Annotated in this window: 50 protein-coding genes (2 of these 50 only partly in view); 27 read left to right on the top strand and 23 right to left on the bottom strand. The window is 62.1% G+C overall.

Annotated features, from left to right (window positions below; all coding sequences use genetic code 11):
- From ugpC to pnp, 12 genes are all read left to right on the top strand, one after another.
- Positions 1–473, top strand: partial view of a sn-glycerol-3-phosphate ABC transporter ATP-binding protein UgpC gene (gene ugpC, locus J2X53_RS06940; RefSeq protein ID WP_349036746.1) — the 3' portion only. Its footprint begins 631 nt before the window's first position; the window shows 473 of its 1,104 coding nt (coding positions 632–1,104); its start codon lies off the left edge, out of view; the stop codon is at positions 471–473.
- Positions 470–1,465, top strand: coding sequence for an ABC transporter permease subunit (locus J2X53_RS06935; RefSeq protein ID WP_349036745.1), 996 nt, complete (start codon positions 470–472; stop codon positions 1,463–1,465). Before ugpC ends, J2X53_RS06935 begins: the two co-directional genes overlap by 4 nt.
- A 13-nt stretch (positions 1,466–1,478) precedes the next feature.
- Positions 1,479–2,360 (top strand): carbohydrate ABC transporter permease, encoded by an 882-nt coding sequence (locus J2X53_RS06930; RefSeq protein WP_349036744.1) that lies wholly within the window; start codon positions 1,479–1,481, stop codon positions 2,358–2,360.
- A gap of 32 nt (positions 2,361–2,392) precedes the next feature.
- Complete coding sequence (locus tag J2X53_RS06925) at positions 2,393–3,961, top strand: extracellular solute-binding protein (protein WP_349036743.1); 1,569 nt, start codon at positions 2,393–2,395, stop codon at positions 3,959–3,961.
- A gap of 87 nt (positions 3,962–4,048) precedes the next feature.
- On the top strand, positions 4,049–6,391 hold the full coding sequence (locus J2X53_RS06920; RefSeq protein WP_349036742.1) for a DUF4962 domain-containing protein: 2,343 nt from the start codon (positions 4,049–4,051) through the stop codon (positions 6,389–6,391).
- A 24-nt stretch (positions 6,392–6,415) separates the two neighbouring features.
- The gene (locus tag J2X53_RS06915; RefSeq protein WP_349036741.1) at positions 6,416–6,757 is read left to right on the top strand and encodes a cupin domain-containing protein; all 342 of its coding nucleotides are present in this window, start codon (positions 6,416–6,418) and stop codon (positions 6,755–6,757) included.
- Between the two features lie 109 nt (positions 6,758–6,866).
- Positions 6,867–7,610: a glucose 1-dehydrogenase gene (locus J2X53_RS06910; RefSeq protein ID WP_349036740.1), complete on the top strand. Its 744-nt coding sequence runs from the start codon at positions 6,867–6,869 to the stop codon at positions 7,608–7,610.
- Between the two features lie 118 nt (positions 7,611–7,728).
- Complete coding sequence (locus J2X53_RS06905; protein ID WP_349036739.1) at positions 7,729–8,472, top strand: ribonuclease activity regulator RraA; 744 nt, start codon at positions 7,729–7,731, stop codon at positions 8,470–8,472.
- 141 nt (positions 8,473–8,613) lie between these two features.
- Positions 8,614–8,886, top strand: a complete 273-nt coding sequence (locus J2X53_RS06900; RefSeq protein WP_349036738.1) for a DUF2934 domain-containing protein — start codon at positions 8,614–8,616, stop codon at positions 8,884–8,886.
- 201 nt (positions 8,887–9,087) lie between these two features.
- Positions 9,088–9,384: a PRC-barrel domain-containing protein gene (locus J2X53_RS06895; RefSeq protein WP_349036737.1), complete on the top strand. Its 297-nt coding sequence runs from the start codon at positions 9,088–9,090 to the stop codon at positions 9,382–9,384.
- A 135-nt stretch (positions 9,385–9,519) separates the two neighbouring features.
- Positions 9,520–9,699 carry a hypothetical protein gene (locus tag J2X53_RS06890; RefSeq protein ID WP_349036736.1) on the top strand — a complete coding sequence of 60 codons (180 nt, stop codon included), beginning with the start codon at positions 9,520–9,522 and terminating at the stop codon, positions 9,697–9,699.
- Positions 9,700–10,039: 340 nt separating this feature from the next.
- Positions 10,040–12,181, top strand: coding sequence for a polyribonucleotide nucleotidyltransferase (gene pnp / locus J2X53_RS06885; protein WP_349036735.1), 2,142 nt, complete (start codon positions 10,040–10,042; stop codon positions 12,179–12,181).
- 236 nt (positions 12,182–12,417) lie between these two features.
- On the opposite strand, the gene ggt is transcribed toward pnp, so the two are convergent.
- The 7 genes from ggt to J2X53_RS06850 all read right to left on the bottom strand — a co-directional run bounded on the left by ggt (position 12,418) and on the right by J2X53_RS06850 (position 20,088).
- Positions 12,418–14,124 carry a gamma-glutamyltransferase gene (ggt, locus tag J2X53_RS06880; RefSeq protein ID WP_349036734.1) on the bottom strand — a complete coding sequence of 569 codons (1,707 nt, stop codon included), beginning with the start codon at positions 14,122–14,124 and terminating at the stop codon, positions 12,418–12,420.
- Positions 14,125–14,202: 78 nt separating this feature from the next.
- On the bottom strand, positions 14,203–14,871 hold the full coding sequence (locus tag J2X53_RS06875; RefSeq protein WP_349036733.1) for an RraA family protein: 669 nt from the start codon (positions 14,869–14,871) through the stop codon (positions 14,203–14,205).
- A 31-nt stretch (positions 14,872–14,902) separates the two neighbouring features.
- On the bottom strand, positions 14,903–15,694 hold the full coding sequence (locus J2X53_RS06870) for an ABC transporter permease (protein WP_349036732.1): 792 nt from the start codon (positions 15,692–15,694) through the stop codon (positions 14,903–14,905).
- 1 nt (position 15,695) lies between these two features.
- Entirely contained in the window at positions 15,696–16,562 is an 867-nt protein-coding gene (locus tag J2X53_RS06865; protein ID WP_349036731.1) for an ABC transporter permease, read from the bottom strand.
- Positions 16,559–17,671 carry an ABC transporter ATP-binding protein gene (locus J2X53_RS06860; RefSeq protein WP_349036730.1) on the bottom strand — a complete coding sequence of 371 codons (1,113 nt, stop codon included), beginning with the start codon at positions 17,669–17,671 and terminating at the stop codon, positions 16,559–16,561. Before J2X53_RS06860 ends, J2X53_RS06865 begins: the two co-directional genes overlap by 4 nt.
- A 19-nt stretch (positions 17,672–17,690) precedes the next feature.
- Positions 17,691–18,740 (bottom strand): polyamine ABC transporter substrate-binding protein, encoded by a 1,050-nt coding sequence (locus J2X53_RS06855; protein ID WP_349036729.1) that lies wholly within the window; start codon positions 18,738–18,740, stop codon positions 17,691–17,693.
- A 415-nt stretch (positions 18,741–19,155) separates the two neighbouring features.
- Complete coding sequence (locus tag J2X53_RS06850) at positions 19,156–20,088, bottom strand: glyoxylate/hydroxypyruvate reductase A (protein WP_349036728.1); 933 nt, start codon at positions 20,086–20,088, stop codon at positions 19,156–19,158.
- A gap of 157 nt (positions 20,089–20,245) precedes the next feature.
- Between J2X53_RS06850 and J2X53_RS06845 the strand changes: the two genes are divergently transcribed.
- Positions 20,246–21,163 carry a LysR family transcriptional regulator gene (locus J2X53_RS06845; protein WP_349036727.1) on the top strand — a complete coding sequence of 306 codons (918 nt, stop codon included), beginning with the start codon at positions 20,246–20,248 and terminating at the stop codon, positions 21,161–21,163.
- A 32-nt stretch (positions 21,164–21,195) separates the two neighbouring features.
- Here the strand turns inward: J2X53_RS06845 and J2X53_RS06840 are convergent, their stop codons facing one another.
- From J2X53_RS06840 to J2X53_RS06815, 6 genes are all read right to left on the bottom strand, one after another.
- Positions 21,196–24,057, bottom strand: coding sequence for an FAD-binding and (Fe-S)-binding domain-containing protein (locus J2X53_RS06840; protein WP_349036726.1), 2,862 nt, complete (start codon positions 24,055–24,057; stop codon positions 21,196–21,198).
- 65 nt (positions 24,058–24,122) lie between these two features.
- The gene (locus tag J2X53_RS06835) at positions 24,123–24,932 is read right to left on the bottom strand and encodes a creatininase family protein (protein WP_349036725.1); all 810 of its coding nucleotides are present in this window, start codon (positions 24,930–24,932) and stop codon (positions 24,123–24,125) included.
- Positions 24,933–24,947: 15 nt separating this feature from the next.
- Entirely contained in the window at positions 24,948–25,910 is a 963-nt protein-coding gene (locus tag J2X53_RS06830) for an oligopeptide/dipeptide ABC transporter ATP-binding protein (protein ID WP_349036724.1), read from the bottom strand.
- Positions 25,907–27,841: a dipeptide/oligopeptide/nickel ABC transporter permease/ATP-binding protein gene (locus J2X53_RS06825; protein ID WP_349036723.1), complete on the bottom strand. Its 1,935-nt coding sequence runs from the start codon at positions 27,839–27,841 to the stop codon at positions 25,907–25,909. Before J2X53_RS06825 ends, J2X53_RS06830 begins: the two co-directional genes overlap by 4 nt.
- Positions 27,838–28,791: an ABC transporter permease gene (locus tag J2X53_RS06820; protein WP_349036722.1), complete on the bottom strand. Its 954-nt coding sequence runs from the start codon at positions 28,789–28,791 to the stop codon at positions 27,838–27,840. Before J2X53_RS06820 ends, J2X53_RS06825 begins: the two co-directional genes overlap by 4 nt.
- A 10-nt stretch (positions 28,792–28,801) precedes the next feature.
- Complete coding sequence (locus J2X53_RS06815) at positions 28,802–30,349, bottom strand: ABC transporter substrate-binding protein (RefSeq protein WP_349036721.1); 1,548 nt, start codon at positions 30,347–30,349, stop codon at positions 28,802–28,804.
- Positions 30,350–30,893: 544 nt separating this feature from the next.
- Here J2X53_RS06815 and J2X53_RS06810 point away from each other — a divergent pair.
- The 3 genes from J2X53_RS06810 (at position 30,894) to J2X53_RS06800 (ending at position 34,463) form a co-directional block, all read left to right on the top strand.
- Positions 30,894–31,841 carry an ABC transporter substrate-binding protein gene (locus tag J2X53_RS06810; protein ID WP_349036720.1) on the top strand — a complete coding sequence of 316 codons (948 nt, stop codon included), beginning with the start codon at positions 30,894–30,896 and terminating at the stop codon, positions 31,839–31,841.
- A gap of 289 nt (positions 31,842–32,130) precedes the next feature.
- Positions 32,131–32,817 carry a helix-turn-helix domain-containing protein gene (locus J2X53_RS06805; protein WP_349036719.1) on the top strand — a complete coding sequence of 229 codons (687 nt, stop codon included), beginning with the start codon at positions 32,131–32,133 and terminating at the stop codon, positions 32,815–32,817.
- Positions 32,814–34,463, top strand: a complete 1,650-nt coding sequence (locus tag J2X53_RS06800; protein ID WP_349036718.1) for an amidohydrolase — start codon at positions 32,814–32,816, stop codon at positions 34,461–34,463. Before J2X53_RS06805 ends, J2X53_RS06800 begins: the two co-directional genes overlap by 4 nt.
- Before the next feature lie 13 nt (positions 34,464–34,476).
- On the opposite strand, the gene J2X53_RS06795 is transcribed toward J2X53_RS06800, so the two are convergent.
- The 3 genes from J2X53_RS06795 to denD form a co-directional block, all read right to left on the bottom strand.
- The gene (locus tag J2X53_RS06795) at positions 34,477–35,826 is read right to left on the bottom strand and encodes an NAD(P)/FAD-dependent oxidoreductase (RefSeq protein WP_349036717.1); all 1,350 of its coding nucleotides are present in this window, start codon (positions 35,824–35,826) and stop codon (positions 34,477–34,479) included.
- A gap of 198 nt (positions 35,827–36,024) precedes the next feature.
- A complete protein-coding gene (locus J2X53_RS06790) occupies positions 36,025–37,803 on the bottom strand; it encodes an IlvD/Edd family dehydratase (RefSeq protein ID WP_349036716.1) in 1,779 nt (592 codons plus the stop codon).
- Between the two features lie 39 nt (positions 37,804–37,842).
- Positions 37,843–38,838: a D-erythronate dehydrogenase gene (gene denD / locus J2X53_RS06785; protein WP_349036715.1), complete on the bottom strand. Its 996-nt coding sequence runs from the start codon at positions 38,836–38,838 to the stop codon at positions 37,843–37,845.
- A 75-nt stretch (positions 38,839–38,913) separates the two neighbouring features.
- On the opposite strand from denD, the gene J2X53_RS06780 reads away from it, so the two are divergent.
- From J2X53_RS06780 to J2X53_RS06755, 6 genes are all read left to right on the top strand, one after another.
- Positions 38,914–39,624 (top strand): FadR/GntR family transcriptional regulator, encoded by a 711-nt coding sequence (locus J2X53_RS06780; protein WP_349036714.1) that lies wholly within the window; start codon positions 38,914–38,916, stop codon positions 39,622–39,624.
- A 152-nt stretch (positions 39,625–39,776) separates the two neighbouring features.
- Positions 39,777–40,925, top strand: coding sequence for a fumarylacetoacetate hydrolase family protein (locus tag J2X53_RS06775; RefSeq protein WP_349036713.1), 1,149 nt, complete (start codon positions 39,777–39,779; stop codon positions 40,923–40,925).
- 2 nt (positions 40,926–40,927) lie between these two features.
- The gene (locus J2X53_RS06770) at positions 40,928–41,488 is read left to right on the top strand and encodes a TRAP transporter small permease (protein ID WP_349036712.1); all 561 of its coding nucleotides are present in this window, start codon (positions 40,928–40,930) and stop codon (positions 41,486–41,488) included.
- Positions 41,485–42,762, top strand: coding sequence for a TRAP transporter large permease subunit (locus J2X53_RS06765; protein WP_349036711.1), 1,278 nt, complete (start codon positions 41,485–41,487; stop codon positions 42,760–42,762). Before J2X53_RS06770 ends, J2X53_RS06765 begins: the two co-directional genes overlap by 4 nt.
- Before the next feature lie 24 nt (positions 42,763–42,786).
- Positions 42,787–43,797, top strand: coding sequence for a TRAP transporter substrate-binding protein (locus tag J2X53_RS06760; RefSeq protein WP_349036710.1), 1,011 nt, complete (start codon positions 42,787–42,789; stop codon positions 43,795–43,797).
- 103 nt (positions 43,798–43,900) lie between these two features.
- Positions 43,901–44,734, top strand: coding sequence for a DMT family transporter (locus J2X53_RS06755; RefSeq protein WP_349036709.1), 834 nt, complete (start codon positions 43,901–43,903; stop codon positions 44,732–44,734).
- Positions 44,735–44,765: 31 nt separating this feature from the next.
- On the opposite strand, the gene J2X53_RS06750 is transcribed toward J2X53_RS06755, so the two are convergent.
- The 4 genes from J2X53_RS06750 to J2X53_RS06735 are packed head-to-tail and all read right to left on the bottom strand — an operon-like array spanning position 44,766 to position 49,749.
- A complete protein-coding gene (locus J2X53_RS06750; protein WP_349036708.1) occupies positions 44,766–45,785 on the bottom strand; it encodes a Gfo/Idh/MocA family oxidoreductase in 1,020 nt (339 codons plus the stop codon).
- Positions 45,782–46,813 (bottom strand): Gfo/Idh/MocA family oxidoreductase, encoded by a 1,032-nt coding sequence (locus tag J2X53_RS06745; RefSeq protein WP_349036707.1) that lies wholly within the window; start codon positions 46,811–46,813, stop codon positions 45,782–45,784. The genes J2X53_RS06750 and J2X53_RS06745 overlap by 4 nt, the downstream gene beginning before the upstream one ends.
- A 25-nt stretch (positions 46,814–46,838) precedes the next feature.
- Positions 46,839–48,710, bottom strand: a complete 1,872-nt coding sequence (locus tag J2X53_RS06740) for a TRAP transporter large permease subunit (protein ID WP_349036706.1) — start codon at positions 48,708–48,710, stop codon at positions 46,839–46,841.
- Positions 48,711–48,720: 10 nt separating this feature from the next.
- Positions 48,721–49,749 carry a TRAP transporter substrate-binding protein gene (locus J2X53_RS06735; RefSeq protein WP_349036705.1) on the bottom strand — a complete coding sequence of 343 codons (1,029 nt, stop codon included), beginning with the start codon at positions 49,747–49,749 and terminating at the stop codon, positions 48,721–48,723.
- Between the two features lie 139 nt (positions 49,750–49,888).
- Between J2X53_RS06735 and J2X53_RS06730 the strand changes: the two genes are divergently transcribed.
- The 3 genes from J2X53_RS06730 to J2X53_RS06720 all read left to right on the top strand — a co-directional run bounded on the left by J2X53_RS06730 (position 49,889) and on the right by J2X53_RS06720 (position 51,849).
- Positions 49,889–50,650, top strand: coding sequence for a GntR family transcriptional regulator (locus J2X53_RS06730; RefSeq protein WP_349036704.1), 762 nt, complete (start codon positions 49,889–49,891; stop codon positions 50,648–50,650).
- 213 nt (positions 50,651–50,863) lie between these two features.
- Positions 50,864–51,424 (top strand): hypothetical protein, encoded by a 561-nt coding sequence (locus tag J2X53_RS06725; protein ID WP_349036703.1) that lies wholly within the window; start codon positions 50,864–50,866, stop codon positions 51,422–51,424.
- A 170-nt stretch (positions 51,425–51,594) separates the two neighbouring features.
- Positions 51,595–51,849 carry a hypothetical protein gene (locus J2X53_RS06720; protein WP_349036702.1) on the top strand — a complete coding sequence of 85 codons (255 nt, stop codon included), beginning with the start codon at positions 51,595–51,597 and terminating at the stop codon, positions 51,847–51,849.
- A 157-nt stretch (positions 51,850–52,006) separates the two neighbouring features.
- Here J2X53_RS06720 and J2X53_RS06715 read toward each other — a convergent pair whose 3' ends face one another.
- The 3 genes from J2X53_RS06715 to J2X53_RS06705 form a co-directional block, all read right to left on the bottom strand.
- Positions 52,007–53,467: a heme biosynthesis HemY N-terminal domain-containing protein gene (locus tag J2X53_RS06715; RefSeq protein WP_349036701.1), complete on the bottom strand. Its 1,461-nt coding sequence runs from the start codon at positions 53,465–53,467 to the stop codon at positions 52,007–52,009.
- A gap of 9 nt (positions 53,468–53,476) precedes the next feature.
- Complete coding sequence (locus J2X53_RS06710; protein WP_349036700.1) at positions 53,477–54,733, bottom strand: mitofilin family membrane protein; 1,257 nt, start codon at positions 54,731–54,733, stop codon at positions 53,477–53,479.
- 85 nt (positions 54,734–54,818) lie between these two features.
- Positions 54,819–55,556, bottom strand: coding sequence for a uroporphyrinogen-III synthase (locus J2X53_RS06705; RefSeq protein WP_349036699.1), 738 nt, complete (start codon positions 55,554–55,556; stop codon positions 54,819–54,821).
- Positions 55,557–55,601: 45 nt separating this feature from the next.
- On the opposite strand from J2X53_RS06705, the gene tsaD reads away from it, so the two are divergent.
- A complete protein-coding gene (tsaD, locus tag J2X53_RS06700; RefSeq protein ID WP_349036698.1) occupies positions 55,602–56,723 on the top strand; it encodes a tRNA (adenosine(37)-N6)-threonylcarbamoyltransferase complex transferase subunit TsaD in 1,122 nt (373 codons plus the stop codon).
- Positions 56,720–57,671, top strand: the 5' portion of a protein-coding gene (locus J2X53_RS06695) for an NAD(P)H-dependent glycerol-3-phosphate dehydrogenase (RefSeq protein ID WP_349036697.1). Its footprint extends 23 nt past the window's final position; the window shows 952 of its 975 coding nt (coding positions 1–952); its start codon is at positions 56,720–56,722; its stop codon lies beyond the right edge, outside the window. The genes tsaD and J2X53_RS06695 overlap by 4 nt, the downstream gene beginning before the upstream one ends.

Raw genomic sequence — 57,671 nt, 5'->3', positions numbered from 1 at the left:
GGATCGAGCAGATCGGCACGCCGATGGATCTGTTCCTCAATCCTGCCAATACTTTTGTCGCAAGCTTTCTTGGCTCGCCGCCCATGAACATGGTCCGGGCGCGAATCGAGGCGGGCGAGACTGCGCCTGTCGCAGAGTTCGGCGGCCAGCGGGTCACGTTGCAACCCCTGCCCGCGTTGCGCGATGCTGTCGGGCAAGAGGTAACGCTGGGCATCCGGCCGGAGTTCGTGACGCTGGCCGATGAAAGTGTCGCTGACCGGGTCCGGCTGGAAGTCGACATCGTGGAAACGCTGGGATCGGAGGCGTTGATCCATGCCGTGCTGCAAGGCGAGCCTTTTGTCATCCGCACCGAGACGGTGGGGCAGAAAACCGTTCTGGACACCGTTTCGGGCTTCACCATCGCGCCGCATCTGATCCGCGTGTTTGACGCCAAAACCGGGCAGGCCCTGCCCGGGCAGGTGATGACCCAATGAGCAGCGATCCCAATGTCACAGGTCCGCGCACTGAAACGCTGGTCGCAGATGCGAGCGAGGCGCTGCGGCGGCGCAAGGGCAGCCGGGTTCAGCGCGTGGGCGACCACCTGAAGCGGGACTGGCAGCTGTATGTCATGCTGATCCCGACGATCCTGTGGCTGCTGATCTTTCTGTACAAGCCGATGTATGGGCTGCAGATCGCGTTCAAGGATTACTCGATCTTTCGGGGCGTGGCGGGCAGCCCCTGGGTGGGGCTGGAGCATTTTCAGACGCTGTTCGGCAATGAGCAGTTTCTGCGCGCGCTGAAGAACACGGTGATCATCAGCTTTTACAGTCTGATCTTCGGCTTTCCGATGCCGATCCTGCTGGCGTTGATGTTCAACGAGATTCTGCACCAGACCTTCAAGAAAACCGCGCAGACGATCGTGTATCTGCCGCATTTCATCTCTTCCGTGATCATCGCCGGAATCGTGATCACCGCGTTTTCGCCCTCGGCGGGGATCGTGAATACGGTTCTGGAATGGTTCGGGGTTGATCCGGTCTATTTCCTGACGCGGCCCGAATGGTTCCGCCCGATCTTTGTCGGCACCAGCATCTGGCAGGAGGCGGGGTTTCAGTCCATCGTCTATCTGGCGGCCATCGCCGGGGTTTCCCCCACGCTGTATGAAAGCGCGGTCGTTGACGGCGCAAGCCGCTGGCAGATGATGTGGAAAATCACCATTCCCTCGATCCTGCCGACGATCATCATCATGCTGATCATCCGCATCGGCAACATGCTCGAAGTCTCGTTCGAGATGATCATCCTGCTGTATCAGCCCGCCACCTACCAGACCGCCGATGTGGTCAACACCTTCATCTACCGTCAGGGCATTCAGGGCGGGCAGTACGATCTTGCCGCCGCCGCAGGTCTGTTCAACGCGGGCGTGGCCTTTGTTCTGGTGATGACTGCCAACACCATCGCGAAGCGCTATTCGCGCACGTCATTGTGGTGAGGGGGACGACGCCATGACCAACATGAACCTCTATTCCCGTGGTGACAGGGCGTTTGTCATCCTCAACATGGTGCTGATCGGGCTGTTCACGATTTCCACCCTGTACCCGTTTATCTACATCGGCTCGCTGTCGCTGAGCAGCGGGTTCGAGGCGCGGGCCGGAAATGTCATTCTGACCCCGGTCGGCTTTACGCTGGAGGCCTATAAGCGGGTGCTGGCCGAGCCGTTGTTCTGGGCATCGTACAAGAACACCTTTATCTACACCATCGGCGGCACGCTGATGAGCCTCGCGTTCATCATTCCGGGGGCCTATGCCCTATCGCGTCCGCAGCTTTACGGGCGGCGGTTCTGGAACCTGATGGTTGCCTTCACCATGTGGTTTCACGCCGGCATGATCCCGTTCTTTCTGAACATGCGCGATCTGGGCCTACTGGACAGCTACTTTGGCATCATCATCGGCTTTGCCGTCAACGGGTTCAACATCATCCTGTTGCGCAACTTTTTTGAAGGCATCCCGCAAAGCTTTGAAGAGGCGGCGCGGATGGATGGCGCCAGCGAATTCCAGGTGCTCTGGAAAGTCTACATGCCGCTCTCAAAGCCTGCCATCGCCACGGTTGCGCTGTTTTGCATCGTCTCGCGCTGGAACGGGTTTTTCTGGGCCATGGTTCTGTTGCAGGACGAAAGCAAGATCCCGCTGCAGGTCTATCTGCGCAAGGTGATTGCAGAACTGAGCGACGACGAAGAGTTCGCCAACTCGCTCATGACTGCCGCGTATTCCTTCGAGACGGTCAGTGCGGCCATCATGGTCTGCTCGATCATCCCGATCCTGCTCATCTACCCGTTCCTTCAGAAGTATTTCTCAAAGGGCATCCTGCTGGGCGGGGTCAAGGAATGACGCGGAATTTCGTATCAAGGGAGGAAACCAACATGCGAAACCTAAAGGTGGCACTTGCCATTCTCGGCTCTACCGCCATGACCACGCCGGTATTTGCCGACGAGCATCTGAAAATCGTCGACACACCGCTGGAGCTGACCATCCACATGCATTGGCCCCGCGCCCAGGGCTATGGCGTGGGAGGCGACACCAGCAAGATCTATCCGGTCGAACAGGCGGCCCGCGAGATGACGGGGATTCATCTGATCGACAAGACCTCGGGTCGCAATACGACGAACAACAGCGAGGCGATGAACCTGTTGCTTGCGACAGGTGATCTGCCGGACATCGTGGGCGGCAACGCGATTCAGCAGCCGGTGAACCAGTATGGGCCGGAAGGTGCCTTTGTGCCGCTGAATGATCTGGTCAGGGAACATGCCCCGAACATTCAGGCGTTCTGGGATGAAAACCCCGGTCTGATGGAGGCGATTTCTGCGGCGGACGGCAATTACTACTACATTCCCTATCTGCCGGACGGCAAATTTGGCCGGGCGTGGTACATCCGTCAGGACTGGCTGGACAAGCTGGGGCTGGAGCAACCGCAGAACGTTGACGAATATTATCAGGTGCTGAAGGCATTCCGGGAACAGGACCCGAATGGCAATGGCCGCAAGGATGAAATTCCCTATTTCGGCCGTCAGTGGGAAGAGGTGCTGCGGCTGCTGAACCTGTGGGATGCGCGGTCATCCGGTTCGGACACCTATCACGATTTCTATGTGAACGATGACGGTCAGGTGGTGCATCCCTATGCGCAAGAGGCTTATCGCGTTGGTCTGTCCAACATTGCCAAGTGGTATGCCGAAGGGCTGATCGACCCCGAAATCTTTACCCGGGGCGCATCGTCGCGCGATTATCTGCTGTCTGAAAACCTTGGCGGATCGACCCATGACTGGTTCGCCTCGACCTCGGGATACAATATCCCGCTGGCTGAAAAGGTGCCGGGAATGAACTTCATTCCGTTTCTGCCGCCCGCGTCGGTCAATGGCGTGCGGATGGAAGAACACCGCCGCATCCCGATCAAGCCAGACGGTTGGGCCATCAGCTATGCCAACGAGCATCCGGTCGAGACGATCAAGTATTTCGACTTCTTCTTCACGCCCGAAGGCAGCAACCTTGCCAACTTTGGCGTCGAGGGCAAGACCTGGGACATGGTGGATGGCGAGCCGGTCTATAAGCCAGAGGTGCTGAACAGCGATCAGCCCGTGAACAGCCAGATGTATCTGGAAGGCGCACAGATCTTTCGCGGCTATCCGCAGGATTACCGCTATGAATGGCAATGGACCTCTGAGGCCGCCCGCGAAGGCATCGAGCTTTATGAGGCGAATGATCTGCTGATCGACCAGTTCCTTGGCGTTGCGTTCAACGCAGAGGAACAGGCGGTCTATGACAAGTTCTGGCCCTCGCTCTTGACCTACATGCTGGAGCGTCAGCAGGCCTGGATCCTTGGCAGCGGCAATGTCGAAGCGGACTGGGACGCCTATCTCTCCACGCTGGACAGAATGGGCTATGCGCAGGTCATCGAAGTGATGAACTCGGCCCACAAGCGGCAATACGGCGGCTGAGCCGGACACCGTTGCCGCCTGCCGGACACCGGCGGGCGGCACCCTTCCCATGCATGATTGCAAGACAGGGCACGAGGAACCACTTTGATGCCGATACCTTCCCACGACTCAAAAGCCTATCTCGACGAACCTGCTGCCGGGCGTCTCAACATCCAGTATGCGCCCGGCCCGGATGACACGCTGGCCGAGAACCCGCCCCGGTTCACCTGGCTGCCGGTGGTCGAAGACGAGGCGGCCTATGTGCTGCGGCTGTCAACCGATCCCGAGTATCCGGCAAAGGCGACACAGCTTTTCACCAACATTCCCCTCAATTTCTTCACGCCCGATGCGGTGCTGGAACCGGGACCCTGGCATTGGTCATATGCAGTCTGGGACGCAAACTCCGCTGCCCCCGCGACCGCATGGAGCACCAGCCGCAGCTTTGTTGTGGCGGCCGATCTGCCAGCCACGCCCCTGCCCGGTCGCAAGGCGCGCTACAGCGGCGTTGATATGGGGCACCCACGCCTATGGCTTGGCCCGAAAAAGCTGGCGGCATTCCGCGACGCTGTTTCAGCCGACCCGGATCATTGCAGCTGGTCCAATTTTTACGAAAAATCGGTCCTGCCGTGGATGGACCGCGAGGTGATGCGCGAGCCGCAGGGCTATCCGAACCACCAGCGCGTCGCTGCGGTCTGGCGTCAGACCTACATTGATCTGCAAGAGCATTGGTATGCCATCCGTCATCTTGCCATCGGCGGCACGGTGACGGGCAACGCCGACATGCTGGCCCGCGCCAAGGACTGGCTGCTGGAAGCCGCATCATGGGACGTGTTCGGCACAACCTCGCGGGCCTATACCGACGAATGGGCGTACCGCGTCACCAACGGTCTGGCCTGGGGCTATGACTGGCTTTACGATGAACTGAACCCAGAGGAGCGCGCGAAAGTGCGCGCCGCGCTGCTGGAACGCACCCGCGACATCGCCCATCACGCGATCAAAAGCGCGAATATCCAGCTGTTCCCCTATGACAGCCACGCCGTCAGATCGGTTTCCCTGACGCTGATCCCGGCCTGCATCGCGCTCTTGGGCGATGAGGAAGACGACGGAGACGAGGTTCGGGAGTGGCTCGATTACTGCATCGAATTCCTGTTCACCGTCTACTCCCCCTGGGGTGACAGCGACGGCGGCTGGGCCGAGGGCACGAATTACTGGATGATGGGCATGGCCTATCTGATTGATGCCGCAAACCTGCTCAAATCCTTTACTGGTCTTGATCTTTACCAGCGTCCGTTCTTTCAGAACACCGGCGATTTCCCGTTGTACTGCAAAGCGCCCAACACGCGCCGTGCCTCTTTTGGTGACGACAGCACGATGGGGGATCTGCCGGGCATCAAGACCGGGCTGAACATGCGCCAGTTTGCCGGTGTGACCGGCAACGGCGAATACCAGTGGTATTGCGACGAACTGCTGCGGCTGAACCCCGGCACAGAAATGGCGTTTTACAACTATGGCTGGTGGGACACCCATTTCGATGAAATGACCTATCGGACCGACTACCCGTTTGTCGATCCCGTTCCGCCCAAAGGTGGGCTGCGATGGTTCAAGGGGATCGGCTGGGTCGGCGTGCAGCATGAGATGGCCAACCCTGACCAGCACATTCAGTTTGTGTTCAAATCGTCGCCCTTCGGGTCGATCAGCCACAGCCACGGCGATCAGAACGCGTTTTGCCTGTCGGCGTTCGGCGAGGATCTGGCGATTCAGCCGGGGTATTATGTGGCCTTCAACAGCACCATGCACCAGAAATGGCGTCGGCAGACACGGTCGAAAAACGCCATTCTGATCAATGGCAAAGGCCAGTATGCGGATCGCAACAAGGCCATGCAGATGCAGTCTACCGGCAGGATTCTGGCGGCAGAACAGCGCGAGGATCACATCTACATCAAGGGCGATGCCACCGCTGCCTATGCGTCGCTGTCGCCGGAGGTGACGCTGGTTGAGCGGGAAATCTATGTCTTCAACAACAGCTTCTTCGTCCTTGTCGATTCAATCGACGCCACTGAACCTGTGGGGATCGACTGGCTGTTGCATGCCAACCAGCCCTTTCAGCTTGGCAACCGGTCGTTCCGCAATACCGGCGACCGGGCCGGGTTCTATGGTGAGATCCTCTGGTCCGAAGGCGGACCCCCGACGCTTGAACAGGAAACCGGGTTTCCCGGGGTTGATCCGGCCGAATACGAAGGGTTGCCGGTCAGCACCTGCCTGACTGCCCGGTTCCCGAAAGCCGCGCGCCAGCGGATCGTGACCTTGCTGGTGCCCTATCCCAAAGACGCGCCGCGCCGGATTTTCCACTTCATCGACGATCAGGGCTACGACGCCGATTTCTACTTCACCGATGCCGAAGAGAACACGTTCAAGGTCGTTCTGAAAAAGCTGGCCGGCACGAGCATCTGAACGACAATACCAAGGAGGGGCCCGATGGCGGTCAGAAACTATTTCGCCGGAAACGAGACCGGTCTTGTGGATCTTGGCGGCGGCATCCGACGAAAGGTCACCGCCCATAACGACAATCTGATGTGTGTCGAGGTTCACTTTGACACCGGCGCTGTCGGCGCCCTGCACAGCCATCCGCATGAGCAGATCACCTACATCCTGTTGGGCCGGTTCGAGTTTACCATCGGCGATACGGTCAAGGTTCTGACCGCCGGGGACTCGACCTACAAGCAGCCGCATATCGAGCATGGGGCCGTCTGTCTGGAAGCAGGGGTGCTGCTGGATATCTTCACCCCCTGCCGTCAGGACTTTCTCGGCCCGGCCTGAGACGCATGGCGAGACCACGCACAGTCGTCGCACGCATTCCCGGCGGGATCACCGCCGGGCAGAGCTTCTTTGATCGCGAAACGCGCGGTCACCAACAAAAGGACAGATCATGAAACTTCGGGGAAAAACGGCAATCGTGACCGGCGGGGGCCGCGACATCGGGCAGGCCTGTGCGCTTAAACTGGCGTCCGAAGGGGCGAATGTGGCGATCAACTATTTTGCCAGCAGCGCCGGGGCAGAAGACACCGTCGCGCGGATCAAGGCCACGGGCGGCAATGCCATTGCGGTTCAGGGCGATCTGAACAAGCCGGATGATGTGGCGCAGCTTGTGGCCAGAACGGTCGAAGCTTTTGGGTCTGTCGATGTGCTGGTCAACAACGCAGGCGGCCTGATCGCCCGCAAGACCATTGCCGAGATGTCGCTTGAGCATTGGCAGGCGGTGATGGACCTGAACCTGACCAGCACATTCCTGACCATCAAGGCCTGCCTGCCGCACATGACCTCGGGTGCCATCATCAACATCGCCAGTCAGGCCGGACGCGACGGCGGCGGCGCCGGGGCCATTGCCTATGCCACCTCAAAGGGCGCGGTGATGACCATGACCCGTGGGCTTGCCAAGGAACTGGGGCCCGAGATCCGGGTAAACGGGCTTTGCCCCGGCATGATTGATACCGATTTTCACAACATACATACGCCTGACGCGGCCCGCCGGGGGTTCGAGGCGGCAGCCCCGGTGAAACGGCAGGGTGTGCCCGAGGATGCCGCAAACCTGGTTCTGTTTCTGGCCTGCGACGACTCGGCGTTTATCACCGGGGCCAACATCGACATCAACGGCGGCATGTTGTTTTCCTGAACATGCGGTTTTCCTGAAGCCGTGACACAAGGCACAGGCCGGACTCATCTGGCCTGTGCATCTCCGACAATCATCGCGCGGCCTGACCGTCATTGCCCTTCCATCAGAGGATCTGAAAATGCCCAATCCGCAGCCTGCCGAAAGCATTCCTCTGCGCCCGGAAACCCTTTTGCTGCTGTCGCAGACCAGCACGGCAACGGTTGCCACACTGTTGTTCAAACGCGGCTTTCACAATGCCTATGTTCAGGGGGTCGCGCCATTGGCCGCTGGCACGCCCACCATGGTCGGGCCAGCCTATACGCTGCGGTATATTCCGACCCGGCCCGACACCGACCCGTTGGATGCCTTTCGTGAACCGGATCATCCCCAGCGCGTGGCCATCGAGGAATGCCCGCAGGGCGCGGTTCTGGTCATGGATTGCCGGCAGGATGCTTCCGCGGCATCGGCAGGGTCGATCCTGCTGACGCGGTTACAGGTGCGGGGTGCGGCAGGTGTGGTGACAGATGGCGGAATACGCGATGCGCCAGGGGCTGCCGCGCTCACCCTGCCGGTGTTCGCGGCCAAGGCATCGGCGCCGACCAACCTGACAAAACACCACGCCGTTGATATCGGCCTGCCGGTGGCCTGTGGCGGTGTGGCGGTCTATCCGGGTGATATCATGCTGGGTGACGGCGACGGCGTCATGGTCATTCCCCGGCATCTGGCCGATGATATTGCCACCGAAAGTGTCGGGATGGAGGTGTTTGAGGCCTTTGTTCTGGAAGAAGTTCGGCGTGGCATCCCGATCAGGGGGCTTTACCCGCCAACAGACCCCGACACTCTTGTCAGGTTTGACGCATGGCGCGCACAGAACGGCTGCTGACACCCGCAAACCCGAATGACAGACACCTCCCCTCATCGACCCATGATCTTTGGAAAATCCCGACGATGCGGGAACATTCAACGCCCAACAGCGGTTCATCCGACATGAGACGGAATCTCACGCAAGGGGAGTGACAGTCAGATGACCGAGAGTGAAGAAGACCGCATTCGGATGCGCGCCTATGAAATCTGGCAGGCCATGGGGTGCCCGGAAGGGCGCGAACTGGACACCTGGTTGCTGGCACAGATCGAGATTGCCGCGCAGGATGCCTATGGGTTGGAGGCCGGAGATATCCGTGCCATGCAGCAAACCGTTGTCGCCAATGCTGCCGCTGCACCCGGTGCCATGCCGAGCGCTGATCCCGACCCGGCACCCCCCACGCTCCGGCAGCTCAAGGCCACTGTAGCCGACTGATCGTTGCCACGGTTCGCAGGCGTTTGGGTGCAACGCCGATCGGGCGGGAACAGCTTGGCGCAGACGGCGCTGATACGGTGAAGACACCCCCGGCGCCATCCGGGGTGCAATGGTACAAAGAGGGCAGTCCCAGCGCCTCGGCAGCCGGGCCTTTGGTCTGGGTGCCGGACTGTCCTTCCCTGACTTCAAAGGAGGCTGAACATGGATCACAGCACACATACCCCGCTGAACAGCACCGAGCATACCAATGCCATTCTGACCGATGCGCCGGTCTACGGACCGGATGACGAAAAGATCGGCACCATCTCGCATCTGCACGGGTTCGGCAGGGAGAAAGAAGTGATCATTGATGTCGGTGGCTTTCTTGGCATCGGGGCCAAACCGGTTCTGCTCAGTCTGGATCAGGTGCGCCTGATGCGCGATGAAACCGGCACGGTGCGTGGGGTCACGTCCTGGACCAAAGAGCAGATCAAAGACCTGCCTGAGCATCATGACTGAAGCGGGCGAACGCACAGGGCCCACGCGGACCGGGTTTCTGGTCTGGATGTGCGTCGTTCGCGAATAACACGGGAACAAGCCGGCACCGTTTCGCGTTGATCCCTGAGGCCACGACACATGCAAAGGAACAGGACCATGCTTTATCAACATGCCAGCCGTCCGCCGATGGATCTTCCGCCCGACAGCATCCCTCAGCCCGAAGACCAGCCGAGCCCGGATACCTTTCCCGATCCGATGCCCGACCCTGCCCCGATACCGGCCCAGGACCCGATCCCACCGCAACCGGGTGAAGTCACTCCGCCGATTCACAGCTGATACTGATTTACAGCTGATACTATTGGGGGTCACGCGCCTGCGTGATCCCCGCCCGCGGCGTAAGTTAATCGCTGGGCTGATGGTGCTGTATTCTGTCGCAGACCGGCTTGTTGGCAGCGGGACATGGGTGAAAACCGGCCGCCCCGCCCCGCCGATCACAAACCCCGCCCCGCAACAGCCCGCTTCCCAAAGCCCCGGTTTTCCTGTATGGCCCCGCCATCTGTGACGTGAGGCCCGCCCCCGGCCGCATGCAAAGGATTGGGGGGCGGCGGCAATGGGGCCGCCATGCAAAGGGAAGACACGGCAGGGGCCGTGGGTGCTTCCATATAGGGAACGATAGATGTTCAACGTGACTCGTAAATCCATCCAGTGGGGCAAAGAAACCCTCACACTGGAATCCGGCAAGGTTGCCCGTCAGGCCGACGGCTCGGTGATCGCCACCATGGGCGATACCAGCGTCATGGCCAACGTGACCTTTGCCAAGCAGGCAAAGCCGGGCCAGGACTTTTTCCCGCTGACCGTACACTACCAGGAACGCTACTATGCCGCCGGTAAAATTCCGGGCGGCTTTTTCAAACGCGAAGCCCGTCCTTCGGAAAAGGAAACGCTGACCTCGCGTCTGATCGACCGTCCGATCCGCCCGCTGTTCGTCGATGGCTTCAAGCATGAAGTGCTGGTGATCGTGACCGTGCTGAGCCACGATCTGGTCAATGAACCCGATATTCTTGCCATGATCGCCGCCTCTGCCGCGCTGACCATCTCTGGCGTGCCGTTCATGGGCCCGATCGGTGCTGCGCGCGTCGGCTTCTCGGCTGGCGAATATGTGCTGAACCCTGATGTCGAAGACATGCAGAACCTGCGCAACAACCCGGATCAACGGCTTGATCTGGTTATTGCCGGGACCAAAGATGCCGTCATGATGGTGGAATCCGAAGCTTACGAGCTGACGGAAGCCGAAATGCTGGGTGCTGTGAAATTCGGCCATGACGCGATGCAGCCAGTGATCGACCTGATCATCGACTTCGCCGAAGACGCCGCCAAAGAGCCGTTTGACTTCCAGCCTGCCGACTATTCGGAGCTGTATACACGCGTGAAAACCGCAGGCGAAGCGCAGATGCGCGCCGCTTTCGGCATCAAGGACAAGCAAGAGCGCACCAACGCGATCTCGGCCGCCGTCTCGGCGATCAAGGGCGCGCTGTCCGAAGCTGATCTTGGCGATGAGAACCTTGGTTCCGCGATCAAGAAGCTGGAAAGCAGCATCCTGCGCGGCGACATCATCAACGGTGGCGCGCGGATTGACGGGCGTGACACCAAGACCGTGCGCCCGATCGTGTCGGAAACCGGCATCCTGCCGCGGACCCATGGCTCGGCGCTGTTCACCCGTGGCGAAACGCAAGGGCTGGTCGTGACCACGCTGGGCACCGGCGAAGATGAGCAGATCATCGACGCCCTGCATGGCAACTCGCGCTCGAACTTCCTGCTGCACTATAACTTCCCGCCCTATTCGGTCGGCGAAGTGGGTCGTTTCGGCCCGCCCGGCCGTCGTGAAATCGGTCACGGCAAACTGGCATGGCGCGCGCTTCAGGCGGTTCTGCCTGCGGCAACCGACTTCCCCTACACCATCCGCGTCGTGTCCGAGATCACCGAATCCAACGGCTCGTCCTCGATGGCATCGGTCTGCGGCGGGTCGCTGTCGATGATGGATGCGGGCGTTCCGCTGAAAGCCCCGGTCGCCGGTGTGGCGATGGGTCTGATCCTGGAAGATGACGGCAAATATGCCGTTCTCACCGATATTCTTGGCGACGAGGATCACCTCGGCGACATGGATTTCAAGGTGGCAGGCACCGCCAACGGCATCACCAGCCTGCAGATGGACATCAAGGTTGCCGGCATCACGCCAGCGATCATGGAGCAGGCGCTTGCGCAGGCAAAAGATGGCCGGATGCACATTCTGAACGAAATGGCCAAGGCGCTGACGCAGGCGCAGGCGTTCAGCCAGTATGCACCGAAGATCGAGACGATGCAAATCCCGACCGACAAGATCCGGGAAGTGATCGGTTCGGGCGGCAAGGTCATCCGCGAGATCGTGGAACTTTCGGGTGCCAAGGTCGATATCAACGACGAAGGCATCATCAAGATCGCCTCCAGCGACGCAGCCGCCATCAAGCGCGCCTATGACATGATCTATTCGATCGTGGCAGAGCCGGAAGAGGGCCGCATCTACACCGGCAAAGTTGTCAAACTGGTCGATTTCGGCGCGTTTGTGAACTTCTTCGGCAAGCGTGACGGTCTGGTGCACGTGTCTCAGATCGCCAACAAGCGTCTGACCCACCCGAACGAGATCCTGAAAGAAGGCCAGGAAGTCAAAGTCAAACTGCTGGGCTTTGACGACCGTGGCAAGGTGCGCCTTGGCATGAAGATGGTCGATCAGGAAACCGGCGAAGAAGTCGCTGAAAAGAAAGACGAGTCGTCTGACGCCTGAATTTTTTCGGTCAGTACGATGCATGGCTCCGGGGGCAACCCCGGAGCCATTTCTTATGGACGAGGGGCCTCAGACAGGTGCCAGCCGCGCAGCAACGCCGCCCAAGCCCGGCGAACCGGCACCTGCGGCGCTCATGATTACGATGCCGCTTGATGCCGTTGCCACTGAAGGCGTGCAGACGATTGATCCAAACGTCGCAAGGTTTCATCAGCGGATGGCTGTTCAGACACGCAGGATCAGGTCTGCGTGCCGGCAGGGTGGTCGGCAGCATCAGCGGGTGCCTTGTCGGGCCAGAAGCGGACGCCCGGGCGGGCAAGGCCGCCCCCGAGGGCAAGCACCGTACCATCGGCGCGCCAGCAGGCAGCGCCCGTCAGGCTGTCGTCAAACGCAATGGCATTCATGCCCCCGCCAATGTGGGGCACAACCTTTACCGTGTGGCCCAAAGCCTCAAGCGCGGGCTTTTGCGGGGCGTAGCCTTCTTCCAGCTCCACCTCCTGGCCTTGGGTCCAGATCCGTGGGGCCTCGACGGCCTCTTGCAGGGTCATGCGGTGGTCGATCAGGTTGACGATGGCCTGCATCGCCGACGGGAAAATGCGCAATCCGCCCGGCAGGCCCAGGGCAAACACCGGCTTGCCCTCTTGCAGAACCATCATCGGGGCCATCGAGGTGGGCACCCGTTTGCCCGGCACGATGGACAGTGCTTTGCCGGGGCGCGGATCGAAGTTCGACATGTAGTTGTTGGGGATGATCCCGGTTCCCGGCACCACGAACCGCGCCCCGAACAGCCCGTTGATGGTGTGGGTGGCGGTGACGATATTGCCGTCTCGGTCTGCGACGGTGATATGGGTGGTGTCCTGACTTTCGCGGCCCGGTGCAAAGGGGGCGGGCTGGCCTGCGCCGCTGCGGATCTGCGCGCGGCACTCGGCGGCATAGGGTTTTGAGGTCAAGCGCTCCACCGGCACATCCACAAAGGCCGGATCACCGGAAAAGGCGCGGCGGTCTGCAAAGGCGATGCGGATCACCTCGGCCAGCAGGTGCAGGCATTCGGCCGTGCCGACGCCCATCGCGGCCACGTCGTAGCCTTCAAGCATGTTGAGCATCTGGGTCACATGCACCCCGGATGAGGCCGGGGGCGGCGGGCCTGCGATCTGGAACCCACGGTAGGTGCCGATGACCGGGGCGCGGTCAACGGGGCGGTAGGCGCGCAGATCGTCCAGCGTGACCCAGCCCGCATCCGGCCCGCCCGTCTGCATGCGTGCGGCCAGTGCCACCCCCAGCGCGCCACCGTGCAAGGCGGCTGCCCCCTCCTTCTGGATCAGGCGCAGGCTTTGGGCGTAGTCGCCCATCAGCATCCGGTCGCCGGGGTTGAGCGCCGCGCCGTCGCGCAGCACCAGCCGCGCCATTTCGGGGTCGCGGCTCAGGTCCGCCTCGGACTCCCTGATCGCGCCTGCCAGATAATGCGTGACCACAAATCCGCGTTCAGCGAGCCGGATTGCAGGTTCCACCACATCGGCAAAGGGCAGCTTACCAAAGCGGGCATGCATGCTGCACCAGCCCGCAAGGTTCCCCGGAACCGCAACGGCCGAGGCCCCGCTCAGGTTGCGATTGTCTTTGGCATCCATGTACTGCGCCGGATCGTCTGAAATCGGTTGATAGATTTCGGGATGCATCGACGCCGCCGCCGATGACAGCGCATCAATCACCAGATGCTGCCCGTCGGCCAGCCGGATATGCGACAGCCCGCCGCCCGCAATGCCCACCATCATCGGCTCTACCACCGTCAGGGCCAACAGGGCGGCCACGGCGGCATCAATCGCATTGCCCCCGGCAGCCAGCATTTCCGCCCCTGCCGCCGATCCAAGCGGATGGTTGGTCACCACGACGCCACCACTGCCGCTGGCGGGTGATTTTTCGCAGACAAATGGCAGGTGCGGGCGTGTCATGATGGCTCTCGGGTTGGTGCTATGCGTGTTGGGATCATGGCCGGGGTCCATGGGCCCCGGCCAGAACAGATGCATGGATCAGGCCAGCTTTGCGAGAACTTTGGCAGAAGCCCCGGACAGATCGCCCAGCTTGACGCCGGTATCGCGTACGCTGGCCTCGCGGTCTTTGCCCCTGATCTGGGTCTCTATCGCTTTGCGGGCCTCGGCTTCCACCTCGTCGGGCGACAGCACGACCACGCCGCTTTCATCCGCCAGCACCGCGTCACCCGGCATCACCACAGTATTGCCGACAGACACCGGCACGTTGATCGCCCCGCCCAGATCGTAAATCCGGGTGGTGATCGGCGAGATGCCCCGGCACCACATCGGAAAATCTGATGCCTCGATCTCTTCCAGATCGGTGCAGGGGCCATCGACAACCGCACCGACCGCACCCGCCGCCTTGGCGCCAACGGTCACGCCGCCCCCCCAGCACGCATAGCGGTCATCATGCAGGCGATCGACAATCACGAAATCACCGGGCCGGATCAGGCTGAGCAGATGATGCAGCAGGGTGGAATCCGGGCCGGGAATGGCGATGGTCACCGCAGTACCGACAACGCGGCGCCGCGGGATCAGCGGCTGAATCTGACGGCTGAGAAAGCCGAACTGCCGCCAATGGCCCAGCGTTGCGGTTTCGCATTGCGCCAGAAGACTCAGATGTTCCGCCGGGATCTGCGCGGGCATTGGTTTGATCTTGTAGGTCATGTCAGGTCTTTCGATGGTTAAGACAGGAAATTCAGCGCCCGAAGGCTTTGGCAAAGCCGACGCTGCGTTCGACCACCAGCACGATGGCGAGTGAGATCGCGATCAGCAGAACCGCCAGAACGGCGACCATCGGGTCTGTCCGTTCATCGACATAGCGATAGATCGCGACCGGCAGGGTTTGCAGGCGCGGGCCGACGATGAACAGCGACAGCACGATTTCGTCAAACGACAGGATCGCGGCAATGGCGCTGGAGGCGATGACGCCGGGCATCAGCCGGGGCAGCGTGATCTGCATGAAGGTCTGCAGCGGACGCGCCCCCAGCGTCATCGCGGCCTCTTCCAGGTCGGTGCCCAGATTGGACAGGGTGGTTTGCAGAATGCGCACCGAAAACGGCAGCGTCATCACCAGATGCGCCAGCACCAGCCCCGGATAGGTTGCCACCAATCCGGCAGGGGTGAACACCATCAACAGGCCCAGCCCCAGCATCATCGCAGGCAGCACCAGAGGTGCCAGGATCAGATTGCGGATCAGCGTGCGACCCGGAAACTCCATCCGCACCAGCGCATAGGCTGCGGGCAGGCCCAAAAGCAGGCTGAGAACTGCCACGATCAGTGCGATGATGGCGCTGTTTTTCAGCCCGGCCATGAAGGTGGCGTTGCCCAGAACGGTGCTGTACCACTTCAGGCTCCAGCCCGACGGCGGGAAAGACAGGTAGCTGTCGGCGCTGAACGAGATCACCAGAATGATCAGCATCGGCAGGAAGATAAAGCCGAAGATGGCAATCACGTAGGCCCGGCCAAGAATGGAAAGCAATCTGGTCATGTCAGCGTGTCCTTGTCATCAGGCGGACCAGAAGTGCGGTCACGAGCATGGCTACCAGAAACAGCCCCAACATCAGGAAGGACAGCGCAGCAGCGGTCGGCCAGTCGAGCGACATCAGCGCAAGGTCATAGACCTCGGTCGCCAGCAGGAAGACGCGCCCGCCCCCCAGCAGCGTGGGCGTGATGAAGGACGATACCGACAGCACAAATCCGATGGTCAGCCCCGCCACGATGGCGGGCAGGCTCAGCGGCAGAATGATGCGCAGAAAGACGATATGGGGCGGCGCGCCCAGCGACATGGCGGCATCGTCCAGCCGGCGGTCCAGCTTGCCCAGGCCGGCCATGATGGTCAGAAACATGTAGGGCATGATGCTTTCCGACAGGCCGATGACGACGCCAAAGTAATTGTTGATGATCCGCAGCGGTGCGGCGATCAGCCCGGCACCCAGCAGCAGGTTGTTCAGCAACCCGTCGTCGCCAAGGGTGATCATCCAGCCGAACGATCGCACCACCGCCGAAATCAGCAGCGGCGATGCCGCCAGCACCGTCAGCGGCGTCCGCCAGCGCGATGTCATCCGCGACAGGAACAGCGCCATCGGATAGGCCATTGCCAGCGCCACCAGTGAACAGGTGACGGCCAGACGCAGGGTTCGCCCAAGCAGGTCCAGATAATAGGTGTCGTTTAGGATCTTGATATAGGTGCCCAGACTGACAGCCGGGATGATCGCGCCGAAATCGGACTCGTTCAGCGACATGCGGAACAGCCACAGGATTGGCGCGATGAACGACACCAGCAGCACCAGCAGCACCGGCGCAAGCAGCAGCCACGGCGTCAGGCGGGTGCGGCCATCTGTGGCAAGGGTGCTCATGATGCAAACAGCCGCATGTCGCTGGCCAGCCAGTCCAGCGTGACGCGCGCGCCAAGGTTGGCCAGTGCGGCATCTGGGCTGTTCGGGCGCAGTTCGGCAATCAGGGTCTGGCCCCCATCCAGCCTGATCTCGGTCTCGATCATGCTGCCGACAAAGACACGGCGTATGACAGTGCCGGAAATTTGGTCAGGCGCAGGTGGCATCAGGCGGATGGCATGGGGGCGCACCATCGCGGCGACCGTGCCTCCGGCGGCACTGTTCGCGGGCACATCGACAAGAAGCGGCTGCGGCAGGGTCTGTCCGTCGCAAACCAGTACAGGCTGGCCCCCAACGAGGGAAAGTCTGGACGACAGATTGTTCGCCCGTCCGATGAAGTTGGCAACGAACGGGGTTGCGGCGCGATCATACACGTCGGTTGGGGTGCCGATCTGTTCCAGCCTGCCCGCATTCATCACGGCAATCCGGTCGCACATCGTCAGGGCTTCTTGCTGGTCATGGGTGACGAACAAGGTGGTGATGCCGGTGCGCGTCTGGATGTCGCGGATTTCAAAGCGCATCTCGTCACGCAGGCGGGCATCAAGGTTTGACAACGGCTCGTCCAGCAACAGGATTTCTGGCTCGATCACGATGGCGCGGGCGATGGCAACGCGCTGTTGCTGGCCGCCGGACAGCTCTGACGGCCAGCGACTGCCATAGCTTTCCAGCCGGACAGCGCGCAGGGCTTCGGCAACCCGGGCACGCTGGTCTTCTTTGCTGACCTTGCGCAGCCGCAGACCGAACGCCACGTTCTGTTCAACGGTCATGTGCGGGAACAGGGCGTAAGACTGGAACACCAGACCCAGATTACGCTCCCACGGGGGGCGCGACACGATGTTCTGCCCGCCGATCATGATCTGACCCGAGGTGGGGGTCAGCAGCCCTGCGAACATGCGCAGGGTGGTGGATTTACCGCAGCCGGACGGACCGAGAAGGCCAATGAACTCGCCCTTGGCAATATCGAATGACAAAGCGTCCACCGCAGGCCGGGCACCGCCATAGTCAAAGGTCAGCCGGTCAATGCGGATATGCGGCGGGGCGGTGTCAGCCAAGGGGGAAGGGCGCAGGTTCATGGGTCCGTCCGTTTCGCTGTCAGTTGCCGGCCGAGATGATCTGGCGCTTCCAGATCTGGTTCCACTCTTCGGATTTGGTGGCAGCCCAGCCCCAGTCGAGCGGCAGGATCTGCTCCAGCTGACCAGCGACAGTACGCGCGGCGGCCTCCGGGCTGACCACTGCCTTGGCGTTGACCGGGGCATAGAACATCGCTTCGGTAAAGGCGGCCTGAGCTTCGGGCGACAGGGCGTAGTTGATGAATGCCTTGGCGGCAGCCTCGTTCCTGGCACCTTTGATCAGATTGATGGTATTGATCTGCAGGATGGTGCCTTCCTTGGGCAGAACCACGTCCAGCTTGCCCGCAGATTCATCGGCGTAGTATTGCGCGCGGGCGTTCCAGCCCGTCGCCAGTGCAACCGTGCCGTTGATGACCAGCGTGTAGGAATCCGGCTTGGGGTCAAAGGTCTGCACGGCAGGTGCCAGTTCGGCCAGCTTGGCCGCCGATTGCTCCACCGACTGCGTATAATCTTCGCCCAGCATCGCCGAGGTCATCACCATCAGGCCAGAGCCAAGGATCGAAGGCATCGAGGTCACGGCCAGCTTGCCCGCGTATTGCGCATCCCACAGCACGGAAAGCGAGTCCGGTTCGGTGGGGATGGCTTCGGTGTTGTAGACCAGCACGAGGTTGTCAAAGGTGACAGCGGGACCAAACCCGTCTTGCACGGTCGCCTGTGGCAGCAGGTCAGCCAGGTTCGGAATGTCGGCGACCGAAAGCGGCGCAAGCAGCTCTTCCTTGTTGCCGATCAGCGCGGTCGATACGTCAAAGATCACAACATCGGTCTGCACATCGCTGGCCTGCGACCGCAGGTTGCCCAGCATCACCGACGACGCGTTCGAGGCAAAGTAATTCACGGTAACGCCCGGAAATTTCTCCTGGAAAGGTTTGATGACCGCTTCGGTGTATTTGTCCTGAAAGATACCGGAATAGGCCGACAGGGTGATTTCGCCCGATACTTCGGTGGACTGCGCATGGGCTGCGCCGGCCAGCAGGATCGTGGCGGCAAGGGCGCAAAGAAGGCGTGATGTCATGTTAAAGCAGGCTCCTGTTGGATGAAGGCTCTCCGGGAACGGAGGGGCCGTTTCGAGCGACGACTGCCCTGACAGCCAAAGGCGCAGCACAAAACAGGCCCCTTGCGGTGGCTGACCGTGCGTTGGCGAAGGTCGGGCGGATCACGTGGCTGCGGTCGTATTTCGGGGCAAACAGCGATGTCTGCGGGCTTCGGACGGCCCGGTTGATACCCTGATGCAACGCATTTCCGACCGGGATGTCCAATCGAATTTTTTTTACACGCGTATTAAAAAAACTTTGGATGGCATCGCGGCTGAGACAAAGTAATTGTATGAAAACGCTATAAAGTTTGTTGAATGCCCTGCAATAAACGCAAAAAGCCGGCCCCAGAACGGGGCCGGAGGTGGGGAGGTGATCGTGATGGGTGTCGGGGGCCTAGTAGCCCCGCTTTGCATCCGCCAGATCGGCAACGGTGCCCGCATCCTCAAAGGCGCGGATGTTCTTGGCCACGATCTTGCTGCCGGTCGGCGCGTCGATCATCGAGGCAACATGCGGGGTCACCGTGATGCGCGGATGGTCCCAGAACGGATGATCCTTTGGCAGCGGTTCGACATGAAAAACATCCAGCGTCGCCCCCGAGATCTGCCCTGATCCCAGCGCATCAATCAGGTCACTGTCCACCATATGCGACCCACGTGCGGCGTTGATGATGCAAGCCCCGCGCCTGAGCCTGTTGAAGGTGTCGGCGTTCAGAATGCCCAATGTGCTTTCGGTCAGTGGCAGAAGGCAGACCAGAATTTCGGTGCCTTCAAGAAATGCGCCGAACGCCTCGTCGCCCGAATAGGTTGTGACGCCTTCGATGGTCTTGGGCGAGCGCGACCACCCCACCACGTCAAAGCCGATCTGTGCCAGCAATTGCGCAGCGGCGGCCCCAAGGTTCCCCAGACCCATGATCCCGACACGCCGCTCGGGCGCGGGGGGCACGATGATCTGGTCCCACAGGTGAGCAACCTGATTGGCCTGAATCTGCGGCAACTCGCGGTGGTGGCGCAGAACATGCAGCGCGATGTATTCCTTCATCCGTTGTGTCAGATCGGTGCCCACGGTGCGGATGATCGGCACATCCTGAGGCAGTTCCTTGTCCGCGAGCACATGGTCGATCCCCGCGCCCAGCGACACGATGGCCTTCAGATTGCGGAACGGCGTCATGGCCCCGGTGGCTGGCCGCCAGACCACAGAATAGGTGACGGCGTCAGGATCCGGCACCTGATTGATGGGATAGATATCCCAATCCGGCATCAGGTCGCGAAGCATCTTGCACCACCATTCGGTCTTGTCGTTGGCGGGCAGGGAAACGGCAATGCTCATCAGGTATCCTTGGGCGTTGTAGCGCGCGGGCAGAGTGGCGCTGGGGGGTTGGCATTATTCAGCCCGGGCGGCACGGCAGCGTCAAAGCAAAAATTCTGGTCTGGTTCATAGAAAGTTTTTATGTGAAAGTCCGGGCCATGCGCGATAGGCTATCCCCATGAATTTCAAACAGCTTGAAGCCTTTTACTGGCTGACCCGCCTGCAAAGCTATCAGCGCGTGGCCGATCATATCGGACTTACGCAACCAGCTGTTTCTGCGCGCATTTCTGGTCTTGAAGAAAGCTTTGGCGTACAGCTGATTGATCGTTCACAATCCGAGTTTACCCTGACAGAACAAGGCCACGAAGTCGCCGAATATGCCGAGAATTTCCTGAATCTGAGCGAGACGCTGACCAGCCGGTTGAAGGCCAAGCAAAAGAAACGTTATTCGATTGGTCTGGTTGCAATGGTCAGCCAGACATGGGGTGTCACGTTGCGGCGCAAGATCGCCGCCATGCCCGATGCCCCGCTGGTAGACTTCTATGCCGGGGGAAATGTCGATCTGCGCCCGCTGGTCAAATCGGGGGCGCTCGATATGGCTTTTGTGACCGGCGAAGCGGGATTGCCACAAATTCCGAACAGCTTTTCGGTGCTGTACCATGTCGGCTGGGCGGCCCGGCCGGATGTTGTGGGGGAAATCCTGCGGCCCCTGACGCCGGATGAGCTGCGCGAACTTCCTCTGGTGCTGTATCCGCACACGTCGCCGTTGTTCGGCCCGGTGGCAGAGCTGATTGAGGAGACGCGCCGGCGGCCAAGCGCACGCCACACCGGCAACTCTTTGGCCACGATCTGCGATATGGTGCGTTGCGGCTACGGCGCGTCTGCGGTGCCACTGGCTGCGCTGGAGAATGACATCGCAACCGGCATGCTGGTCGAGATCCCGACGACTGTACGATTGGCCCCGTTGGATATCCGCTGCGTTCACGTCAACAAGGCGCGCAAGGTGCAGACCGAGCAGATTTTTCAACTGGCCCGACAGGCCGCCGAGGAATGGGCGGCCGCGCATCCACGCTATGTAACCTTTCTGCCGCACTGACCATGGGTCGTGCAGCTGCTGAACGCTGACTGTCAGCGGGCAGAAAGACAGGTTTTGAGCAGCGTGATCGGATGGCTGATCTGAACGCCTGCGCGCAGGGCCGTCTGACAGCGGCAGGAAAAGCCCGTGGCCAGAACCGTTTGATCTGTGCCGGTGACATACTGGGCCCAGTTTTGCGCAAAAATCTTCGATGAGATCGCCTCATTCCGCACCTCATGCCCCCAGGTGCCCGCCATGCCGCAACAGCCGGTCTTTGGCAGGCTGATCGTGACGCCCACCCTGGCAAAGATGTCTGCCCAGACATCGCCCGTGCCGGGGCGCAGCGTGGTTTCGGTACAATGGGGCAACAAGGTTGCGTGCAGCAGATTTGCCGGGAGTTGCGGTATGCGGTCCGCGATACCGGCCAGCCAGTCCTGCGGCAGCAGCACCTGCGGGCCGGGTGTGCCCAACGCCTCGTGATAGTCGTCGCCATAGCTCAGCGTGACGGCGGGTTCAATTCCGACCAGCGTCAGTCCGCTGGCTGAAAGCCGGTCAAGACAGGCCCTTTGTCGCCTCGCGGTGCGGCGAAACGCCGAAAGACGGCCCAGCACATGCAACGGCTTGCCGCTTGGGTGGTATCGGGCAATCCACGGCTGAAAGCCCAGCGCGATGACCAGATCAGCCATATCCAGCACCAGCTGCGGCTCGAAGAACCGGGTAAAGGCGTCGGGCACGATCACAACGCTGGTCGCAGGATCGGGCAAGGGGGTGCCGACGGTGCGGATACCGCGTTGCGCCAACGCGCGGCGCAGGTTCAGCGCGGGCATCACCGGCAGATGGTGCAGGCCCAACCACCGCATCAGCGCCGCGCCCGGCCCGGTGACCGCCAGATTGAACAACGGTCGCAGGCGTTCACCTAACGGAAGCAGCGGCTCCAGTGCCGCCAGCGCGTGATCTGAAAGGGGGCGGCGGTGGCGGCGAAACCAGCTTTCCATGAATTTGACGCGGAAGGCGGGCACATCCACGTGCACCGGGCACCCTCTCGCACAGGCGCGGCAGGACAGGCAGCCATCCAGCGCCGTTTTCACCTCTGCCTCGAATTGCGGATCGGCGCGCCCCTCTGGCCCGCCCTGACGCAACCATTCGCGCACCAGCCCGGCCCGACCCTTGGGCGAATGCCGCCGGTCGCCGGTGGCTTTGTAGGACGGGCACATTATTTCGGCAGCAGATTGGGCAAAGCAGGCCCCGTTGCCATTGCACGCCAGCGCCGGAGCAAAGGCGGCGCGGGTGGCGGGGGCAATCTGGCGGTCTGACTGCCCCCGCAGCGCCACACCGTCGATTTGCATCAGCGGCGATTGATCCGGTGTCGCAATCTTGCCGGGGTTCATCTGATTGCCGGGATCAAAAGCGCGCTTGATCTCTTGCAGAAACGGATAAAGCGGGCCGAATACCTCGGGCACAAATTCTGAGCGAACCCCTTTGCCATGCTCGCCCCACAAAAGGCCGCCATGCTGGCGGGCGAGGGCATGCACGGCCTCGGTGATCTTTCGGATCAGGGGCTCTTGTGCCGGGTCGGTCAGATCGAGCGCGGGGCGGACATGCAAGACCCCGGCATCGACATGGCCGAACATGCCGTATTCCAGCCCCTCGGCGTCCAGAATGGCGCGAAACCCAGCGATGAACGCCTCAAGTTCTTCGGGCGGAACGGCGCAATCTTCGACAAAGGGCAGGGGGCGTTTGGGCCCGGCGGTTTTGCCCAGCAAGCCCACGGCTTTTTTCCGCATCGCCCAAATCCGCCCGACCGCATCCCCGACCGCCAGCGAATGACCCCGGCGCCCGTTGATCCGGTTGGCAAGCTCTGCCTGCAAACGGGCGATGGACGCGTCAATCTGTGCCTGACTTTCGCCGGTAAGTTCGACCAGCGTGACACCTTTGGCATCGGTGTCAGGGAAGAACACCGCCACGTCGCGCCAGATCACATCGGCACGGGCCAGCGCCAGAACCCGGCTGTCGATCGTTTCGACCGAGGTGGCCCCCATGGCCGCCAGCACACGGGCATCGCGCAGCGCCGACTGAAAGTCATCGTAAAAGATGTTCACCAGCGCCGACTGTTTCGGGATGGGCAGCACGTTCAGCCGGGCTTCGGCGATCAGGGCAAGCGTGCCTTCTGCCCCACAGATCACCGCGCCCGCATCAATCCGGCCATCCGGCCGGCGGATATGGGCCAGATCATAGCCCGTCAGGCTGCGGTTCATCTTTGGAAACCGCTCTGCAATCAGATCAGCCTGATTTGTGGCGATCCGGTGCAGGGTCCGCAAAACCTGCCCCGCATGCCCTGGCATTCCGGCCAGCTTCTCGGGCGGGTGCGCGCCGGTCTGCATGACCTCGCCACCGGGCAGAACAGCGGTCACAGCCAGCACATGATCACTGGTCTTGCCATACATGCACGACCCCTGACCACAGGCATCGGTGGAAATCATGCCACCAATGGTGGCACGGGACGAGGTGGAAAGCTCGGGCGCAAAGAACAGGCCATAGGGGGCAAGGGCCGCGTTCAGGTGATCCTTGATGACGCCGGGCTGCACCCGGACCCAACGCTCGGCCGCATTGATTTCGAGTATCCCGGTCATGTGGCGTGAGCAATCGACCACCAGCCCCGCGCCAAGGGATTGCCCGTTGGTGCCGGTGCCACCCCCACGCGGGCGCAGGACGATCTGGTCAAAGCGGGGCTCTGTCAGCAGCCGGGCAATGCGCTGCAGATCCGCCGTGCTGCGCGGAAAGGCAACCGCCTGCGCCAGAACCTGATAGATTGAATTGTCGGTGGCCAGCACCATCCGGTCTGACATCACTTCGGTCAGATCCCCTTGGAAACCGGCGTTGCGCAAGGCGTTCAGGAAATCCGGGTAAAGGCTCATGTCAGTCTTCTTTGCGATGCCGCCAGAGGGCGGCACATGTGCCGCCCCTGCCTTTTGTGGACGGGTCAGGCCGCAAAGCCCTTGGCGACGTGATCGCGGATGAAGCCGGCACCGATCTTGACGAGGCGGTCGCTCAGGGCCTTGCCGGTTTCGGCCGAGCAATGCACGGGATCGCCGCCCCAGACACCATGCGGCGCGCTTTCGATCGCTTCGATGGGGGCTTGCAGACGCGCGCCGTCGTATTTGATCGCGGCAAATCCGGCGACCTCTACGCCCATGGCCTTCTGGCCCTTCGGGGGGGCATGACGCAGATCGAGGCGCAGGATTTCCGGGTAGTAATGCAGCCCGATCGAGGTCAGCGGGTCGCCGCCGTGCCCCGAGGATTTCGCGGCCTGTTCGGGACCCAGAATGTCTTTGAGCAGCTCATAGCTGATCTGCCAAAGGTACATCGACGCCACGAACATCCCATTTCTTTGCCGCCACTTCAGCGACACATCATTGATTGGCCCGACATTGCCGCCATGCCCGTTGATGACAAGGATCTTGGTCAGACCATGCCGCGCGAGGCTGGCAAACATGTCGTCCAGCAAAGCGGCAAGTGTGGCCTGACTGATGGCGATACCACCGTGCGACGAGCCGAAATAATCGGCCCCGCCAAACGGGATCACCGGGGCGATGAAGGTTGGCACGCCTTCGGCACGCGCGGCGCGGGCGATGTCCAGCGCCACACATTCGGCAGCCAGATAATCGCCCATCGGCGCGTGCGTGCCCTGATCCTCCAGCGAGCCCATCGGCAGCAGGATCACGGCATCCTTGTTCAGATACTGACGCGCTTCTTCGCTGGTCAGTTCGGCGATCTTGATCTTGTCGGTCATCATCAGTGTATTTCCTTAAAGAATGTCGTCTCGGATGCAGGCCTTCAGGCGGCCTTCGCCCATGTCGCGCAGCGGCGGAACGGTTTCGGCGCAGGCAGGCAGCGCATAGGGGCAGCCGCTGCGGAACACGCAGCCAGAGGGGGGCGTCAGCGGCGAGGGGATTTCACCCGTCAGCCGGATGCGATTGCTTTCATGCTTCAGGCTGGGCTCCGCCGAAATCAGCGCGGCGGTATAGGGGTGTCTGGGGGCAAAGTGGATCTGGTCGGCAGGCCCGACCTCCATCACCTTGCCCAGATACAGCACCATCACCCGGTCAGAGATGTAGCGCACCACCGACAGATCATGGCTGATGAACAGCAACGAAATTCCGGTCATGGCGCGCAGATCGGCCAGCAAGTTCAGCACTTGCGCCTGAATCGAGACATCCAGCGCCGAGACCGCCTCGTCGCAGACAATGAATTTGGGCTCGACCGCCAAAGCGCGGGCAATGCCGATGCGCTGTCGCTGGCCGCCTGAAAACTCATGCGGGCGGCGGTCCAGAAACGCGGGGTTCAGGCCGACCATGGTCATCAGTCCGGTCAGCCTATCTGCGCGGGCGGGGCCCATGTGCAGCTTGTGGGTGTCCAAAGCCTCGGACAGCACGGCGCGAATGGTCTTGCGCGGATCAAGACTGGCGTAAGGGTCTTGAAAGATGATCTGCATATCCTTGCGAAGACGGCGCAGACTGGCGTGAGAGATGGTGGAAAGATCCTGTCCGTCAAACCGGACTGTGCCGCTATCTGCCTCGATCAGCCGCAGCACCGCCTTGCCGATGGTGCTTTTGCCCGATCCGCTTTCCCCGACCAGCCCCAGAACCTCGCCGGGGTGCACCGACAGGCTGACCTCGCGCAAGACCTGCATCATGCGCTTGCCGAACAGCCCCTTGCGGCCGACGGGATAGCTTTTGCTCAGGTTCTGAACCTCCAGCAGCGGGGTCATCGGGCGGCCTCCGATCCGGCTTCGGGTGCCCGGAAGCACCGCACCTTACGGTCCCCGTCGGCGCTGTTGAACAGCGGCGGCGGGGCATCGGCACAAGACGGGATCGCAATCGGGCAGCGGTCACGAAAGGCACAGCCCGAAGGGCGGGCGTCTGGCAGCGGCGGGGTGCCGCTGATCGCGCGCAGCCGGTCACCGCGCGCCGAGTGCAGCTCTTCATGGGACGAGGGCATGCTTTCCAGCAGCGCCACCGTATAGGGATGGTGCGGGGTGTTCAGCACCTGCGACACCGGGCCTTCCTCGACCACCTGACCCGAATACATCACCGCCACACGGTCGGCGATTTCGGACACGATGCCAAGGTTGTGGCTGATGAACAGCAGGCTCAGGCCGTCTGCATATTCGGTCCGCAGGCGTTGCAGCAATTCGATGATCTCGGCCTGAATGGTCACATCCAGCGCGGTGGTGGGTTCGTCCGCGATCAACAGACGCGGCTCGCAGGTCAACGCCATGGCGATCATCACACGCTGGCGCATGCCGCCCGACATCTCGTGCGGGTAGCCGTCAAACCGCCGGGCCGGTTCGTTGATGCCGACCAGCTCCAGCAGGTCAATGGCGCGGGTGCGGGCGTCAGCATAGGGCATCGGGCGGTGTGACAGGATCGCCTCGACCATCTGGGCACCAACCTTGTGGATCGGGTTCAGCGAGGTCATCGGTTCCTGAAAGATCATCGCCACATCATTGCCGCGCACGTCTTCCAGTTCTTTGGCAGTCAAAGTGCCAAGATCGACCATCTGGCCCGATTTGCGGCGCAAGCGCAGCGCCCCGCCCGCCTGCCGGATCGCACCGGGCAACAGGCCCATCAGCGCCAGCGAAGACAGCGATTTTCCCGAACCACTTTCACCGACAAGGGCCGTGCATTGGTTCGCCCGCAGTGTCAGCGACACATCCTGGATCACATCAACCGGCCCGCCGGGGCGCGCCAACTGCAAGCGCAGATCGCGGATCGAGGCGACCACATCGGCCGTCTCATCCGGCGGGGTCACACGCGCCGCAACCGGCACCGAGGTTTCATCCTTGCCACCGCCCAACGCCCCCTTCGGGTCCAATGTGTCGCGCAGCCGGTCGCAAAAGAAGTTGATGGCATAGATGGTCAGTGTCAGCGCCACGCAGGGGATCAGGATGCCCAGCGGATCCTGGTTCATGAATTGCCGCGCCCCCCGGATCATCTGGCCCCAGGATGGCGCGGGCGGCACCACACCCAGCCCGAGAAAAGACAGCCCGCTTTCGATGGTGATCGCGGCGGCGGCGGTCAGCGAGTACTGCACCGATACCGGGCCTGCGATGTTGGGCAGAATGGTGCCCAAGACAATCCGGTGCGACGGGGTGCCCAAGGCACGCGACGCCTCGACAAAGTCCAGCGACGAGACGCGCAGCGCCTCGGAAAAGGCGATCCGGGCAAAAGACGGAAAGTATAGCACTGACAGCACGGCCACCAACGTTCCCGCGCCGGGGCCGAACAGTGTCACCACCAAGAGCGCCAGCAGGATCGGCGGAAAGCACAGCACCACATCCGACAGGCGCGTGGTGACAAATTCGAACGGCCCGCGAAAATAAGCGCCGATCAGACCCAGCAGCGTGCCAACGATACAGGCCAGCGTGGTGGCGACAAAGGCCACGGTCAGCGAGACCTGCCCGCCATACAGCACCCGTGCCAGCCGGTCGCGCCCGAATTCATCCTGCCCCAGCCAATGTTCCCAGCTTGGCAGCGCCAACCGGTCACGAACCGAAATCTGGACCGGGTCTGCGCCAGTGATCAGCGGTGCGGCGAATGGAATAAGGATCAGTGCCGCCAGCAGAATGCCGGGCAGGATCATGCGCCGGGGAATGGCAGACAACAGGCGGCTTTTCTGTGGGACAGGGATTGCGGTCATTTCAGGCGAATCCTCGGGTCCAGCAACGAATACAGGATGTCGATCACCAGATTGATGCCGATAAAGATCGCGGCGACCGTCAGGATGATGGCGCGAACCGTCGGGTAATCGCGCTGCTCGACTGCGGTGACCAGCAATCCACTCAGTCCGGGCCAGTTATAGACAAACTCGACCAGCACGGTTGATCCCAGCAAAATCCCCAGCTGCAGGCCGACAACGGTAATCACCGGGCCCAGCGCGTTGCGCAGAATGTGGCGGCGTACCACCAGACTGCGGCGCAGGCCCTTGGCTGTGGCGGTGCGTACCCAGTCATGCCCCCGCATTTCCAGCACGCTTGCCCGTGTCATCCGAAAGATGATCGTGGCCAGATGCAGTGCGACAGTGGTTGCAGGCAGCACCAGCATTTGCAGATGCTGCGCAGGATCATCTGAAAAGGCGACATAGCCGCCAGCGGGCAGCACCCGCAGCACCTGCGCGAAAAAGTAGATGAACAGCGTGCCGACCACAAAACCGGGGATCGAGGTCAAGAGCGCGTTCACCCCCGACGCAATGACATCAAAGCGCCCGCCACCGCGCAAACCCGCCAAAGTGCCCACCGGTATCGCCACAATCAGCGCAAGCACCGTGCCCACTCCGATAATTTCCAGCGTGCGGGGCAGGCGCAGCGCGATGGCATCTGCAATGGACGAGCCATCGACAATGGATGTGCCGAATTCAAACCGGGCCGTATTGATCAGAAAACTGAAGTATTGGGCAAGAATGGGCTTATCCAGCCCCATCTCGCTGCGCAGATTCTGGATCGCCTCTTGCGTGGCGCTGCCGCCCCCCGTGGACAGCAACAGCTCTGCCGGGTCACCGGGCACGATCACCAGAAGGGAAAAGATGATCGTGCCGACGACCAGCAGCATCGCAATCGCCGCCGCCACACGGCGCAGGAGGAATGCCAGCATCTGCCGCCCCTTAGCCCAGTCTGGTTTCGTCAAGCGCGTAGGCGGATGATCCGTTCAGAAAGCCGGGAAGTGCTTCGAACCCGGTGACCGATTTTTTCATCGCAAAGGCCTGCACCCGCCAGTTCAGCGGCACTTGCGGCACTTCCTCGAAATAGGCGGCGGCAAGATCCTGATAAACTGCCTTGCGCTTTTCGGTGTCCACTTCGGTGCGGCCCTGCTCCAGCAGCCCGTCAATCCGCGCGCTCTTGAAGCCAAACGATTGCAGATACGATGGGTTGCCCGAATAGAGCAGCGACCAAAGCGAGTCGGGGTCGTTGTAAATGCCTGACGTGCCATGCACGGCCAGATCGTACTTGCCTTCCTTGCCTGCGGTGACGCGGGTGCCCCAATCGGGCAGGTCCAGCGTGGCGTTGATGCCGATCATCGCCAGATATGCCTGCACCACCGATGCGGTATCCTGATGCATGCCATAGGTCGCAGTGGCCAGAAGGCGGCAGTCGAAGCCGTTCGGATAGCCCGCCTCGGCCAGCAACGCCTTGGCCTTTTCGATGTCATACGTCCATTCTTGCGCCGGGTTGGCCAGAGCAAAGGGCGACCCCTGCGGATTGGGCAGGCCATACAGCGGCACGCCCCGACCGGCAAAGGCCGCATCGACCACATCCTGCCGTTCGATCGCATAGCCGACGGCCTGACGCACCTTTGCATCGGCAAACGGACCTTGGGTCACGTTGAACAGCAAGAACATATACGGCCCCAGCGTGCTTTTCATCTGCATCGTGTCTGACGCTTCGACGGCGTCAAACTGGGTCCATGGCAGATACTCGATCAGATCCACATCGCCTGCCTCCAGCGCGGCAAAGCGCAGGTTCTCGTCGGCGTAGGCGATAAAGCGGATGCCAGCGAAATTGGGACCGCCTTCGTCGTAATAGGCGCCATAGCGCTCCAGCTCGATATAGACGCCTTTTTCAGAGGATTTCATCACAAACGGACCGGCCCCGATGTCATTGCCATCAGTGCTTTCGGCGGAAATGACCGGGCAGCAATAGCTGGCCATCAGATCCAGGAAAATGGCGCTGGGTGAGGACAGGGTGATCTTCACCGTCTTGTCGTCAACTTCTTCTACCGCTTCGATGATTGCCAGATCGCTTTTCAGAAACGCGGTAGAGCCTTCTTTGGTGATCTCGTTCAGGGAAAAGATCACATCGGCCGCCGTAACCGGCTTGCCGTTATGGAATGTGGCGTTGGCCCGCAGCCTGAACACGACAACCGTGGGGTCAAGCCATTCATAGCTTTCAGCCAGTTCGGGCAGCAGCTTGCCCGACGCATCATAGCCCATCAGCCCGCGATAGATCATCAGTTTGACAGTGTTTGCCGCCCCGCCGGTATTGTCGAACGGCTTGACCGTGGGCGGGAAGGTGGAAAGCCCGAACTTGAGCACGGCATCAGTGCCTTGCGCCCAGGTGCCACGTGGAAACGCCATCGCAGTTATGCCAGCGCCCAGGCTGAGCAGAACGCCACGGCGCGTGGCCATCATGCTCGTGGGAAGGGAAGGTGTCATGGAAACCTCGGATCTGTTGGATGGGGATGTCGCGGGCTTGTGCCTCGTCTTGGGGTGGATCGAAGCCTTGCGAGGGAGGGATGTCCAATCGAAAAAACTTTTATGGCGGATAGATTTCTTTGACACCGCGATTTTCCGTGAAGCGCCGACAGTGTGTTCTGCTGCTCGCACAGTCAATCATATTTGTTGGTTTTACATATGAATTACAATTGGTTGCGATGCAGGCTGCTGCGGTGCAGACGCAAGCGATCCGGCAGGTGCAAAGGACAGGTCCGGCCCTTGGGCCTTTTGCCGCCGACGCGGATTTGTGGCCCCTGAACAGGCAGCCCAAGGACATGTGATGCAGGTTCCGGCTGGCCGAGAAACGGGCCATGCGCTGACAGCCGATCAAAATTCTCTACGACTGACAAAAGAATTTTCGATTGGACGCGGGGAAGTCAGTCAGGTGTTTATCCTGCTGTCGTCCCCAATTGTGCAGCCTGCGCCGAACAGGCTTTCCTGATCCGGGGCCAGCTTCCCCTTAATACAGAACCGGACATATCTGATGACGCTGACAGTTCGCCTCGCCCTTCGTGATTGGGACTATCTGACACCCTTGCTTTTGGGCGATGTCGCCGACCCCGGAATTGACCTGCAGATCACGCGGGTTGGCACGCTGGTCGACGATCTGCCCACGACGACAGCTTATGACGGGGCCGAGATTTCCTTCAGCCGCTACGTTCAGGACCGGGCGGCTGGGGGCGACGCGGTTCTGGGTGTGCCGCAGTTTCTGATGCGGGGCTTTCGTCACCGTTGCATCATCACCGCCAAGACCAGCCCCATCACCCGTCTGGAGGATCTGGCGGGCAAAAGGATAGGCGTCACCGGTTGGCAGGACAGCGGCAATACCTGGACGCGGGCGGCGCTCGCGGATCTGGGTGTCGGGGTTGAAGATGTCATGTGGTATGCAGGCCGCCTGACAGAGGCGCACCCGATCACCGACCGTCTGGGCCGCTTTGCCCGACCGGGCAGGATTGAAGCGATGCCCGGAGAGCAGCCGATGATCGCGGCACTGCTGGATGGCGGACTGGATGCCGTGTTCACCCCGTTCATGCCGACTGGGTTCTTCCGCCCCGACTCACCCTTTCGTCATGTGCTGCCGGATTTCCGCAGTGCCGAGATCGCCTATTTTGATCGTGTCGGCTACGTGCCGGGGATGCATATCCTTGGCCTGAAGGCTGGCTTTGTCCTGCAAAACCCCTGCATTGCCAAGGCTTTGAGTGATCTGTTTGATGCGTCGCTTGCGATGTGGCTGGAGAAACGCCGCAAATATGCGGAAACCACTCCGTGGATCATTCAGGACATCGCGATGATGGACGCGGCGCTGGGGGCGGGTTGGGCTGCCAGTGGTCTTTCGGCCAACGCTGGTATGGTGAACGACTTCGTGCGTCAATCGCACGAACAGGCCCTGATTGGCCGCGACCTGACGCTGGAAGAAATCTTTCCCCCCTGATACAGGCACAATGCCATGACCATTCAATCGCGCACCCTGCACACAGGCAAAGTGCCGCGAGGCGGTCGCCTTCGGCCACGACGCCAGCGCGACCAAAGCCCGTCTTGAGACAGCTTGTGCAGCGACCGGCGGATCAGACACCCACTGTTGTGACGACAGAGGACTTGGGCTGCCGCATATGACCGGGGCCGGCTCATTCCCTGAAATCACTTAGATAAGAACCAAGCGCATTGACAATATTTCTTTATTTAATAAACTTTTTTACAGACGTATGATTTTGAAAGCCTGCATGACCGCCCTGCCCATGAATGAAACATCCGCCGAATCCGGTCTGCGCGACCGCAAAAAAGCCCGTCGACGGGACGAGATTGTTTCCGCAGCGAAAGACCTTTTCGCCCGACAAGGCATAGATGAAACCACCATGGCGGAAATCGCGGCGGCGGCAGGAATCTCAGCGCCGACAGTCTTCAACTACTTCGGGTCAAAGGATGGCATCCTGATCGCGATCATCGCCGAAGGCACGCTGAACGCGCGTGAAAGCGACCGGCCGCTGCATTGGCGCGAGGGGGTCGATCTGGCCGGGCTGATCACAGAGCTTTTTGTCCGTGTTTCGACCCGCACGCTGGAAATCGCGGGCAAGCGGGTCTGGCGCCATGCCGAAGCCGCAGTGATCCGGCATCCGGAGGCGGAGTTCTCGCAGCAATATGCGGCGGTTTCAGCCGCGCTGATCGACGTGGTGACCGACTTCTTCACCGATCTGTCGCTGACGACCCGGGCCGGAACGGACTGCGCGCCCCGTTGGCTGGCCGGGCTCTTCCATGACATCTGGATGCCCTGCTTCATCCGTCTGATCACCGATGACTCCGAGACGCTGACCGATCACGAGGCCACCTTGCGCGCGCAGTTCCTGCCACTGGTTGGCCTGATCTTCACTGAGGACTGCGCAGCTCGTCCTCATCGCAAGGCAAAAGTATGACCGCAGACCTGATTATCCTGAACGCATCCGTCCTGACGATGGATGACGCGACCCCGCGTGCCGAGGTAGTCGCTGTCCGCGGCAATCGTATTCTTGCCCTTGGCACAAGCGAATCCGTCCGCAGCCTTGCGGGGCCGGCAACCCGGATGATCGACGCTCAGGGGGCTACCTTGCTGCCGGGCTTTGTCGAATCGCATCTGCACCTGTTTTCCGGCGCATACGGCCAGACGTTGCTGCAACTCGCCAACGTGCGGGGCGTAGACGCGATGCAGGATGCCGTTCGTGCCTTTGCGGCTGCGAAACCGCAGGACGGCCTTCTGTTCGCCCAAGGCGCTGATTACGAAATCCTCGGCCACGGCACCCGGCTTGACCGGCATGTGCTGGACCAGATGTGCCCCGACAGGCCTCTGGCGGTCATGGCCTATGACTTCCACACGCTCTTTGCCAACACCGCCGCCCTGACCGCCGCCGGTCTGCTGCATGGCCGTGCCTTGCCGGTCGGCAGCGAGGTGGTGATGGGCGCGGACGGTCTGGCCACTGGCGAGCTGCGCGAGAAGTTTGCGCTGCTGCCGGTTCTCGACCTGCGCACCAGCGGCGGACGCGAGATGCTGGGGATGTCGGGGGTCGAACCAGCGGTTCCGCCCACCCCCGCAGAATGGCGCGAGGATGTGGATATTCTGAAAGCGGGCCTGCGGTTCTGCGCATCCAAGGGCATCACCTCGATGCACAACATGGACGGCAACCGCCACCTGCTAGAGCTTTTGCGCACGGTCGAGCAGGAGGGCGACCTGATCGCCCGCGTCTCGGTCCCCTTCCACTTCACCCGCGAAATGCCCCCGTCCGAACTGGACCGCGCCAGTAACATGGCGGCGGACTTCACCAGCGAGACGCTGAGCAGCAACCGGGTCAAGATCTTCATTGACGGGGTGATCGAAAGCGGCACGGCGGCGATGCTGGAAGACTATGCCGATCGTCCCGGCCATCGCGGCGAGCCGATCTTTGACGCGGCAAGCTTTGCCGGGGCCGCCATCGAGATTGACCGTCGCGGTATGCAGATCACCGTCCACGCCATTGGCGACGCTGCTGTCCGCATCGCGCTGGACGGTTATCAGGCGGCGCGCGATGCCAACGGCCCCCGCGACAGCCGCCACCGGATCGAGCATATCGAAGTCATTGATCCCTCTGATATTCCGCGTTTTGCCGACCTGGGGGTGATTGCCTCGTTTCAGCCGCTGCACGCGCCGCAGGGAGAAAGCCCGACCACGCGCAGCATCGGACCGGCCCGCGCGGCCAATGCCTATGCGTGGCGCACTCTGCACCAGTCGGGGGCGGTGGTCGCCTTCTCTTCTGACTGGCCCATCGTGCCTGTCGATCCGCTGCTCGGCATCCAGACCGCAATGACACGGCAGCCTCATGTGCCGGGCCTGTCCGACCAGCGACTGCCGCTGAGTCTGGTGCTGAAAGCCTTTACCAGCAACGGCGCTTATGCCGGGTTCATGGACCAGCATACCGGAACGATCCGTGAGGGCATGCTGGCCGATCTCGTGCTGCTTGGCGGAAACATCGAGGCGACCCCGCCCGACCAGATCGCCGCCCTTGGCATTGCCCTGACCCTGTGCGACGGGCGGATAACGCATGAAGCCTGACGGGCGGTGGCTGCTACCGTTCGATGCGCTGCCCAGTTGAGTGGGTGCCTTCGGTGGCCCGATCCGCAGGGCGCCGGGCCTTTTTGTCGCTCTCGGTTGGCCCAACCGTTCCTTGGGTGATCAGCCGGGCGCTGTGCTGGCCCGTCAGATAGGTCCAGAGCCAGCTCCAGGCCACAGCCGTGCGCGATCTGGTTCCGATCAGGAAGAAGATATGGGCCACGCCCCAGACCCACCACGCCAATCTGCCACGCAGTTTTAACCGGCCCATGTGCACAACGGCGGCATTCTTGCCAATCGTCGCCAGATTGCCCTGATGGCGATAGCGGAACGGCCCCGACGGCGGCTTGCCAAGGCTGCGGTCGCGGATGGTTTGCGCCACATATGTGCCCTGCTGCTTGGCCGCCGGGGCGATGCCGGGGACCGGGGAGCCGTCCGCTGCCTTTACGCTCGCCGTATCACCGATCACGAAGATGTCCGGATGTCCCGGCACCGAAAGGTCCGGCCCGACCGGAACACGGCCAGCCCGGTCGCCCTCGACGCCCAGCCAGGTGCTGGCCGGCGAGGCTGCCACCCCCGCCGCCCAGACAGCGGTGCGGCAGGGAATGAACGTCTCACCAATCGTCAGGCCGTCGGGCGCGCAGTCCGAGACCGGCGTGCCAAGCAACAGCTCCACCCCGCGCTGTTCCAGCGCCCGCGCTGCATAGGTCGAAAGCTCCTCGGGAAACGCCGCCAGCACCCGCGGCCCGGCTTCGATCAGCAGGACGCGGGCCTCGCGGGTGTCAATGTTGCGAAACTCTGGCCAGAGCGTGCGTTTTGCAAGTTCGGCAATGATCCCCGCCAGTTCCACGCCTGTGGGACCGGCGCCGATCACGCCGAAGGTCAGCAGGGCGCGGCGGGCGTCGGGATCGGGTTCGCACTCGGCCCGCTCAAAGGCGAGCAACAGGCGGCGTCGGATGGTGGTGGCATCTTCAAGCGTCTTCAGGCCCGGCGCGACCATTTCCCACGCGTCATGCCCGAAATAGGCATGCCGCGCGCCGGTTGCGATCACCAGTGCATCATAACTTACCGTGCTACCGTCGCCCAGCCGCACCAACCGCGCAGCAGGATCCACGCCATCGACGCGGGCGAGCAAGGTCGTCACATCCGGGCGGTCGCGAAACAGGCTACGGATCGGCCATGCGATCTCGGATGTGGCAAGGATCGTCGTCGCAACCTGATAGAGCAACGGCTGGAACAGGTGATGATTGCGCTGGTCAATCAGCGTGATGCGGGTGCCGCTGCCTTTCAGCCCCCGGACAACCTGCAATCCGCCGAACCCCGCGCCGATGACGACAACATGATGATCGGTGTTGCTGCGGGACATCGGCGGATCCTCCGGTAATCCTTCCCCAAAGGGGATACGTGAGCAGAACGTCCGTCGTGACCTTAGATGACGGGCCCGGGAAGAAAAAGGGCGTTCCGACAAGATGTCGTCTTGCGACCGGTCCGTCGGAGCGGCTGTCCCCTACCACCTTCGCACCACGCTACGCCAACGGCCTGACCGCAGCCGCCCGACACCCGGTTAGTGATTGTGCCTTGGCAGGGTATTGCTGATCCGCACGAATTTGTCGGCCCCTTCAATGGTCGCGCCATCAACCAGCTGGGTGACGGTGGCGCGGTACATCTTTTGCCACGGCGTCGCCGATGCGGGCACTGGCGGCAGGCCATCTTGTTTGCGGGTGGCAATTTCAGCTTCGTCCACCAGCATGTCACAGCGCCCGGCGTTCAGATCAATCCTGATCCTGTCGCCGGTGCGCAGCCATGCCAACCCGCCCCCCGCCGCGCTTTCCGGTGAGGCGTTCAGGATCGACGGGCTGTCGGCGGTCCCCGATTGCCGCCCGTCGCCGATGGTGGGCAGGCTGGTTATACCGCGCTGGATCAGGCGATCCGGCGGCTGCATGTTCACCACTTCGGCAGAGCCGGGCCAGCCAAGCGGCCCGGCCCCCCGGATCACCAGAATCGAGCGTTCGTCAATCTCAAGCGCCGGGTCGTTGATGCGGGCGTGATAGTCGGTTGAGCCGTCAAAGACAAAGGCCGTGCCCTCAAACACCCCTTCGCGCCCCGGTTCAGACAGATAGCGCGCACGGAACTCGTCAGAGATGACACTGGTTTTCATGATGGCGAAGTCAAACAGGTTGCCGCGCAGTACCAGAAAGCCTGCGCGCTGCATCATCGGCGTTTCATAGCGCCGGATCACCTCACGGTCAGTCGCCTCGCGCCCCGTCAGGTTCTCCGCCATGGTTTTCCCGGTCACTGTAGGGCAGCTGCCATCCAGCACCCCGGCCTGCAGCAGTTCCCACATCACCGCAGGCACACCGCCCGCGCGGTGGAACCGTTCGCCCAGATAAGCCCCGGCGGGTTGCACATTGGCCAAGAGCGGCACGTCGTAGCCATGGGTCTGCCAATCCTCCGGGTGCAGCTCAACGCCGGCATGGCGCGCCATTGCCATCAGATGCGGCTGCGCATTGGTCGATCCGCCAATGGCCGAATTGACCCGGATCGCGTTCAGAAACGCCGCGCGTGTCAGGATCTGCGACGGCCGCAGATCTTCGCGCACCAGCTCAACCGCGCGCAAGCCTGTGCGATAGGCGATCTGCCCCCGCTCCCGGTACGCCGCCGGAATGGCCGCGCAACCGGTCAGCGACATGCCCAGTGCTTCGGCAATGGCGTTCATGGTTGAAGCCGTGCCCATCGTGTTGCAATGCCCGATTGACGGCGCGGAATCGAGTGCCGACTGCAGGAATTCATCCCGCGTGATCTCGCCCGCCGCAAACTTGCGGCGCGATTGCCAAATCACGGTGCCGGACCCGACCAGACGCCCCTCATGCCAGCCATCCAGCATCGGCCCGCCCGACAGCACAATCGCGGGCAGATCGACTGTCGCGGCGGCCATGATGGCCGAAGGCGTGGTCTTGTCGCAGCCAGTGGTCAGCACAACGCCGTCAAACGGATAGCCGTACAGCAGTTCAACCAGCCCCAGATAAGCCAGATTGCGGTCCAGCGCAGCGGTGGGGCGCTTGCAGTTTTCAAACAGCGGATGCGACGGGAACTCGATAGCGATGCCCCCCGCATCGCGGATGCCGTCACGCACCCGCTTTGCCAGATCCAGATGATGCCGGTTGCACGGGTTCAGATCGCTGCCCGATTGCGCGATGCCGATGATGGGCCGCCCCGACCGCAGCTCTTCCGGCGTTGTGCCATAGTTCATGAACCGCTCCAGATACAGCGCGGTCATGTCGGCATGATCAGGGTTGTCGAACCAGTCCTGAGAACGCAGACGGCGGGGCGACTGGTCGGTCATGTCATGTCCTTGGGTTCATGGGCGGGCATCGGATGGGCGTCAGCGCGAGGCTTCCAGCTCGTCTTCGATATGGGCGCGGATGATCTGGTCAAAGCTGTCTTCGGCGGTAAAGCCCAAAGCACGGGCGCGCGCGGCCTCAAACCCCGGGGCCCAGCCTTCGCACATCCGGGTGATAGTGGCATCGGGTTCGCGGTGGATCAGCGCCACGGCGCTTTCGCCGGCAACCCGTCGCAACGCCTCGATCTGCTCGCCCACCGTCGCGCTAAGACCCGGCATCGACAGGTTGCGCTGCGGGCCTACGGCGGTCAGATCCATCGTTGCGGCGTGGATCATGAACCCCACCGCAGACCGTGGTGAGGTGTGCCAGTGCCGGATGCTGTCGGGTACCGGCAGGATGGCGGGCTTGCCCACCAGCGGCTCGCGCAAGATATTCGAGAAAAAGCCTGACGCCGCCTTGTTCGGGGTGCCGGGGCGGATGCAGATCGTGGGCAGGCGGATGCCGATGCCATCAAAGAAACCCCGCCGGGAATAATCGGCCAGCAACAGCTCACAGATCGCCTTTTGCGTGCCGTAACTGGTCAGCGGGGTGGTGTGGAACGTATCAGGAATGGGGAACGGCAGGGGTGCGCCCATCACCGCGATGGAAGAGGCAAAAACCACACGCGGATGATAGCCGTCGCCACCATGCGCGAGGCGGAGGGCGTCGAACAGATCGCGCGTGCTGTCCAGGTTGATGCGGTATCCCTTGTCAAAATCCGCCTCCGCCTCACCCGAGACGATGGCGGCCAGATGAAAGATCACGTCTGGCCTGCCGTCGATCAGTCGCTGCGCGATGCCAGATGCCGACAAATCAGCGCTGAAGGCGTCAAGCTGGCCGGTGAACCCGACAGGAGCCTCTGGCACGACAACATCAACCAGTGTGAGCGCGGAAACCGCGCGCCCGGCAAGACCGTCGCGCATAAGCCGGCCGATAACCTTGCGGCCCAGCATGCCGGAAGCGCCGGTGATCAGGATATGCATTGTCAGTCCTCCCATGGGGGGCGATCCACCCTCTTGAGTTCGCATGATTGTCTGATAACCTGAAAACTACAAGCGGAGAGAAAGCTCACCATGACCGGCGCACTCACCCAGATCAGCCGTACCGAACATCTGCCTGCCCGGATTGCAGCCCAATTTGCGCGGCAGATCCAGGAGGGTGACCTGAAGCCGGGCGACAAGCTGCCCACCGAAAACGCGATGTCGAAGAATTTCGGCGTCAGCCGCACCGTTATCCGCGAGGCCATCGCGCAGTTGCGCAACGAAGGCATGATCGAGACACGCCAGGGCGTTGGCGCGTTTGTGATTGACCGGCCGACCCGCCACATCCGGCTTGATGATCGCCGCCAGATGGACACACACGGGTTTCGCGACCTGTTTCAACTGCGGGTACCGCTGGAAATCGAAGCGGCGGGACTGGCAGCAACCTATCACCGGGCCGAGCATTTGCGGCAGCTGGATGAGGCTTTGCAGCGGATGAGTGTCCCCGGGGGGGACGATGGCATCGTGGCAGATCTTGATTTTCATCGGACGATCGCCGCAGCGACGGGCAACGATTACTTTGTGCAGTTTCTGGGCGCGGTTTCAGATCGCATTCTGCAAACCATTGTCGAATCGCGCGAGCGCACCCGTCTTGACGAGATCGTGGTCATCGTGAACCGCGAGCATACCGAATTGCGCGATGCCATTGCGGCGCGCGATCCGGTGCGCGCGCGTTCCGCGATGCGCGCGCATATGGTCGGATCAGCAGAGCGCATTGCATTGCGGCTAGAATTCTACCTCTGATTGCCGCTGACTGCCGTCTGAAAAGATTCGGTAGACAGGCGCGAGCTGTCTCAAGTAGAGTTTGCTTATCATGTTGTCTGACATCATCAGGCCGTTCAGTGCAGGAGGCGCTGACGTAAGCGGGGAGACGGAATTTGACTTCACGGCAAGCTTTGGCGGCTTCCGGGCTGCTGCCCGAGGATGCTGCAAGCGCGACACTTGTGGGCCGGGTCTGGTCTGATCAGCAAGGCGGGCCTTGCCCCGTTGTGCTGCGGGATGGGCATGTGTTCGACCTGACCAGCGTTTCGGCCACCATGTCGGGCCTGCTGGAGCGCAGCGATCTGCATGGCGCCCTCGCCGCGCCAGGCCTGACAGATCTGGGACCGCTGGACGGGTTTCTGAACGGCGACGCAGGCCATCTTCTGGCGCCCGTCGATCTGCAGGCGATCAAGGCGGCCGGTGTCACCTTTGCCGACAGCATGCTGGAACGTGTGATCGAAGAACAGGCGCGCGGCGATTCTGCCCGTGCATCCGAGGTCCGGGCACGGCTTGCTCCGGTCATCGGCGACAGCCTGCGCGGCGTTCAGGCCGGGTCCAAAAAATCGCGGCAGGTCAAGGCCCTGCTGCAAGAGATGGGCCTGTGGTCGCAATATCTTGAGGTCGGCATCGGCCCCGACGCCGAGATTTTCACCAAGGCGCAGCCGATGTCGTCGATGGGCTGCGGCGATCTGGTCGGCATTCATCCGATGTCGGAATGGAACAACCCGGAGCCAGAGGTTGTGCTGGTCATCCGCTCAGACGGCACCATTCTGGGGGCCACTCTGGGCAATGACGTAAACCTGCGAGACGTGGAGGGGCGCTCGGCCCTGCTGCTGGGCAAGGCCAAGGATAACAACGCCTCCTGCGCCATCGGCCCGTTCATCCGGCTGTTTGACGCGGGGTTTACCCAAGGCGATCTGGATCAGAGTACGGTTTCCCTGCATGTCGAGGGCGAAGACGGTTTCGTGATGACCGGCGAAAGCCTGATGGGCGCGATCAGCCGCACCCCGACCGATCTGGCAGGCCAGCTCTTGAACCGCTCGCATCAGTATCCTGACGGGGCGGTGCTGTTTCTGGGCACCATGTTTGCCCCGGTGAAGGATCGTCGTGGCGCAGGTCAGGGCTTTACTCACGAAGTCGGGGACCGGGTGGAAATCGCCTCGCCCCGCCTTGGCCGACTGGTCAACTGGGTGGACCGGACCGACCGTTGCCCGGAATGGACCTTTGGCACCCGCGCGCTGATGCAAAACCTGATCGCACGCGGTCTGGGCGACAGGCTGTGACCATGACACGGGTGTCGCGGTTCTTTTTCCGGTTCCTGGACATCCTGCTTGCGCTGCTCTTGTCAGCCATGGCGCTGATGGTGTTTGTGAATGTCGTCATGCGCTACACCATGAATTCGGGCCTGCCCCTGTCCGATGAGCTGTCGCGCTTTGCCTTTGTCTGGCTGACCTTTATCGGGGCGGTCGTGGTGTACCACCATCGTCAGCACATGGGGATGGAAACCGTTGTCGCGCAGTTCGGGCATCGCGGGCGGTTGGTGCTGATGGGCATGTCGGATGTGCTTATCCTCGGCTGCGCCATTGTGCTGACCCATGGCACCTGGAAACAGCTGCCCATCAATGCGTCGATGAGCGCACCGGTTTCGGGTCTGTCGATGGCGTGGGTCTATGGCATCGGCTTGTTCACCGGGGCAGGCATCATCGTGATCACGCTGGAGCGTCTGTATCGTCTGGTGACGGGTCGCATTACCGAGGCAGAGATCCGCGGCTTTGGCGGTGAAATGGAAGATCTGTACGGCACCGCGGAAAGCAAACCGGTCAAGGCGGGGGAGCGCGCGGAATGACGCTTCTGGTCTTCATCATCTCGCTGCTGTCGGCCATGGCGATTGGTGTGCCGGTGGCCTTTGCGCTGATTTTCTGCGGCGTGATCCTCATGTCGTTCATGGGCATGTTCAACACCCAGATCATCGCGCAGAACATGCTGATCGGCGCCGACACGTTTACTCTGCTGGCTATCCCGTTCTTTATTCTGGCGGGCGAGTTGATGAATGCCGGCGGCTTGTCAAAGCGGATCATCGAATTTGCCATCACCTGCGTCGGCCATATCCGCGGCGGGCTTGGTCTGGTTGCGATCATTGCAGCGGTCATCATGGCGTCGATCTCCGGCTCGGCGGCGGCCGATACGGCGGCACTGGCCGCCATCCTGATCCCGATGATGGCCAAGGCGGGCTACAACGTGCCGCGTTCCGCCGGGTTGATCGCGGCGGGCGGTGTGATCGCCCCGGTGATCCCGCCGTCAATGGCGTTCATCATCTTTGGCGTGGCTGCCAACGTGTCGATTTCACAGCTGTTCATGGCGGGCATCGTGCCGGGCATGCTGATGGGGGTGGCCCTTGTCGTGACCTGGCTGATTGTGGCGCGGAACGACAATGTAGAGACTTTGCCAAGGGTCGGATGGGCCGAACGGGGCCGGGCATCCGGCCGGGCGGCCTGGGCGCTTGGCATGCCGGTGATCATTCTGGGCGGCATCAAGATGGGCGTGGTCACCCCGACCGAAGCGGCTGTCATCGCCGCCTTTTACGCGCTGTTTGTCGGCATGGTGATCTACCGCGAGCTGAAAATCCGGGATCTGCCCGGCGTGCTGATCGCGGCGGGGCGGACAACGGCGGCCATCATGTTTCTGGTCTGTGCCGCACTGGTCTCGGCCTGGCTGATCACGGCGGCCAATATTCCCAATGAAATCATCGGCTATATCGAGCCGCTGATCGAAAGCCCCCGTGTGTTGATGCTGGTCATCATGCTGCTGATCCTTGTGGTGGGCACTGCGCTGGATCTGACGCCGACAATTCTGATCCTGACGCCGGTGCTGATGCCGATCGTCGCCAAGGCCGGGATCGACCCGGTCTATTTCGGGGTCATGTTCATCATGAACTGCTGCATCGGGCTGCTGACGCCGCCGGTGGGTGTGGTGCTGAACGTGGTCAGCGGCGTCGGCCGCGTGCCCCTAGGCAAGGTCATCCGGGGGGTATGGCCGTTCCTCATCGCCCAAATTCTGGTGATCCTGTTGCTGGTGGCATTCCCCAACATCGTGATCGTACCAGCAAGATGGTTTTATTGACGACACATTCCTGGGAGGGAAACTATGAAACATTCTGCACTGAAAACGGCACTGTTCCTGACAACCATCGTCGCGGCGGCCAGCCCGGCCTTTGCGCAGTTTACAGAGCGGTCATTCCGTGTGTCGAACGGCATCAACGAGGATCATCCGGTCGCGGTCGGCATGCAGGCCATGCAGGCCTGTCTCGATGAAAAATCCGGCGGCATGATGAAGATGCAGGGCTTCTGGGGCGGCGCGCTTGGCGGTGACCTGCAGGCCACGCAAGCGGTGCGCAGCGGGCTGCAAGAGGCGGTTGTCACCTCCTCCTCGCCGCTGGTCGGCATGGAACCAGCGCTTGGCGTGTTTGACCTGCCGTTCCTGTTCCGCAGCCCGGAAGAAGCCTATGCCGTGATGGACGGCCCGTTCGGGGAAAACCTGAACCAAAAGCTGGATGCCATCGGGCTGGTCAATCTGGGCTATTGGGAAAACGGCTTCCGCAACATGTCCAACTCGCAGCGGCCCATTGAAACATGGGAAGATTTCGAGGGCATGAAGGTGCGGGTGATGCAGAACAACATCTTCCTCGACACGTTCTCGAACTTCGGGGCCAATGCCACGCCAATGGCCTTCGGCGAGGTGTTCTCGGCGCTGGAAACCAAGGCGATTGACGCACAGGAAAACCCTTATGTGACCATCGACACCTCGAAGTTCTACGAGGTGCAGTCCTATATCAGCGAAACCCGGCACGCCTATACGCCGTTCCTGTTCCTGTTCTCAAAGGCGATCTTCAACACCTATTCGCCCGAAGAACAACAGGCCCTGCGTGATTGCGCCACTGTCGGGCGCGATGTCGAACGCGCAGCGATTCAGGAGCTGAACCTGGAATCGCTGGCCAAGATGGAAGAGGCCGGGTTGAAGTTCAACACCATCTCGCCGGAAGATCAGGCGGCGATGCTGGAGAAATCGCAGGTCGTCTATGACAAGCACAAGGCGACCATCGGGGCAGATGTTGTGGATCAGGTGCAGCAGATCCTGACCGAGCTGCGCGCCGAATAAGCGGCACCGCTGTTTTCACGAACCGGGCACCCGGAGGCCGATATGCCTCCGGGTGCCTGCATGACCACGGGGCGTTGCAATGAAATCCGGACTGACGGGCAATATGGCCGGCGCACTTCTGATGCTGCTGGGAATGGCGACCTTTGCCGGCAATGATGCCATCGGCAAATGGCTGGTGGCCGATTACGGCGTGGCACAGGTGATTTTGCTGCGGTCTTTCGCGGCCTTGCTGATCATGGCCCCGCTTATCCTGCGCGGCGGCCGTGTGGTGGAGCGTATCCGCTTTGCCCCGCGCCCCGGTCTGCAGGCGCTGCGGGCTGTGTGCGCTACCGCCGAGGTGTTCTGCTTTTACGCCGCCGTCTACTACATGCCCCTCGCCGATGTGATGGCGTTCTGGATGGCCGCGCCGATCTACGTTGTGGCAATCTCGCCGTTTCTGTTGGGCGAACGCGTTGGCAAACGCACGTGGATGGCCGTGGCCGTCGGATTTGTCGGTGTGCTGATCCTGCTTGCGCCGTCGCTGCAAGTGTCGGGTCCGGGGGCGTTCTTTGCATTGCTGGGCACCGCCGCCTTTGCCGCCATCATGGTTCTGGGCCGATCGCTGCGCGAAACGGCGGATCGTGATCTGGTATTGTTTCAGCTGGCGGCGGCGGGCATCGCCGGGCTGGTGTTTGCGCCGTTTGACTGGCAACCCCTGCGTTCGGGTGGTGATCTGGCGCTGCTGTTTCTGCTGGGGGTGGTGGCAACAGCGGCGCATATGCTGGTGACCCGCGCGCTGAAGCTGGCCGATGCCTCTGTCGTCGCCCCGTTGCAGTATTCCCTGCTGGTCTGGGGTGCTGCTTTCGGATTTCTGATCTTTGGTGACGTACCAGCGCCCGCAATGCTGATCGGGGCGGCGCTTATCGTCGCTTCAGGTCTGATCGTGCTGCGCCGCTGAGTTCCCCCTTCGGAATTTTGCGGCCTTTCTGCTACGCGCGCCGGGGCGCATTGCCATCGGCGATCTGCTGCGCCTGAATTGCCAGCCGCGTGACCATCAAGGCATGGCCCGGCGGCATGGCCGTGGCGCTGCGGTCGCGGACATCTGCCAGAAAGCGCGTGAAATAGGTCAGAGGTTCGGCACTTGCGTCAATATGCCGGGTTCCCTTGTGGTCGGTCAGGAACAGATGGTCGGTGCCGGGACGACCTGCCACGTCGATATATTTGCGCAACTCTATGCTGCCTGCGGTTCCGGTCAGGAACAGCCGCCCGTCACCCCAGGTTGGCAGGCCATCAGCGGTGAACCAGTCGACACGGATAAAGCCGCGCGCGGCACCACTGTCGAGCAGAACATCGCCATAATCCTGAAACGCCGGCACTTCGGGCAGGGTGCGATTGGCGGTCTGCGCCGCGATGATCTGCGCCGACGTGGCCCTAGTAAAGAACAGGAACTGGTCGATCTGATGGCTGGCGATATCGGTCAGGATGCCCCCGAATGCCTCTGGCCGGAAAAACCATTCGGGACGGATCGCGCGGTTCAGCCGGTGCGGCCCAAGGCCGGTGGTCTGGATGACACGGCCGATCGCCCCATCGGCCACCAGTTTCGCCGCGACCTCGCAGGCGCGCACGACAAAGCGTTCCGAAAAGCACACCGACAGGATGCGCCCGGTTTCCGCAGCCACACGCTCCAGCGCATCAACCTGCGCCAGTGCGATTGCGCCCGGTTTGTCCAGCATGACATCCTTGCCCGCCTGCATCGCGCGGATGGCGATGGCGGGCCGGTCAACCGGGATCGCAGCGCACAGGATCACCTGCACGTCCGGATCGTCAAACAGCGCCTCCCGTGACCGCACCGGCAGGTCGGGAAAGCGTTCGCGGAACCCCTCCAGCACGCGGGGATCGCTGGTTTCGGGGCAATATCCGGCGCAGACCGCGCCTGCCGCCAGACATTCGCCGACCATGTGATAGATATGGCGGTGGTCTAGTCCAATCGCTGCAAACCGGATCGTCATACGCCACGCACCTCTGCCATTGCACCCGTCTGCCCGGTCTCGATCAGCGCGTCGATCAATCGGTGAACGCGCAGCGCCTCTTCTCCGGTCACGCGCGGGTCGCGGTCATTGTGGATGGCATCCACGAAATCGGCCATCACTGCGCGGTGAAAATCGTGAGGGAAGGCCATCGGATCGGCCCCGGTGCCACCCGCCGCAATGTCGCTTTCAACCTTTTCCACCGCGCCGCCGTGAAACTGCGCCAGCATCTCGCCCCCGCGCAGGGCTAATGTGCCGTGTTCCCCTGTGATCACGATCTCTTCGTGAAAGCCCGGATAGGCGGCGGTCGTGGCGTCGATGGTGCCGATTGCGCCAGTGGCAAAGCGGACGGCGGCGCAGACCATATCCTCTGTCTCCATCCGGTGAACAGGGGTGGTGGTTGCAAAGCCCGTCACCTGCTGAACCGGACCGGCAAGCGACAGCATCAGGTCCAGCGTATGAATGCCTTGCGACATCAGCGCCCCGCCACCGTCGCGCGCAAAGCTGCCCCGACCCGGTTCGTCGTAGTAGGACTGCGGCCGCCACAGCCGGATTGTCGTCGAGCAGCCCACGATCCGCCCCAGCGCACCGTCACGCAGGATCTCGGCCGCGCGCATACCGGCCGGGCGGAAACGGTGCTGCAGAACGACGCCCAGCCGCACCCCCGCCGCGCGGCAGCCCTGCACCAGCGCCTCGGAGCGTGCAGTGGTGATGTCCAGCGGCTTTTCCATCAGCACATGCTTGCCCGCCCGCGCGCAGGCCAGCCCGATTTCGGCATGGGTGTTGGCCGGGCTGAAAACGGCCACCGCCTCAACCCGGTCGTCGGTCAGGATCGTCTCCAGACTGTCACAGACCGGAAACGGAAAGCGCGCCGCGAAATCTTCACGCCGACCCGGCGAGGGGGCAAAGGCATGCAGCACCTCGACCTGTTCGGCCAGATCGACCAGACCCTTGGCATGGGGGGTCACGGCCATGCCAAGGCCGACAATGGCGATACGGGTTCTTGTCATCTGCTTTCCTTTCAGAGCAACCGGCTCAGGGGCCCAGCCAACGCAGGGGCAGTTGGGTCAGGGCGGGTACGAAAGAGACCAGCATCAGCACGCAGATCATCGCCACCAGAAAGGGCAATACCGCCCGGAACGTCGCCACCTGATCTGCCCCGCCGGCCCGTGCGGTGGTAAAAATCAGCACACCCAGCGGTGGTGTCAACGCGCCGATCACAAGGTTCATCACGATGATCAGGCCAAAGGTGATCGGGTCAAACCCGGCCATGACCACCAGCGGCACAAGGATCGGCACAAGGATGACCAGCGCCGCGATCATCTCCATGAACAGGCCGACAATCAGCAGAAAAATGTTGATCGCCAGCATCAGAAGCCAGGGCCGCTCTACCAGCACCGCCAGACCAGCAGCAATCTGTTGCGGCACCCGTTCAAAGGCCAGGACCCAGGCAAAGGGCGATGCCGCCGCGATGATGATCACGATCACCACTGTGTCCAGCACCGCATCGCGCACAGCGGCAATCAGATTGCGCCCGGTCAGCTTGCGATACAGAAAGGTGCCGCAGAACAGCGCATAGATCATGGCAACGGCCCCGGCCTCGGTCGCGGTGAACACGCCGAACCGCACGCCGCCCACGATGATCACCGGCAGGATCAGCGCCGGAATCGCCAGCATCAGTCCGCGCAGACGTTCAGCGCGTGAGGCTTTGGGCAGATCACCGCCATAGCCCCTACGGCGCGAGATGATCCAGACGACCAGCATCAGGGCCGCCGCCATCAGCAATCCCGGCACCAGCGTCGCCACAAACAACGCACCGACCGAGACCGAGGCGAGGGCGGCATAGATGATCAACCCCAGACTGGGCGGGATCAGGTTGGCAAGTGTAGACCCCGCAGCCGTCAGGGCGGCGGCAAAGGGGCGGTCATAGCCGCGCCGCGCCATCTCGGGCACCATCAGCTTGGCAATGGTCGACGCATCAGCGGTGGACGATCCCGACACCCCGGCCAGCATGGTATTCGTCACCACATTGGCCTGCGCCAGCCCGCCCCGCAGATGGCCGACCATCATCATAGCAAGATCCACCAGACGCGGCGTGATGCCGCCCGCATTCATCACCGCCGCGGCCATGATGAAAAAGGGAATCGCCAGCAAGGTAAAGGAATTGAGCGAAGCCCCCATGTTCTGCGCGATCGTCACCAAAAGGATGGGATTGGCCGAAGCGAACGCCGTGAATGAAGCCAGCACCAGTGCAAAGGCGACCGGCACCCCCAGCACGATGCCCACAAGCCCCACACCCACCAATACCATCGGGCCACTGGCCTCACTATAGATCAGCCCTGCCCCGTTGCGTGTCGCCAGATAGAAGAGAAACCCGCAAACCAGAATGCCCGCCCCCTGAACAAAGCCGCGCCGACCGTCTGGCCAGAACAGAAAGAACAGATTGAACGCCGCCCCGACCGGCACCGCCATGAACAGGTATTTCATCGGCAGTTGCAGTGCGGGCGATGCCGAAATGGCACGTTGCACATAATCCAGCCCATGAACCAGCAACACAAGACTCGCTGTCACCATGACCGAGGCGGTCAGGAACAAAAGAACCGCCTGCGCGCGTCCGGGCAAAAGGCGCGGCACGAAATCGATCGCGATATGCGCGCCCCGCCCGGTGGCCAGTGCCATGCCCAGCATTACCGCCCAGGTGAAAACCCAGGTCGCGACTTCCTCGGGCCAGGGCAGGGCCGCGTTGAAAATGTAGCGCATGATGACCTGAAGGCAGGCCACCGTGACCGCCGCAAGCACCAGCCCGATGCAGGCGACTTCCAGTGCCATATCGACCCATCTGCGGATGGTCAGCACCGGCGTACCAGACGCTGCCATGGCAGCGTCTGAAGGGATTTGCGTGTCCATGTCGCCGGACTTAGCCCAAGGCCCGGATTGCTGCGATCATTTCGGCGGTTTCCGGGCTGACCGAACCAAACTGATCAAACAGCGGCACGGTCGCAGCTTCCATCTGTGCCAGTTCCTCTGCGGGCAGAACAAAAACCTCGACCCCGTTGGATTTCAGGGTTTCCAGTGTCTGATCCGCCAGCGCGCGGTTCACACGGCGCTGTTCTTCAAATGCCTCCTGCGCAGAGGATCGAACGACATCCTGCAGATCGGCTGGCAGGCTGTCCAGCCAGGCGGCGTTCACCCGCACCGCCTTCGGCAGGAACCAGTGGCCGGTCATTGTCAGATGCTTTGCCTGCTCATGAAACCGGAAACCTTCGATCGAAAAGACATCAGAGTCGATGGCGTCGATGATCCCGGTAGATAGTGCCGAATACTGCTCATTATAGGGCAGCGGAGTCGGAGCGGCCCCCAGAAGGGTCCAGAAATCAACCCAGATGCGCAGTTGCGGCACCCGGATTTTCAGCCCGGTCAGATCGGCCAGCGAATGGATCGGACGCTTGGCAAGAATATGGCGGAACCCGGTTTCCCCATAGGCCACGAATTCGACACCGGTTTTGTCCCGTGCAATCTGCGACGCCTGCCGCCCGAGATCGCCTTGCAGAACCGCGTCAACATGCGCTTCGTTCTTGTAGATGAACCCCGGCGCACCGCCCAAGGCTGCGATTTCCGGCGCAATGGCCTCTTCGCTGTCGGGGCCGGCGGTTGTCGCCTGAATCGTGCCGATCCGGCTGCCCTCCAGGGCTTCGGCAAGGCCGCCCAGTTGCGCGGCGGGGAAGTGCTGCGCATCAATCCGCCCGCCCGACCGTTCATTCAGCATCGCCGTCCACGCGTCGAACGCATTGGTGATCGGCGTACCGATCCCCTCGGTATGGGCGATGCGGCATGTAAAGGTCTGCTGGGCAAGCCCGCGTGTGGCAATGGCAGGCATCGCCAAAGCGGCCGCGCCAGTGGCAAGAAACAACCGGCGGCCAAGCGCCGGAACCCTGTGCAAAGTCATCTGAGGAACCTCCCAATTCCGATCTGTCTTTTTGGGGGACGGACCCGAAGCCTCCCGCTTGCGTCTGACCACCATACCGGTATGTTCCACTTCAGAGACAAGTTTGACAAGTCAGAATCGCGGTGAGAGGAGATTGTGAATGCAGGCCCCCCTGCGCATGACCGATCCGATTGCTCCTCAGCTGGTGGCCCTGCTGCGCAAAAGCATTGCAGAGCTTCGCCTTGCGCCAGGCTCTGCCCTGTCAGAGAAAGAGATCGCGGCACAGTACGGCGTGTCGCGCCAGCCCGTCCGTGAGGCGTTCATCAAACTTTCCGAGGCAGGTCTGGTCGAAATCAGGCCCAGCCGGGGCACATATGTGATGAAAATCTCGGTCCGCGAAGTGGCGAACGCCCGCTTCGTCCGCGAGGCTATCGAAGTCGATATAGCGCGCCACGCAGCAAGCCTTGCCACGACAGACAATCTGCACGCGCTCAGCGACCTGATCGCCCGGCAGAAAGCCGCGTCAGTTGCTGGTGACTTCGCCAGGTTCAATACCTTTGACGAAGCTTTCCACCGTGAACTGGCCGAGATTGTGCAGAACGATTTCGCGATGCGGGTTGTTGACTCCGCCCGGTTTCAGACAGATCGCGTGCGGCTGTTGTCGCTTCCCGATGCGTCACCGATTGATGTGCTGATCCGTCAGCACGAAGCGATCCTTGCCTGTCTTGTCGCCCGTGACGGCGATGGCGCAGCCCGCGCGATGAGCAAACACCTGCGCGAAATCCTGCGCGCGCTGCCCAGTATCGCCGCCGCGCACCCCGACTTTTTCGACAGCACCACCTTGCCAGAATACTCCGGCAGTCTGGTTCCCCGGTCCCAGACCGATACGCCTGTCGCCTTGCGCCTGACAGAGACACCGTAAACCTGATCACCCGGCGGAAAAAGAATCGCCAGGCATCGGCGGAAACTTGCAGATACGCGTGAATTCCGCCCACAACCGTATGTTGTAAAATGATGTTTTCATACCCGCCGTGCGGGTTGAAGCTTTGCACCATCGGTTCATACTATAGGGACGCTTGCCCATCCGCTCCGGGCCTGTCGTATCATCAGCTTTTCGACAGGACACGGATACAAGATGCAAAGTCTTTCTGGCCGCACCGTCATGATCGTCGAGGACGATTTTCTGATTGCCATCGACCTGGCCGACCATTTTCGCACGGCGCGAGCGCATGTCCTTGGCCCCTTTTCCACTGTTGCCGCAGCGCGTAGCCACACCGGCAAAGCAGAGATGGCCGTGCTCGATCTTAATCTGCGGGGCCACAAGGTCTATCCTCTGGCAGATGAGCTTATGGATGCCGCAGTTCCGTTTGTCTTTTATTCGGCACAGGACCTTGCGGCCATTCCCCGCCGCTTTGCCCACATTGCAAGGCTGCCAAAACCCCTTGCAGCCCATGAAGCCGCCGCGTTGCTGAACAGCAAACTGCATGAAGCCAGCATAACCGCCCTGCTGCCCCGGTTGCGCCTCTCGGCGCGGTTGATCCTCAAGGATTCGCTGGCCGCTGACCGGCTTGTCGAAGCCACCCTGAGGTTGGCCCTTCAGGAAGACCAGAGTGGGGGCGAAGCTCCGCTGGCGGAATGGCTGCATGCGCTGATGGAAAAAGCGCTGAAAAAGCGTGGCCGGGATCTGATGAACTGAGCAAATCGAGTCAGTCATGCGCGTTCAGAGCGTAGAGAGGTCGCAGATCCGCACCAACATCACCGGCTCGGGCGATGCAATGCTGTGCACATGTTCGCGATCCCACTGCGTCCGTGGGAACGTTTCACCGCCGGAGCGGCTTACTCCTTATCAAGGAACAGGAGGATGCAATGACCAGCGACGTGGAAAATCCGACCGAGACCCCAGACCAGCCAAATAAAGAGGATGCGCCGGTTTTCGATCAGGCCACTGATGATCTGCCATGGCCGCAGGATGATACGCTTCCTGCCGACGAAGAGGGCAACATTCTGCCAGGAAACGATCCGTTGGATGAAGACCCCAACGACAACGGTCAGAATGAACAGTTCGATCCCGAAGACATCCGCCGCAGACGCGGTCTGGGGGACGGGGCTGACGGCATCTGAAACCCGGCCAAAAAACGGTCTCCTACCCCGCTGACCTTTCGCTGACACGTGATTTCATCTTGGTAAAAATACTCCCGCCGGAGGCTCCGACACAAACGCCGGATGCCTCCGGCGGCAATACCTGAACCCAGGAGGCCCCTCAGTCTGGCCGTGAATGTCAGTCTGGCCTTGGTTGCGTGACAATGATGTCGGCATCCTCGGCGGTCAGCGGCTCGGGTGCGGGGTCCGGCTGTGGCGGTGTGGGCTGGCCGACAATCAGCGGCAGCAGTTCCGTTCCCGTGGCACTTGGGCCCGAGGTTTCGGGGGGCTCGCGCCAGCTGAGCGTATCAAAGCCGCCGCAGTTGTCACAGATCGGGTGCCATTGCGCGTGGATCGCATGACACTTGTCGCAACACCATTGCGGGCCACGCGGTGCCGTCAGCGCGCGTGTGAGCCAGCCGCGGACAACTGAATCATCCTCGCCTTCGCCCCGCGCGATCGCGGCCATGATCGCCAGCGACCGCTGCGTCGGATGGGTTGTCACAATGTCACCAAGGCTGCGCCGGGCGGCAGGAAAATCCTCCGCCGAGACGTGAAGCTCGGCCTGCAACAACCGGGTTTGCTCATGGGCCGGCTGAACATCCGTCAGCACTTTGAACCGCTTGATCCGGGCTGTCGGCGTCTCTTCCGGTTCGATCTCGGCAAAGGCGGCGGCCAGATCCGGGTGGGGATGAACGGTCCATGCTTTTTTAAGCACCCGCGTCGCGCCCTTGCGATCCCCCTTGGCGACCAGACTGCGGGCGGCCATGGCAGCGGCCGGGATCAGATCTGGCGACAGCCTGTTGGCCTCGATCGCCGCTTCACGCGCTTCAATGCTTGCGCTGTCATCGAAGACGGTTTTCGCCTCTTGCAACGCCAGAACAGCATCGCGCCGGCGGTAAACATCGCGGGGCAATTCCCCGGCCTTCAGTTTGGCGCCCAGTGTCAGACGCGCACCTTTCCAATCGGCATGGTCTGCCTGCAACCTCAGCAGAATATCCTGCGTTTCGGCATGGCGCGGCTTCATGGCAAAGGCCTTTTCGGCCAGCTTGAGGGCAGTATCCGTATCGCCTTCGGCCAGCTTTTGTTTCATCAGCCCGCGCACCCCGACGAAACGGGTCTTGTCGTCGGCCAACAGCCGTTTATAGGCCTCTGCCGCGCGTTTGGTGTCGCCCGCCGCTTCTGCCGATTGCGCCATCAGCAGATTGGTCAGATCGGGCTTGGCCAGATATCTTTCCGCCCGCTGCGCCCGCGCCATGGCAACCTGCCCCTCACCCGAAGCAAGTGCCAGAAGGCCTTCGGTCAGGGCCTGATAGCCTTTACGCTCGCGGTTGCGGTCGAAATAGCGCGAAATCGCGGTCTCGTCGCCGCTCAGGAACCGCAGCACAGCGACCAGAAAGCTGACAACCTTGAACAGCACCCACAGCGAAACAACCAGCAGCAGGGACACAATGACCGCCTGCAACGGCTCCAGAGAAAACTCCCACCCGGCGACAGCAATGCGAATACCGCCGCCGGTATCCAGCAAGACGCCCGCACCATAGGTCAGCGCCGCGATGAAGAAGACAAACAGAATGACTTTCAACAGGGTCCAGAGCATACGTATTTCCTACCCTTCCACTGCGGCTGACAAGGCAGAAGCCGCTGAAACCGCATCAAGACGCTGCCGCGCCGTCGCCGCCCAGTCCGACATTTCAGCCTGACCTTCGGGCGGCAGACCCTCCAGCTCGGTCAAGGCCTGCGCCAGATCGCCGGACCGGAGCGCCGCTTCGGCGCGGGACAGCACCGCATCGGGATCAGTGCCTTCACGCGGCGTCAGGGAGCGGGCCCCGGTTGTGGCTTGCAGGAAAGAGCCAAGCCTGTCCGACCAGCCCTCGCCCATATCGGCACGCAATGACGCCTCCAGCGCGGCCCGTGCCGCCGGGGGAAATGCCTCTTCCAGTGCTGTGCGGGTCGGGATTCCCGTGTCGGCGAGGGCTGCCAAAGCCTCAGGAACTTCAACATCAGGAATGTCAGCCAGAGCGCCCGCAAACGGCGCGCCGCTGTCCAGCGCGGCCTGAACGCGGGCCAATGCTGCGGCGCTGACCGCTTTGCGGGCGGTTTCTTCGGCTTCCGCCCGAAGTGCGTTCGCCTGAGCCTCTGCCTCGGCCAGACGGGCCTGAGTTTCAGCGGCCAGCGCTTCAAGCCCCGCATTTGCATCGGCACCGCTGGCCTTCATTTCGGCAACCTCGGCGCGCAGTGAGTCAAGCTGTGCGACCAGATCGGCGGAAGGCGCCTCCCCCGGTGCTGACGGCCCTTGCGATTCAATCGCGGAAACCCGGTCTTCCAGCCCGGACAACGCGCCGGTCAGGGGCGACAGGTCCGGCTCAACTGCTGCATCCTGCACCGGCCGCGCCTCCAGCGCTGCAATGCGATCTGCGAGCGCGGCATCAGGCGACGGCGCTGTTTCCAGAGTGTCGATCCGGGCAGCAAGGGCCTGCACTTCGGCCTGCGTGGCCAGCGGCACGTCAGAGGTGCCCGATCCGGGAAACGGAACAAAGGTGGCAAGCGCATATCCCGCCGCTGCCGCAACGACACCGCCAAGAACGGTGCCCAAAAAAGCACCGCTGCCACCTTTTTTCTCTGCCATCGGTGCAGGCGGCGGGACGACGACCCCCGGCTCTGCCTCAATCTTCTGCTCCACCGGCTCCGGTGCAGCAGGGTCGGCTTCAAGGCGCGGCGGCTCTTGCATGGTGACAGGTTCAGACACTGTGACAGGTTCCGTCGCCGCCGGTTCAACGACAGCATTTTCCACCGCATCAACCGTTGCGGCGGTTTTGACCACTTCCTCTTCGGCCGTTGGGGTAGAAGGGGGGCGTTTGGCCATGGCGACATTCCTGACTGTGACGTGGGGCGAGGGCGAACGCGCAGCTCGCCCTCAGTTCAATCCTAATCCCGCAACTCTTCGGGCATCAAGCGATGAAGATAAAACGATCCAGCGCAAGGAACAGTTCCTCCAGCGTTGGGGCAGTGGCAATTGATACATTTGCGGGCGGGAAATCGGTAAAGATCGCAGCAACAGCTGGGCTTAACGCTGCAATCCGAAGTCTGCCCGCAGGATCGGCGCCTTGCAGCTGGTCGCGCAGAGCGCGGCGAAATACCTCGGCACTTCGGGGAGAAAACAGCGGCGCGATCACAGGACCGCCTGCTGTCAGCAGACGGATTGCCTCGGGTGACAACGGCTGCGGCTCTTGCGCATACAAAATGGCCTCTTGCGACTCTACCCCTGCGGCATTCAGGCGGGTGACCAGTTGACCCCGCGCCTCCCGTCCGCGCAGATGCAGAAACGGCGCGGCGTCGCGTTGCGCCAGTAACAGGTTGAAAAGACTCTCCGCATCGCCTGCCGCAGACTGGGACTGAAACCCCAAGGCCGTGGCGACCTCTGCCGTCCGGTCGCCCACACAAAAGGCACGGTGCGGCAGACGATCGGCCAGTGCAGCCGCCGCCCTTGCGCCCGTCTCGGACGTAAGGACGACCGAACCAAAAGCCCCGCCCGGCAGGTCAGGCCGCAAAAAGACCGGTGCAAGCAGCGGAGACAGGATCGGCGCAACCCGTTTGCCATAGCGATCCAGCAGCGCACGGGCAAAGCGGCTTGCCTGTGGCTCGGGCCGGGTAACCAACACGGGAAGGGCGCGGGATTGCGGGACCATGCCCATGGTGTTACCTGCGGTTATCCCTTGGTGCAACGGCGGACCATGCAGACAAGCCCGACATCCCCTGACCCAAACCGCGCTGGCCTGACCTTTCTGGGCATCGAAAGCAGCTGCGACGATTCTGCGGCTGCGGTGGTGCGTGCGGGGGACCGGGCCGAAATCCTGTCCTCGGTCGTGGAGGGACAGGTCAGCCTGCATGCCGCCTTTGGCGGGGTGGTACCCGAAATTGCCGCCCGCGCCCATGCCGAACGGCTCGACGCCTGTGTCGAGCGGGCGATGGCTGAAGCCGGGGTTGGCTTTGCCGATCTGGACGGCATCGCCGTGACGGCAGGGCCGGGGTTGATCGGCGGCGTCTTGTCGGGGGTGATGCTGGCCAAAGGGCTGTCGGCGGGCACAGGGTTGCCTTTGATCGGCGTAAACCATCTGGCGGGCCATGGCCTGACGCCACGCCTGACCGACGGGCTGGCGTTTCCGTATCTGATGCTGCTGGTCTCGGGCGGGCATTGCCAGTTTCTGATCGTGGATGGCCCGGAGGCGTTTCGCCGGATCGGCGGCACCATCGACGACGCGCCGGGCGAGGCGTTTGACAAGACGGCAAAGCTGCTTGGTCTGCCGCAGCCGGGCGGGCCGATGGTTGAGGCAGAGGCTGCAGTGGGCGATGCCAGACGCTTTGTCTTTCCGCGTCCGCTGCTGGACCGGCCCGGATGTGATATGTCGTTTTCCGGCCTCAAGACCGCTTTGCTGCGGACACGCGACGCCGTGATCACTGAGAAGGGCGGGCTGACACGGGCCGACCGCCGCGACCTTTGTGCAGGATTTCAGGCCGCGATGGTGGCGGTGCTGGCAGAGAAAAGCCGCCGCGCCTTGACCCTGTATCTGGAAAGCGCGCCGGTCGCACCCGCCTTTGCGGTGGCCGGGGGCGTGGCTGCCAATACAGCCATTCGCGCCGTATTAGAGACGCTTTGTGCCGAAATGTCGGTCAGATTTCTGGCCCCGCCGCTGCGGCTTTGCACCGACAATGCCGCCATGATCGCCTTTGCCGGGATCGAGCGGTTCAGGCTTGGCCATCGCGACGATGCAACATTGTCTGCCCGCCCGCGCTGGCCGCTGGATCCGACCGCCCCGGCGATGATTGGATCGGGCAAAAAGGGCGCAAAGGCATGACCGGGACCGTCGGCATTGTTGGCGCAGGTGCCTTTGGGTCTGCGCTTGCAATTGCGCTGGCGCGGCAAGGCCAAGATGTATGGCTCTGGGCGCGAGACGCTTCGGTGGCCGATCACATGCGGACGACCCGCGAAATCCAGCGGCTGCCCGGCGCAGTACTGCCAGAAAACGTCTCTGTTACGGCGGATTTGGCCGATCTTGCGGTGTGTCCCGCCATCCTGCTTTCAGTGCCGATGCAGGCGCTTGGCGGGTTTTTGTCGCTGCATGCAGGCAGTCTGAAAGACGGGCATCTGGTGGCTTGCTGCAAGGGCGTGGACCTTGCCACTCAGCGTGGGCCGACGGCCCTGATCGCCAGCGCCTGCCCCAAAGCCACACCGATGATCCTGACGGGCCCGAGCTTCGCCGCCGATATCGCACAGGGTCAGGCGACTGCCCTGACGCTGGCCTGCACGGATGAGACCGCGCTGAAGCATGTACAGCAAGAGCTGTCCGGGCCGATCCTGCGGATTTACCGCAACGGCGATGTGATCGGGGCCGAGCTGGGCGGCGCGTTGAAAAACGTGATCGCCATCGCCGCAGGGATCGTGATGGGCGCAGGGCTGGGGGAAAGCGCGCGGGCGGCTTTGATGACGCGCGGCTTTGCAGAGATGGTCCGCTTTGCGACGCAGCTTGGCGCACGGCCCGAAACCCTGATGGGCCTGTCTGGCTTTGGTGACCTTGTGCTGACCTGCACCTCTGACCAATCCCGCAATTTCCGCCACGGTCTGGCGCTGGGGCGCGGCGTCAAGCCGGATGCCTCGCTCACCGTCGAGGGCGTGGCCACGGCACAAGCCATTCTGACGCAGGCCGCGCATCTTGGCGTGGCCGAACAGATTCCGGTGACGGCCATGGTGGCACGGGTTACAACCGGACAGACCACGATTTCTGAGGCCATTCACGCCCTGATGT

It is taken from the genome of Pseudotabrizicola sp. 4114 (genome assembly GCF_031457365.1).
GTDB lineage: Bacteria > Pseudomonadota > Alphaproteobacteria > Rhodobacterales > Rhodobacteraceae > Pseudotabrizicola.
This window is presented reverse-complemented; position numbering and strand designations above follow the sequence as displayed.

Excerpts from the sequence above, each read along its gene's own strand:
- J2X53_RS06760 (WP_349036710.1), top strand. The coding sequence starts at position 42,787 with ATGAAACATTCTGCACTGAAAACGGCACTGTTCCTGACAACCATCGTC.
- J2X53_RS06705 (WP_349036699.1), bottom strand. The coding sequence starts at position 55,556 with ATGGTCCCGCAATCCCGCGCCCTTCCCGTGTTGGTTACCCGGCCCGAG.
- J2X53_RS06810 (WP_349036720.1), top strand. The coding sequence starts at position 30,894 with ATGACGCTGACAGTTCGCCTCGCCCTTCGTGATTGGGACTATCTGACA.
- denD (WP_349036715.1), bottom strand. The coding sequence starts at position 38,838 with ATGGGAGGACTGACAATGCATATCCTGATCACCGGCGCTTCCGGCATG.
- J2X53_RS06865 (WP_349036731.1), bottom strand. The coding sequence starts at position 16,562 with ATGAGCACCCTTGCCACAGATGGCCGCACCCGCCTGACGCCGTGGCTG.
- pnp (WP_349036735.1), top strand. The coding sequence starts at position 10,040 with ATGTTCAACGTGACTCGTAAATCCATCCAGTGGGGCAAAGAAACCCTC.
- J2X53_RS06805 (WP_349036719.1), top strand. The coding sequence starts at position 32,131 with ATGACCGCCCTGCCCATGAATGAAACATCCGCCGAATCCGGTCTGCGC.
- J2X53_RS06870 (WP_349036732.1), bottom strand. The coding sequence starts at position 15,694 with ATGACCAGATTGCTTTCCATTCTTGGCCGGGCCTACGTGATTGCCATC.
- J2X53_RS06790 (WP_349036716.1), bottom strand. The coding sequence starts at position 37,803 with ATGACCGACCAGTCGCCCCGCCGTCTGCGTTCTCAGGACTGGTTCGAC.
- J2X53_RS06765 (WP_349036711.1), top strand. The coding sequence starts at position 41,485 with ATGACGCTTCTGGTCTTCATCATCTCGCTGCTGTCGGCCATGGCGATT.
- J2X53_RS06770 (WP_349036712.1), top strand. The coding sequence starts at position 40,928 with ATGACACGGGTGTCGCGGTTCTTTTTCCGGTTCCTGGACATCCTGCTT.
- J2X53_RS06900 (WP_349036738.1), top strand. The coding sequence starts at position 8,614 with ATGACCGAGAGTGAAGAAGACCGCATTCGGATGCGCGCCTATGAAATC.
- J2X53_RS06925 (WP_349036743.1), top strand. The coding sequence starts at position 2,393 with ATGCGAAACCTAAAGGTGGCACTTGCCATTCTCGGCTCTACCGCCATG.
- J2X53_RS06745 (WP_349036707.1), bottom strand. The coding sequence starts at position 46,813 with ATGACAAGAACCCGTATCGCCATTGTCGGCCTTGGCATGGCCGTGACC.
- J2X53_RS06740 (WP_349036706.1), bottom strand. The coding sequence starts at position 48,710 with ATGGACACGCAAATCCCTTCAGACGCTGCCATGGCAGCGTCTGGTACG.
- tsaD (WP_349036698.1), top strand. The coding sequence starts at position 55,602 with ATGCAGACAAGCCCGACATCCCCTGACCCAAACCGCGCTGGCCTGACC.
- J2X53_RS06920 (WP_349036742.1), top strand. The coding sequence starts at position 4,049 with ATGCCGATACCTTCCCACGACTCAAAAGCCTATCTCGACGAACCTGCT.
- ggt (WP_349036734.1), bottom strand. The coding sequence starts at position 14,124 with ATGACACGCCCGCACCTGCCATTTGTCTGCGAAAAATCACCCGCCAGC.
- J2X53_RS06845 (WP_349036727.1), top strand. The coding sequence starts at position 20,246 with ATGAATTTCAAACAGCTTGAAGCCTTTTACTGGCTGACCCGCCTGCAA.
- J2X53_RS06825 (WP_349036723.1), bottom strand. The coding sequence starts at position 27,841 with ATGACCGCAATCCCTGTCCCACAGAAAAGCCGCCTGTTGTCTGCCATT.
- J2X53_RS06895 (WP_349036737.1), top strand. The coding sequence starts at position 9,088 with ATGGATCACAGCACACATACCCCGCTGAACAGCACCGAGCATACCAAT.
- J2X53_RS06860 (WP_349036730.1), bottom strand. The coding sequence starts at position 17,671 with ATGAACCTGCGCCCTTCCCCCTTGGCTGACACCGCCCCGCCGCATATC.
- J2X53_RS06850 (WP_349036728.1), bottom strand. The coding sequence starts at position 20,088 with ATGAGCATTGCCGTTTCCCTGCCCGCCAACGACAAGACCGAATGGTGG.
- J2X53_RS06830 (WP_349036724.1), bottom strand. The coding sequence starts at position 25,910 with ATGACCCCGCTGCTGGAGGTTCAGAACCTGAGCAAAAGCTATCCCGTC.
- J2X53_RS06750 (WP_349036708.1), bottom strand. The coding sequence starts at position 45,785 with ATGACGATCCGGTTTGCAGCGATTGGACTAGACCACCGCCATATCTAT.
- J2X53_RS06875 (WP_349036733.1), bottom strand. The coding sequence starts at position 14,871 with ATGACCTACAAGATCAAACCAATGCCCGCGCAGATCCCGGCGGAACAT.
- J2X53_RS06755 (WP_349036709.1), top strand. The coding sequence starts at position 43,901 with ATGGCCGGCGCACTTCTGATGCTGCTGGGAATGGCGACCTTTGCCGGC.
- J2X53_RS06730 (WP_349036704.1), top strand. The coding sequence starts at position 49,889 with ATGCAGGCCCCCCTGCGCATGACCGATCCGATTGCTCCTCAGCTGGTG.
- J2X53_RS06820 (WP_349036722.1), bottom strand. The coding sequence starts at position 28,791 with ATGCTGGCATTCCTCCTGCGCCGTGTGGCGGCGGCGATTGCGATGCTG.
- J2X53_RS06910 (WP_349036740.1), top strand. The coding sequence starts at position 6,867 with ATGAAACTTCGGGGAAAAACGGCAATCGTGACCGGCGGGGGCCGCGAC.
- J2X53_RS06855 (WP_349036729.1), bottom strand. The coding sequence starts at position 18,740 with ATGACATCACGCCTTCTTTGCGCCCTTGCCGCCACGATCCTGCTGGCC.
- J2X53_RS06725 (WP_349036703.1), top strand. The coding sequence starts at position 50,864 with ATGCAAAGTCTTTCTGGCCGCACCGTCATGATCGTCGAGGACGATTTT.
- J2X53_RS06795 (WP_349036717.1), bottom strand. The coding sequence starts at position 35,826 with ATGTCCCGCAGCAACACCGATCATCATGTTGTCGTCATCGGCGCGGGG.
- J2X53_RS06780 (WP_349036714.1), top strand. The coding sequence starts at position 38,914 with ATGACCGGCGCACTCACCCAGATCAGCCGTACCGAACATCTGCCTGCC.
- J2X53_RS06720 (WP_349036702.1), top strand. The coding sequence starts at position 51,595 with ATGACCAGCGACGTGGAAAATCCGACCGAGACCCCAGACCAGCCAAAT.
- J2X53_RS06935 (WP_349036745.1), top strand. The coding sequence starts at position 470 with ATGAGCAGCGATCCCAATGTCACAGGTCCGCGCACTGAAACGCTGGTC.
- J2X53_RS06800 (WP_349036718.1), top strand. The coding sequence starts at position 32,814 with ATGACCGCAGACCTGATTATCCTGAACGCATCCGTCCTGACGATGGAT.
- J2X53_RS06735 (WP_349036705.1), bottom strand. The coding sequence starts at position 49,749 with ATGACTTTGCACAGGGTTCCGGCGCTTGGCCGCCGGTTGTTTCTTGCC.
- J2X53_RS06840 (WP_349036726.1), bottom strand. The coding sequence starts at position 24,057 with ATGAGCCTTTACCCGGATTTCCTGAACGCCTTGCGCAACGCCGGTTTC.
- J2X53_RS06915 (WP_349036741.1), top strand. The coding sequence starts at position 6,416 with ATGGCGGTCAGAAACTATTTCGCCGGAAACGAGACCGGTCTTGTGGAT.
- J2X53_RS06835 (WP_349036725.1), bottom strand. The coding sequence starts at position 24,932 with ATGACCGACAAGATCAAGATCGCCGAACTGACCAGCGAAGAAGCGCGT.
- J2X53_RS06815 (WP_349036721.1), bottom strand. The coding sequence starts at position 30,349 with ATGACACCTTCCCTTCCCACGAGCATGATGGCCACGCGCCGTGGCGTT.
- J2X53_RS06905 (WP_349036739.1), top strand. The coding sequence starts at position 7,729 with ATGCCCAATCCGCAGCCTGCCGAAAGCATTCCTCTGCGCCCGGAAACC.
- J2X53_RS06710 (WP_349036700.1), bottom strand. The coding sequence starts at position 54,733 with ATGGCCAAACGCCCCCCTTCTACCCCAACGGCCGAAGAGGAAGTGGTC.
- J2X53_RS06715 (WP_349036701.1), bottom strand. The coding sequence starts at position 53,467 with ATGCTCTGGACCCTGTTGAAAGTCATTCTGTTTGTCTTCTTCATCGCG.
- J2X53_RS06890 (WP_349036736.1), top strand. The coding sequence starts at position 9,520 with ATGCTTTATCAACATGCCAGCCGTCCGCCGATGGATCTTCCGCCCGAC.
- J2X53_RS06930 (WP_349036744.1), top strand. The coding sequence starts at position 1,479 with ATGACCAACATGAACCTCTATTCCCGTGGTGACAGGGCGTTTGTCATC.